General features: G+C 30.7%; 33 protein-coding genes (1 of these 33 running past the window's edge). 16 read left to right on the forward strand and 17 right to left on the reverse strand.

All coding sequences use genetic code 11. The annotated features are described in order from the left end of the window. A protein-coding gene (locus MHN29_RS10520; RefSeq protein ID WP_235274643.1) for a protein-L-isoaspartate(D-aspartate) O-methyltransferase crosses the window boundary here: on the reverse strand, window positions 1-101 show its 5' portion. 541 nt of this gene lie to the left of the window's left edge; the window shows 101 of its 642 coding nt (coding positions 1-101); its start codon is at window positions 99-101; the stop codon falls past the left edge of the window. A 130-nt stretch (window positions 102-231) separates the two neighbouring features. Here MHN29_RS10520 and MHN29_RS10525 point away from each other — a divergent pair, with 130 nt between their 5' ends. Both MHN29_RS10525 and MHN29_RS10530 read left to right on the forward strand, forming a co-directional pair. After that, window positions 232-1,191 carry a Gfo/Idh/MocA family protein gene (locus MHN29_RS10525; RefSeq protein ID WP_235274642.1) on the forward strand — a complete coding sequence of 320 codons (960 nt, stop codon included), beginning with the start codon at window positions 232-234 and terminating at the stop codon, window positions 1,189-1,191. Window positions 1,192-1,228: 37 nt separating this feature from the next. After that, window positions 1,229-2,116 (forward strand): 3-hydroxyacyl-CoA dehydrogenase family protein, encoded by an 888-nt coding sequence (locus tag MHN29_RS10530; protein WP_235274641.1) that lies wholly within the window; start codon window positions 1,229-1,231, stop codon window positions 2,114-2,116. Window positions 2,117-2,179: 63 nt separating this feature from the next. Here MHN29_RS10530 and MHN29_RS10535 read toward each other — a convergent pair whose 3' ends face one another. The 5 genes from MHN29_RS10535 to MHN29_RS10555 all read right to left on the reverse strand — a co-directional run bounded on the left by MHN29_RS10535 (window position 2,180) and on the right by MHN29_RS10555 (window position 7,332). Further along, window positions 2,180-3,133, reverse strand: coding sequence for a MoxR family ATPase (locus tag MHN29_RS10535; protein WP_235274640.1), 954 nt, complete (start codon window positions 3,131-3,133; stop codon window positions 2,180-2,182). Between the two features lie 102 nt (window positions 3,134-3,235). Beyond that, window positions 3,236-4,618, reverse strand: coding sequence for a peptidylprolyl isomerase (locus MHN29_RS10540; protein WP_235274639.1), 1,383 nt, complete (start codon window positions 4,616-4,618; stop codon window positions 3,236-3,238). Beyond that, entirely contained in the window at window positions 4,581-5,438 is an 858-nt protein-coding gene (locus MHN29_RS10545; RefSeq protein ID WP_235274638.1) for a hypothetical protein, read from the reverse strand. The genes MHN29_RS10540 and MHN29_RS10545 overlap by 38 nt, the downstream gene beginning before the upstream one ends. 3 nt (window positions 5,439-5,441) lie before the next feature. Further along, window positions 5,442-7,049, reverse strand: a complete 1,608-nt coding sequence (locus MHN29_RS10550; protein WP_235274637.1) for a peptidylprolyl isomerase — start codon at window positions 7,047-7,049, stop codon at window positions 5,442-5,444. A 1-nt stretch (window position 7,050) separates the two neighbouring features. Next, on the reverse strand, window positions 7,051-7,332 hold the full coding sequence (locus MHN29_RS10555) for a DUF493 family protein (protein ID WP_150901153.1): 282 nt from the start codon (window positions 7,330-7,332) through the stop codon (window positions 7,051-7,053). Between the two features lie 108 nt (window positions 7,333-7,440). Here MHN29_RS10555 and MHN29_RS10560 point away from each other — a divergent pair, with 108 nt between their 5' ends. From MHN29_RS10560 to MHN29_RS10590, 7 genes are all read left to right on the forward strand, one after another. Further along, window positions 7,441-7,983, forward strand: coding sequence for an AAA family ATPase (locus MHN29_RS10560; RefSeq protein WP_235274636.1), 543 nt, complete (start codon window positions 7,441-7,443; stop codon window positions 7,981-7,983). Next, on the forward strand, window positions 7,976-9,862 hold the full coding sequence (locus MHN29_RS10565) for an ATP-dependent DNA helicase RecQ (RefSeq protein ID WP_235274635.1): 1,887 nt from the start codon (window positions 7,976-7,978) through the stop codon (window positions 9,860-9,862). The genes MHN29_RS10560 and MHN29_RS10565 overlap by 8 nt, the downstream gene beginning before the upstream one ends. Window position 9,863: 1 nt before the next feature. Then, window positions 9,864-10,808 (forward strand): methionyl-tRNA formyltransferase, encoded by a 945-nt coding sequence (fmt, locus tag MHN29_RS10570; RefSeq protein ID WP_235274634.1) that lies wholly within the window; start codon window positions 9,864-9,866, stop codon window positions 10,806-10,808. 186 nt (window positions 10,809-10,994) lie between these two features. Continuing rightward, complete coding sequence (locus tag MHN29_RS10575) at window positions 10,995-11,267, forward strand: HU family DNA-binding protein (protein ID WP_150901150.1); 273 nt, start codon at window positions 10,995-10,997, stop codon at window positions 11,265-11,267. Window positions 11,268-11,390: 123 nt separating this feature from the next. Next, window positions 11,391-12,164 carry a pentapeptide repeat-containing protein gene (locus tag MHN29_RS10580; protein ID WP_235274633.1) on the forward strand — a complete coding sequence of 258 codons (774 nt, stop codon included), beginning with the start codon at window positions 11,391-11,393 and terminating at the stop codon, window positions 12,162-12,164. A gap of 106 nt (window positions 12,165-12,270) precedes the next feature. Beyond that, window positions 12,271-15,207, forward strand: coding sequence for an Ig-like domain-containing protein (locus MHN29_RS10585; RefSeq protein WP_235274632.1), 2,937 nt, complete (start codon window positions 12,271-12,273; stop codon window positions 15,205-15,207). 52 nt (window positions 15,208-15,259) lie between these two features. After that, entirely contained in the window at window positions 15,260-15,874 is a 615-nt protein-coding gene (locus MHN29_RS10590; RefSeq protein WP_235274631.1) for an HAD family hydrolase, read from the forward strand. Window positions 15,875-15,913: 39 nt separating this feature from the next. On the opposite strand, the gene MHN29_RS10595 is transcribed toward MHN29_RS10590, so the two are convergent. Further along, on the reverse strand, window positions 15,914-17,086 hold the full coding sequence (locus MHN29_RS10595) for a class I SAM-dependent RNA methyltransferase (protein ID WP_235274630.1): 1,173 nt from the start codon (window positions 17,084-17,086) through the stop codon (window positions 15,914-15,916). 111 nt (window positions 17,087-17,197) lie between these two features. On the opposite strand from MHN29_RS10595, the gene MHN29_RS10600 reads away from it, so the two are divergent. From MHN29_RS10600 to MHN29_RS10620, 5 genes are all read left to right on the forward strand, one after another. Then, window positions 17,198-17,923: a bifunctional 2-polyprenyl-6-hydroxyphenol methylase/3-demethylubiquinol 3-O-methyltransferase UbiG gene (locus MHN29_RS10600; RefSeq protein ID WP_235274629.1), complete on the forward strand. Its 726-nt coding sequence runs from the start codon at window positions 17,198-17,200 to the stop codon at window positions 17,921-17,923. Next, window positions 17,920-18,606 (forward strand): ZIP family metal transporter, encoded by a 687-nt coding sequence (locus MHN29_RS10605; protein ID WP_235274628.1) that lies wholly within the window; start codon window positions 17,920-17,922, stop codon window positions 18,604-18,606. The genes MHN29_RS10600 and MHN29_RS10605 overlap by 4 nt, the downstream gene beginning before the upstream one ends. A gap of 107 nt (window positions 18,607-18,713) precedes the next feature. Further along, window positions 18,714-19,238 (forward strand): hypothetical protein, encoded by a 525-nt coding sequence (locus tag MHN29_RS10610; protein ID WP_235274627.1) that lies wholly within the window; start codon window positions 18,714-18,716, stop codon window positions 19,236-19,238. Window positions 19,239-19,298: 60 nt separating this feature from the next. Beyond that, complete coding sequence (locus MHN29_RS18355) at window positions 19,299-20,942, forward strand: sensor histidine kinase (RefSeq protein WP_239176076.1); 1,644 nt, start codon at window positions 19,299-19,301, stop codon at window positions 20,940-20,942. A gap of 63 nt (window positions 20,943-21,005) precedes the next feature. After that, on the forward strand, window positions 21,006-21,647 hold the full coding sequence (locus tag MHN29_RS10620; protein WP_235274625.1) for a response regulator transcription factor: 642 nt from the start codon (window positions 21,006-21,008) through the stop codon (window positions 21,645-21,647). Here MHN29_RS10620 and MHN29_RS10625 read toward each other — a convergent pair. From MHN29_RS10625 to MHN29_RS10635, 3 genes are read right to left on the reverse strand one after another with little or no spacing between them, the layout of a single operon-like run. Further along, a complete protein-coding gene (locus MHN29_RS10625; protein ID WP_235274624.1) occupies window positions 21,644-22,012 on the reverse strand; it encodes a cupin domain-containing protein in 369 nt (122 codons plus the stop codon). The genes MHN29_RS10620 and MHN29_RS10625 overlap by 4 nt on opposite strands. Before the next feature lie 46 nt (window positions 22,013-22,058). Continuing rightward, window positions 22,059-22,619: a hypothetical protein gene (locus MHN29_RS10630; protein WP_235274623.1), complete on the reverse strand. Its 561-nt coding sequence runs from the start codon at window positions 22,617-22,619 to the stop codon at window positions 22,059-22,061. Window positions 22,620-22,662: 43 nt separating this feature from the next. After that, window positions 22,663-24,186 (reverse strand): helicase HerA-like domain-containing protein, encoded by a 1,524-nt coding sequence (locus tag MHN29_RS10635; protein ID WP_235274622.1) that lies wholly within the window; start codon window positions 24,184-24,186, stop codon window positions 22,663-22,665. Between the two features lie 116 nt (window positions 24,187-24,302). On the opposite strand from MHN29_RS10635, the gene MHN29_RS10640 reads away from it, so the two are divergent. Together MHN29_RS10640 and MHN29_RS10645 are read left to right on the forward strand one after the other, a co-directional pair. Next, window positions 24,303-24,782 (forward strand): RidA family protein, encoded by a 480-nt coding sequence (locus MHN29_RS10640; RefSeq protein WP_235274621.1) that lies wholly within the window; start codon window positions 24,303-24,305, stop codon window positions 24,780-24,782. Further along, window positions 24,754-25,383 carry a 7-carboxy-7-deazaguanine synthase QueE gene (locus tag MHN29_RS10645; protein WP_235274620.1) on the forward strand — a complete coding sequence of 210 codons (630 nt, stop codon included), beginning with the start codon at window positions 24,754-24,756 and terminating at the stop codon, window positions 25,381-25,383. Before MHN29_RS10640 ends, MHN29_RS10645 begins: the two co-directional genes overlap by 29 nt. 132 nt (window positions 25,384-25,515) lie before the next feature. Here MHN29_RS10645 and MHN29_RS10650 read toward each other — a convergent pair whose 3' ends face one another. The 7 genes from MHN29_RS10650 to MHN29_RS10680 all read right to left on the reverse strand — a co-directional run bounded on the left by MHN29_RS10650 (window position 25,516) and on the right by MHN29_RS10680 (window position 44,447). Beyond that, window positions 25,516-26,469: an acetyl-CoA carboxylase carboxyltransferase subunit alpha gene (locus tag MHN29_RS10650; protein WP_150901136.1), complete on the reverse strand. Its 954-nt coding sequence runs from the start codon at window positions 26,467-26,469 to the stop codon at window positions 25,516-25,518. A 99-nt stretch (window positions 26,470-26,568) separates the two neighbouring features. After that, window positions 26,569-27,468 (reverse strand): DMT family transporter, encoded by a 900-nt coding sequence (locus MHN29_RS10655; RefSeq protein WP_235274619.1) that lies wholly within the window; start codon window positions 27,466-27,468, stop codon window positions 26,569-26,571. Further along, window positions 27,455-28,540: an LptF/LptG family permease gene (locus MHN29_RS10660; protein ID WP_235274618.1), complete on the reverse strand. Its 1,086-nt coding sequence runs from the start codon at window positions 28,538-28,540 to the stop codon at window positions 27,455-27,457. Before MHN29_RS10660 ends, MHN29_RS10655 begins: the two co-directional genes overlap by 14 nt. Window positions 28,541-28,555: 15 nt before the next feature. Next, on the reverse strand, window positions 28,556-29,686 hold the full coding sequence (tgt, locus tag MHN29_RS10665; protein WP_235274617.1) for a tRNA guanosine(34) transglycosylase Tgt: 1,131 nt from the start codon (window positions 29,684-29,686) through the stop codon (window positions 28,556-28,558). Between the two features lie 56 nt (window positions 29,687-29,742). Then, window positions 29,743-30,630, reverse strand: coding sequence for a 23S rRNA pseudouridine(2604) synthase RluF (gene rluF / locus MHN29_RS10670; RefSeq protein WP_235274907.1), 888 nt, complete (start codon window positions 30,628-30,630; stop codon window positions 29,743-29,745). Window positions 30,631-30,696: 66 nt separating this feature from the next. After that, the gene (locus tag MHN29_RS10675; protein WP_235274616.1) at window positions 30,697-31,644 is read right to left on the reverse strand and encodes a type IX secretion system membrane protein PorP/SprF; all 948 of its coding nucleotides are present in this window, start codon (window positions 31,642-31,644) and stop codon (window positions 30,697-30,699) included. 2 nt (window positions 31,645-31,646) lie between these two features. After that, complete coding sequence (locus MHN29_RS10680) at window positions 31,647-44,447, reverse strand: T9SS type B sorting domain-containing protein (RefSeq protein WP_235274615.1); 12,801 nt, start codon at window positions 44,445-44,447, stop codon at window positions 31,647-31,649. Between the last annotated feature and the right edge of the window lie 101 nt (window positions 44,448-44,548).

The following is a 44,548-nucleotide window of genomic DNA, read 5'->3' on the forward strand; positions in this document are numbered from 1 at the left end:
TTTCGTACAGCATTTAACACTTTTATATCATATATCCCTTTAGCTTCTAAAACCTTTGCTAATTGATTTCTAAGCCCTTGATGTTTGGTAGTATCTCTCACAAATAGTAAAATTTCGACGGGCTAAAAGTAGTAATAAATCTCTACAAAAGTGTATCTTTGTTAGCGTTGATTTTTTGTATAAATCATTTCTTTTTATATAAACATTCAAATAACTAATAATCTTTCACTTATGCTAAAAGCCGGAGTTTTAGGCGCAGGACATTTAGGTAAAATACACTTGCGTTTGTTACAACAATCAGAAAAATATGAATTAGTAGGATTTTATGATCCTTTTACCGAAAATGCACAAAAAGTAGCTAAAGAGTTTGGTTACAAATTATTTAACTCTGTAGAAGAACTTATAGATGCCGTTGATGTAGTTGATATTGTTACACCAACCTTATCTCATTTTGATTGTGCTAAACAAGCCATAGAAAAAGGAAAACACATCTTTATTGAAAAACCTATTACTAATACTTTGCAAGAAGCTGAAGGTATTAGAACACTTGCTAGTCAAAACCACGTGAGAGGTCAGGTAGGACATGTGGAAAGATTCAACCCAGCTTTTACAGCAGTAAAAGACATTATTGACACTCCAATGTTTATTGAAACTCATAGATTAGCTGAATTTAACCCTAGAGGAACTGATGTTCCTGTTGTATTAGATTTAATGATTCATGATATTGATATTATTTTATCAGTAGTAAAATCGAAAGTAAAAAATGTTCATGCTAGCGGTGTTTCTGTTATTTCTGAAACTCCTGATATTGCCAACGCTCGTATTGAATTTGAGAATGGATGTGTTGCCAACTTAACATCTAGCAGAATTTCAATGAAAAACATGCGTAAAAGTCGTTTTTTCCAGAAAGATGCTTACATCTCTGTAGATTTCTTAGAGAAAAAATCGGAAGTAGTAAAAATGAAAGATGTTCCTGAAAATCCAGATGAATTTGCTATGATTTTACAAAATGCTGAAGGTGTAAAAAAGCAAATTTATTTTGACAATCCAGAAGTAACACCTAACAATGCTATTCTAGATGAGTTAGAATCTTTTGCTAATGCAATTAATACTGACACAACTCCTGTTGTTTCTTTAACTCAAGGGACAGAAGCTTTAAGAGTTGCACAAATGATTATTGATTGTTTCTAATCAAACTTTAAATAAAAAATAAAACTATACATACAACATGGAAAATATCGCAGTAATTGGAGCTGGAACTATGGGAAATGGAATCGCTCATACATTTGCTCAATTTGGATATAACGTTCAACTTATTGATATATCACAAGATGCTTTAGATAGAGGAATTGCAACCATTACTAAGAACTTAGACAGAATGGTAGCTAAAGAAAAAATTAGTTCTGAAGATAAAGACAATACTTTAAATAATATTACCACTTTTACCTCTATAAAAGAAGGTGTACAACAAGCTAGCTTAGTAGTAGAAGCTGCCACAGAAAATGTTGACTTAAAATTAAAGATTTTTAAAGATTTAGATGAAGTTTGTCCAGAAGAAACAATTCTAGCAACAAATACTTCTTCTATTTCAATAACTCAAATTGCTGCAGCAACTAAAAGACCTGAGAAAGTAATTGGAATGCACTTTATGAATCCAGTGCCAATTATGAAGTTAGTTGAAATTATTAGAGGATACAACACTTCTGACAAAGTAATGGACTTTACAGTTGATTTAACGAAGAAAATAAACAAAGTTCCTGTAGAGGTTAACGACTACCCTGGTTTTGTTGCAAATCGTATCTTAATGCCTATGATTAATGAATCTATAGAGACATTATATAATGGAGTTGCTGGTGTTGCTGAAATTGACACTGTAATGAAATTAGGTATGGCACATCCAATGGGACCTTTACAATTAGCTGATTTTATTGGTTTAGATGTTTGTTTATCTATTTTAAATGTAATGTATGATGGATTTAAAAATCCTAAGTATGCTCCATGTCCATTATTAGTTAATATGGTTATGGCTGGTAAATTAGGTGTTAAATCTGGTGAAGGTTTTTACGATTATAGTGAAAGTAGAAAAGCTGAAAAAGTGGCTAAAATGTTCTCTTAATCGCTTTATAAGCTTAACAATAATAAAAAAGGAAGTTTCTGATTTGAAACTTCCTTTTTTACTTTAAAATAACGAGCCTATAATTTCTTTTATAGTAATTCCTTCAGCTTCCGCTTTATAATTTTTAACAACCCTATGCGATAAAATAGGGATAGCTACCGCTTGAACATCTTCAATATCTGGCGAGTATTTTCCTTTAACAGCCGCATGCGCTTTAGCTGCTAATATTAAGTTTTGCGAAGCTCTTGGTCCAGCTCCCCAATCAATGTATTTTTTCACAAAACTAGTAGCTCTATCAGACTTAGGTCTTGTTTTACCTACTAAACCTACTGCATATTCTATAACATTATCTGCTACTGGAATTTTTCTTATTAATTTTTGTACCTCTATAATTTCTTGAGCTGAAAAAATTGATTGTACGTTCTGATTAATAATTGAAGTAGTATTTTTTACCACTTGAACCTCTTCCTCAAATGAAGGATATTCTAAATTAATAGAAAACATAAACCTATCTAATTGCGCTTCTGGCAAAGGATATGTTCCTTCTTGTTCAATTGGATTTTGAGTTGCTAATACAAAAAAAGGTAAATCTAATTTATATTGATGCCCTGCTACTGTTACAGATTTCTCTTGCATTGCCTCTAATAAAGCAGCTTGTGTTTTAGGAGGTGTACGGTTAATCTCATCTGCCAATATGATATTAGAAAATATTGGTCCTTTAATAAACTTAAAATTTCGATTCTCATCTAATATTTCACTTCCTAAAATATCAGAAGGCATTAAATCTGGAGTAAACTGTATACGGCTAAATTGCAAGCCTAAAACATTAGAAATTGTATTAACTAATAATGTTTTTGCTAAACCTGGAACTCCTACTAAAAGAGAATGTCCACCACATAAAATAGATAATAAAGTATAATCAACAGCTTCTTGTTGTCCGATTATTACTTTTCCTATTTCTTGTTGCAATTGAGAATATTTTTGAACTAAATTGTTTACCGCAGTTACATCAGACATAAATTATCTTTTTTTAATACAATATTTTTTACGAATTTTTATAAAATAAGATTCCCGCTTTCGCGGGAATGACAATATAAGTATAATTAAATTATTTTTTTTTTATTTATTTCCTTTTTTCCAATCTTTTTTAAAGGTACATGATTTATAATCGTTACCTAACTTTATATAGGTTTCTTGAATTTTATCTTTAGACCATTTAATGATTTCTTCTTCTTTCTTTTTTGCTAAAGCAAACTGTTGCATTCTTACATAATCTTTTACAAGATCAGCTTGATGTGTTTCAGTTTTATTTTTCAAAAAGATTAGCTTGTACATCTTTTCACCTTCACGTGTTTCGTCATAAAATATATCTGAAAGATCTCCTTTTTTAAGCTCACTAATTCTTCCAAATAAATCTGGTGGCATTCTTGTTAATTCAAATGTACTTTCGTTTGTATATGGATTAATTATTAAACCTCCATTACTCTTTGTATCTTCATCCTCAGAATATTTTTTAACAGCTTCTTCAAAAGTAATTTTTCCTTCTTTTAAATCTGCTTTAATTTTTTCTATTTCTTTCTTCGTTTCATTTAGCTTTTCATCAGCTATTTCTGGCTGTAATAAAATATGAGAAACATCTCTTCCTTTTCCTTTTATTTTATTAAGCAAAATTATATGATATCCAAACGGTGATTTAAATGGCTCAGAAATTTCTCCTTCTTCTAAAGAAAAAGCAACTTCTTTAAATTCTTTAACGAAATTTGTTTCCTTAGTAATAACTCCCATGTTACCACCATTTTGACCTGCTGTAGGGTCGTCAGAATTTATAATTGCTTTCAATTTAAAGCTTGCTCCTCCTTCTACTTGCTTTTTAATTTCATTAAGCTTCTTTATTATACGTTCGTTTTCCTCTTTTGTAGGTTCGGCTTTTAATACTAATTGAGCTATTTCTACTTCAGCTGGTATTTCAGGTAACTCATTTTTATCTTTTAAACCTTTAAAATAAACACGAACTTCTTCAGGAGTTACATCTACTTTTTCAGTTATTTTTTGTTGCTCTTTCTCTATTAATGCATTTTCTTTTTGGACTCTACCTAATTCTTTTTTAAAGTCTTCTAAATCATTAAATCCATAAGCTTTATATGCCTTTTCTTCACTTCCATATTGGTTGGTAAAAAACGCTATACTTCTTTTAACTCTTGAATCAATATCGGCCTGCGAAACTACAACACTATCAATTACTGCATGATGCGCTAATAATTTTTGCTGCATTAACTCTTCTAACATTTCGCAATCGGAAATTTTCACTTTCCCTTCACTTCTTGCTTCAACTTCTTGTTTGAATTTATCTATATCAGAATCTAAAACAATATTTTTACCTATTACTACAGCTACTCCATCGATTTTTTTAGCTTGTTGAGCATTTACAACTCCTAAACTAGCTAAAAAAAAGGTGAATAAAATACTAGTATTCTTTAAAGTTTTTGTTTTGAATTGCATCATTTATCAGCGTTTTTTCTATCTCTCTTATTAATTCTAATTTTCTTTTGTGTAAAATAATTTGCTTAATCCTTGAACTAACAAACGTTAAAGGGGCCGTAGCATTTCTTGGTAACATATTTTTTACAGCGACCAAATATACTCCTAAACTATCTTCTTTTTGTATGAATTTGGATATTTTTAACAAATTTCCCTTAGTTTCTGTCTGAAAAGGAGCAATACTTTTCTTTAGATAATCAATTGTAACCCAAGTTGAGTCTTGCAATCGGTAAGATTTAAAGTTCAATAAATAACTTTCCAAGTCTTCTTTATCTTCTTCTTTATTGGACTTAAACTTTTTTATTGTTTCATCCTTATCTAAAAAATCTTTTCCAAAATGAATATACTCAAACTGCAATAATTCTTCATTTAATTTAAAATTTTCTTTATTTTTCTGATAGTATGAATCTATTTCTTCTTCTGTTACAATGGTATCTAATTGTTGTTTTATCAAACGTTCTTTATAACCGTTGATGTATAGACTTTTTTTGTAATCGTTTACTAAGCTTTCTATTTTCTCACTATTAACTTCAGATATATTTTCTTCTGCTTTAGCTAATAACAATTGCTGCTTTGCCCATGAATTTATTAGCCCTTTTACAATAACCAAACTATCTTTAGCTGTTATTCCTTTTGGTAATAAACCTTCTATATCTTTTTTGTATAAATTTTTATTGTATACGGTCGCAATAGGCTTGTCTTCCCTAAACTTCTCTCTTTTAATACTAATTAAATCACAAGAAACTATAAGTAGTAATGCTATAAAAAAGAATCCCCTCTTCATTTTTTATTGATTAAATATTTTTTTTAACTTCTTTAACTCTCTTTCTTTTACTTTAATTTTATTGTTTTCTCTTAGATTTTTCACCCATTCTTTTTCTAACTTTTTTTGATAGTCATTCATAATATGACCTCTTACTTCTTCAAATTTTTTGTTCTTATATTTTGTCTTATTTAACTCATACATCTTTTTCAACTCTAAAGTATCTTTTGATGCTCTATTCCAAATCTTTTTTTGCATTAAGTCAAACAATAGCAATCCTTCTTTATACTCTAATAATACACTTCTGTATTTTGGTTCTCTATGAACTAAATCATCTTTAAAATAGGTTATAATTTCGGCTTCTTTAAATTTTTCATACAAATCATTTACATTATGACTATGTCTATGACCTATAAAGTTCATAAAATCTTTTTGTAAAATCTTTTTATCCTTATTTATTGTAAATAAAACCTCTTTTAAATCTTGAGTTTCTAACACATGAGTATTAGTATTAACAAAAACTTTTAAAGCATTTTGATTTTCTTTTATTTTATACTCTCTTTTTAGCTTATTTAATACAGCTTGTTTTGATAAACCTGCTCTATTAGATTTTTTCATTTTTCTGGTCAATTCACTTTTAATCTCTTCAAATGAACCAACTGGATACTTTCTCAATAATTTTACAATATGCCATCCATATCTAGTTTTGAATGGTTTACTATAACTTCCTTCTTCATTTAATTTTCTAACTGCTTCTTCAAAATTCTCTACCATCTTTCCTGTGCCGAACTTTGGTAATTTTCCTCCTAAAGTTGCTGTTCCTTTATCTTCTGAATATTCTTGAGCTAACTTCTCAAAAGATGCTCCTGATTTTAACTTTTTATAAATTGAGTTAATTTTCTCCTTGTCTCCTTCAGAAGCTTTTATCAAAATATGAGCAACTTCAAATTCTCCTTTAGACTCTCTCTTTCCTGTAGTTTTTAGAATATGATATCCGAATCTAGTTTTAAATGGTTTAGAAATTTCTCCCACTTTTGTTTTGTATGCAGCTTCTTCAAAAGGATATACCATAGTAAAAGCTTTAAAATACCCTAAATCTCCTCCATTAATTTTGGCAGAAGGATCTTCAGATACTTCCTTAGCTACTTTTTCAAAAGATTCGCCAGACAAAATTCTATCTCTTATCTCTGATATCTTTTTGTAAAGAACCAACGAATCCTTTTCTTCCATCTTTTTAGGATACTTAATTAAAATATGACTAGCTCTTACCTCATTCTGAGTTCTATTGTAAGCTTCTTTTATTAATTTCTTTAAATAATCATTATCCTGTAAATAAGGAGCAATTAATTGGTTTTTATAACCTTCTAGCTCTCTTTTATAAGTCTTTAAAGTATCTAATTTTAATTTATAAGCTTCTTTTACTTTTAATTTATAATTTATATACAGTTCAAGGTAGTTATCAATATCTTTAGATGCATCATCTTCTAAAACAGCTAAATTTTTCTCATACACTTGTTTAAATTCCGAAACCATAACTGGTTCATTATTTATTCTAAATAGCTCTTTATCTTTTTGAGCAAAAGACATTGAACTTACAAAACATACAAAAAAATATAAAAACTGTTTTTTCATCTTATAACGATATTATTCCTTTAATAGCTTCGGCTTTTTTATAGTACGATATTACTTCATCAGCCCCTTTTACTTTAATATGTATAGAAACACTTACATATTTTCCCGTTCTTGATTTTTTGGTATCAATAACAGCTCCTCCTGCATTAAATAACTCTTTTACTTCCTCTACTTGGTTGCCATCTGTTGGCACTATAAATTTATATAAATATTTGGCTGGAAACTTGGTAGTATCCTCTAATTGTGCTTTTAACTTAATATAAAACGCTTCTCTATCTGACATATTTTTATTCTTTTAAAAATTTTCCATCATAAATTGTCCTAAAAAATGATGGAGAACAAAATTACACTATTTATTACATTTATAAATTGAAACTTTTATTTTTGCAAAATGCAACAAAAAATAGTAATTATAGGAGGTCCAGGTACTGGAAAGTCTTCAATTTTAAGAGAGCTTATAAAACGTGGTTATGAATGTATGCCAGAAATATCAAGAGAAGTAACCCTAAAAGCTCAAAAAGAAGGTATAGATCAATTATTCTTAGAACAACCTTTATTATTTAGTCAACTATTATTAGAAGGAAGAGAACAACAATACTTAGACGCTCAAAAAAGTGATAGTTCAATTATCTTTTTTGATAGAGGAATTCCTGATGTTCATGCTTATATGAATTATTTAGGTAACGACTACCCTCCTATTTATAAAGAAAAAAGTAATAAATACTTATACAATAAAGTATATATGTGCGCTCCTTGGGAAGCCATATACAAATCTGACAATGAACGCTACGAAACCTATGAGCAATCTGTAAAAATTGATACCTTTTTAAAGGAAGCTTACGAAGAAATAGGTTACGAAATTATCAACGTTCCTTTTGGAACTGTAAATGAACGATGCGATTTTATTTTACACTCGTTAAAAAACGATGTATGATGAAGCTTTAAAAATATTAAAACATTATTGGGGATATTCTTCTTTTAGAACTCCCCAACAAGAAATAATTTCTTCTGTTTTAGAAGGCAAAGATACTATTGCTTTATTACCTACTGGTGGTGGTAAATCTATTTGTTTTCAAGTACCAGCTTTATTAAAAGAAGGTGTTTGTATAGTTATTTCTCCATTGGTTGCTTTAATGCAGGATCAGGTAAGCAACTTAAATGATAAAGGTATAAAAGCTACCATTATTCCTTCAGGAAGTTCACAAGATGATATTATCACTTTATTTGATAATATTAAATTTGGAAGAACCAAGTTTTTATACCTATCACCTGAAAGACTTCAATCCCGTTTTATCCAAGAAAAAATTAAGCAACTTCATGTTAACTTAATTGCTATAGATGAAGCGCATTGTATTTCTGAATGGGGACATGATTTTCGGCCTTCATATCAAAACATTAAAATACTAAAAGAACTACAGCCTGAAACTAATATCATAGCTTTAACAGCTACTGCTACCAATAAGGTTATTACCGATATTATTGCTTCTCTAGCAATAGAATCTTCACAAGTATTTAAAAAATCTTTTTATAGAGAAAATTTAGCGTATCAAATTTTCAAAACTGATGATAAGCTTGGAAAGCTTCGTAAAATTTTCACTAAAACAAAAGCACCCGCTATTGTTTATGTAAATTCAAGAGCAAAAACTAAAGAAATTAGTGCTTATTTAAATGCAAATAACTTTAAAAGCTCTTTTTATCATGGAGGTTTAACAGCTCTCGAGAAAAAGATAGCTTTTGATAATTGGATGAGTGAAAAAACTCCAATTATTGTAGCTACAAACGCTTTTGGTATGGGAATTGACAAACCAAATGTACGCGTAGTTATACATTTGAATTTACCTTCTTCTATAGAAAATTATATTCAGGAAGCTGGACGTGGTGGAAGAAACGGAAACAAAGCTTTTTCTGTAGTATTAACTAATGAAAGTGATATAAAACTTAGTAAAGAGTTATTAAAAAAATCTTTACCAACTATTGATGATATTAAAATCGTTCATCAAAAACTATATCAACACTTTCAAATAGCTAAAGGAGAACTTATAGAAACTAGTTTCAACTTTAATCTTTTAAAGTTTTCTAATAAATATAAATTAGCCCCTAACAAAACATACAATGCGTTACAAATTCTAAATAGTAATGGGATTATTGAATTAAACAATAATTTTAATCAAAAATCTACTGTTCAATTTATTGTTTCAAGTAACCAAGTATTATTGCATTATAAACAAAACTCTAATTCAAAAAAAATTATACAAAGTTTATTACGGTTGTATGGCGGTATTTTTGAAACTCAAATAAAAATTGATGAGTTTTATATTGCTAAAAAAACAGGCGTCACTTCTTGGTTTGTTATTCAAGAATTAGAACGTATGGCTGAGAATGGTTTTATTGAATACAATAAAGCTACTAACGATTCCGAATTATTTTTTCTCCATCCTAGAGAAGAAGATAGAACAATTAATAATGTATCAAAAAGCATTAAGGTTTATTTAGCTCAGAAAGAACAAAAAATTAAAGACTTAATTTTCTTTATAAAAAACAATACTATTTGTAGAAGTCAACAATTACTATCTTATTTTGATGAAGACTTTAGTACAGAATGCGGTATTTGTGATGTTTGTTTAAACAAAAACAATAAAATCTCTATAACAACAAATGAAATTATTGCTTTACTAAAGGAGAAAAAAGAACTAACCGTTCAGGAAATGTCTTTATTGTTAAATCAAAAAGAAGCAAACATTTTAATACTTTTGCGTGAGTTGTTATCGGAAGAAAAAATTAGTAGTTCAAACAATAAATATTTTTTAATATAAAATGAAAGATTTACGCATCGTTTTTATGGGTACGCCAGAGTTTGCTGTTACCATATTAAAGCACTTAGTTGAAAATGATTATAATGTGGTTGGAGTAATTACTGCGGTTGATAAACCAGCTGGTAGAGGTCGTAAACTAAATCAATCGGCAGTAAAAAAGTATGCTCTTTCACAAAACCTACCTATTCTTCAACCTAAAAACTTGAAAAGTGAAGAATTCCAAGAAGAGTTAAAAAAGTGGAATGCTAATTTACAAGTTGTAGTAGCCTTTAGAATGCTTCCTAAAGCCGTATGGGCTATGCCTGCTTATGGTACATTTAATTTACACGCTTCATTACTTCCTGAATATCGTGGTGCAGCTCCAATTAATTGGGCTATTATGAATGGTGAAACTAAAACAGGAGTTACAACTTTCTTTATAGATGATAAAATAGATACTGGAGAAATCATCTTACAAAAAGAAGTTTCAATTGAAAGTGATGAAATTTTAGGTCATTTACATGACAAACTAATGCATTTAGGAGCTGGTTTAGTAGCAGAAACTGTTGATTTAATTGCTAAAGGTGATGTAAACACCACAAAACAAACAGAATTGGAAGAAAAATCAGCACCAAAACTTTATCCTCATAATTGTAAAATTGACTGGTCTAAATCTTTAGATGAAATATACAATCATATACGTGGATTAAATCCGTATCCTGCTGCTTGGACAACTATATTAAATGGAGAGGATGAAATTTCGGCTAAAATATATGGCGTTTCTAAAGAAGTTATTGCTCATGAATTAGAATATGGTACAATTGTTACTTCAAAAAAAGAACTAAAAGTAGCAACGAAAGATGGTTACCTAATTATAGATCAAATAAAAATTTCAGGTAAAAAATTAATGGATTCTAAGAGTTTATTAAACGGTTTTCAGTTTGAAGAAAATTCAAAAGCGCTGTAGCCCTTTATTTATAGGCTTTTAGCTTTTTCGGTAAAAAACAACTGGGGTTATTAACAATTACCCCCTATTTATTAACAAAACTTTGTTTTTTCGATATGATTTCTTGCACAATCCCGCATTCCGTCTATATTTGTTGAGCTATTAAGCAATAAAACATTAATTAATTTTTTAAAACTTATTAAAATTATGAACAAATCAGATTTAATCGATGCTATGGCTGCTGACGCAGGAATTTCAAAAGCTGCTGCTAAAGCTGCATTAGATTCTTTAACTTCTAACGTAACTAAGTCTTTAAAGGAAGGAAACAAAGTTGCTTTAGTAGGATGGGGAACTTGGTCTGTTTCTGAGAGAGCTGCTAGAACTGGTAGAAACCCTCAAACTGGAAAAGAAATTCAAATCGCTGCTAAAAATGTAGTTAAGTTTAAAGCTGGAGCTGGTTTAGCTGACTCTGTAAACTAAGACTTATTTCTAAACATATTAAAAACAGCATTTAGGCAACTAAATGCTGTTTTTCTATATAAAAGTGTCACAAAATAGTTTTAACTGTTGTCTATTAGGTATAAACATAAAAAAACTCTTAAAATGAAAAATATAATTACGTTAGTCGCTTTTCTATTTTGCTTAACAAGTTTTGCTCAAACAAAAGTAAATGCTTCAGATATTATTAGAGATGTAAAAAATGGTAAAGCAGTTAATATTTCAAACGCAACTATTACAGGTATTTTAGACTTTACTTTTATGAATGAAGCGTTACCTAAATTACCTAAAAGAAAACGTTGGTGGAATAACGGTGGTTCTAACACCATTGAAAAACAAATTACTAATAAGATTTCTTTTGTTAACTGTACTTTTACTGATGATGTATTGGCATATATTCCTCATGAAAAAAGCGGATACACTTTTATTGCAAATTTTGAGGATGTTGTAACATTTAGAGATTGTGTTTTTGAACAAAAAGCAATGTTTAAATACTCTGATTTTGAAAGTAATACTGATTTTTCTAACACAAAATTCAATAATGACTCTACTTTTAAATATGCGAAATTTGATAGAGATATAACTTTTGAAAATACTTTTTTTGACGAACCAGCTACGTTTAAATATGCTGAATTTAAACAATATGTGAGCTTTGCCAACTCTACTTTTAATGAAAGTGCTACTTTTAAATACTCTGAATTTAATGATGGTGTTTCTTTTAGAAATGTAAAGTTTCAAGAAGATTTAAATATTAAATACACCAAAGTTCATGGTCAATTTGATATAACCAATATGGAAGTTGCTTATGAAATTGACTCTAAATACACTAAAATAAATGGAAGAAGCTTTAGTAAGCACTTGTTAAAAAGTAAGAATTAATTAAGAAAACATAAATAAAAAACTCGCAATAATTATTGCGAGTTTTTTTTATGATAAAAATAATATCAATTTTAATTATTAGATTTATTTTTGCGGAAAAAAATCTATGAAAAAATTAATAATTTTATTAAACTTATTCTTAACAATATTTTCTTTTGCTCAAACTAATATTTCAGGTGCTATTTCTTCAGATACAACTTGGAGTTTAGCTAATAGTCCTTATATTATTACAGGTAACACAGTTGTTTTTAGTAATAGTATATTAACTATAGAACCTGGTGTAGTTATTAAGTTTAACAATGATGTTCAATTACGAGTACAAGGCTCTCTTATTGCTAAAGGAAATAAAAATAACAATATAATATTTACATCAAATAATTCAACTCCTCAAAAGGGGGCTTGGCAAGAAATAAATCTAGAGTTTAACGCTTCTTTTATTTTTGAATATGTTACAGTAGAATATGCTAGTAATGCTTTAAGATATAATTATGTTAAATCAAGTAGTATTAAAAATTCTATTTTTCAATTTAATAATAGTGCAATTAAAGTAGATCCTGGAAGATCACAATGGCCTATATATATAGATCACACCAAATTCTTAAATAATGATAAAGGAATTGCCAACTATCATGATGAAGTAAACTTAACTAATTGCGAATTTAAAAATAATAGAATTGGTGCTGAATTAGTAGAAAGTAAAATAAACTTGTGTTTATTTGAAGGAAATACAGAAATTGGTCTTGACGGGCATACATCAACTATATCTAATTCGACTTTTCTTTCTAATAACATTGGATTAAAACAAAGTTTTAGTGGAGGAAATGAATCATCTGTTATGAAAGGAAATACTATTAAAAATAATGAAATAGGCCTTAAAATTACAGGAAATAATCCAACCGCAACATTTTCAAATAACACCTTATGTAATAATTCTAAATACAATGTAGAAAACACTAGTAAATTTAGTGGTCAAAATTTATCAAATAACTGTTGGTGTACAAGTGATATTGATGAAATTGAAAAAACTATCTTTCATGGTATTGATAATATTAACTATGGAATAGTAATCTTTTCTAATATCTCTACCGGTTGTCCAGATACTACAATAGATGTTCCTCCAACTTTAGCTGATAAATTTGTATCAACTGATGAAGACACAATTATAAATATAGCTCTTAATGCTATAGATCCAGATAGTAATCAAATTACATATAAACTAGTATCTCCTCCTTCTAATGGAAATATATCTATTATTAATAATATTGTTACATACATACCATTCCTTAATTTTAATGGTAATGATTCCTTTACAGTAACAGCTAGTGACGATCAATTTACAAGTGCTCCCGCAACTATCTCAGTAAAAGTAGAAGCTATAAATGATTCTCCAATTGCTTATAACGATTCTATACAAATTAACGAAGGAGAAACAATAACAGCTCTGCAAAATGGAGAAATAAGTCTTTTACATAATGACACTGATGTAGATGACAATTCCTTAACTCCTATTTTAGTTACAAATCCATCTCATGGAGAACTTACTTTAAATTCTAATGGAACTTTTTTGTATAAACATGATGGTTCTAATACAGTATCTGATAGTTTTACCTATAAAATAAATGATGGAAATTTAGATAGTAACATTGCAACTGTAAACATTATTATTAAACCTTTAAATAATAATATCCCTTCTGACATCATATTATCTAATAATTCTGTCAAAGAAAATGTATCTTCAATGAAAATTGGAGAGTTTACAACTATAGACCTAGATTTACCTTCTGATAGTCATAAGTTCGAATTAATTAATGGAATAGGTGATGACAACAATAACCTTTTTACAATAAGCAATAATAGCTTGTTCAATATAATTTCCTTTGATTATGAAAATAAAAAATCTGCCTCTATTCGTGTTAAAGTTACAGATGAAAACAATCAATCTTACGAAAAAATTTTCAACATAAATATTGTTAATATAAATGATATTAATATTACTTACGAAAGTTATAATTCTTATTGCTCTTCAGAAAGAGGGTCTGGCTCAATAACTATTACAAGTGTTAATGATACAACAGGTAATTTAACTTATAATTGGTCTGCTACAAATGGAGGTAAAATACCTTCTGGTCAAGAAAAAAATAAAAATTTAACAAACCTTTCTAATGGAACTTATAATTTATCTCTATCAGATGATAATTATACTTATACTCAAAATTTCTACATTAATTTAATACCTCAATATGACAAACTAAGTATTTGTTATGTCTCTAGTGATTTTTCTCAAAAAACCAAGAATAGAATATTTTTAAATAATAAAGATAATTTTAATATAGATGTCTATGAAATTTTGAGAGAAACCAGTACCACTAATGTTTATAACCGTATTGGTTTAATTACCCCTACAGAAAATTCATTTTTAGATGACACATCAGATAACACTTCTCAATCTTATAATTATAAAGTTAGGTTAATAGATAAATGTGGCAACTATTCTCCTAGCACAAATTCACATAAAACTATATTATTACAGAGTAGTATTTCAATTAATAAAACTGTAAATTTAAGCTGGTCTCATTACAAAGGAATTGATTTTTCTACTTATACTATTTATAGAAATAAAAATCAAGAAGGATATGAAGAAATAGCTTCAGTATCTTCGAATAGTAATTCATTTAATGATATAAATGCTAATACATCAGATAATAATTATGAATATTACATTTCTATTAACACTAATAACTGTTCTACAAAAATAAATAATAGAAATAATTTTACTGAAATAAAATCAAATTATCAGAGTTTAGGTAATATTGACTATTCAAAACAAATATTTGTTTATCCTATCCCTACCAATGATATTTTAAATATAAAGTTACCCTCTACAATAAGTTCAATAAGATGTGAAATATACAACACTATAGGACAAATGGTAATGAAAACTGAAAAAACAAGTTTCACAATCAAAAACCTTCCATCCTCTACCTATTTCATTAAAATAATTACTTCTAAAGGAATAATTACAAAAAGTTTTATAAAACAATAAAATGATTCACACCTTAAAAAAAAGAATATAAATTCTTTATCTCATATAAAAAATGAATACTATAAAAACAATAGTTTTCGATTTATATAATACATTAATTGAAATCAAGAAACCAAATCATTTCTTTTTGAGTTTATTTAAAACTTCTAAAAGCGGTTTTGACATAGATTTTTCATCATATCTTAAACTTGTAATGACTAAGGATATTAATCAATTAAAAAGTGTCTTACCAATAGAATTCAATCAATTATATAATAAAAACATAGCTAGTTTAGAAGAGGAATTAAATTCTGTTATTGTATATGAAGAAGTTTTTTATGTACTTAAAAGTTTAAAACAAAATTTTCGAATTTTCTTAATTTCAAACTTAGCTTCACCATATAAACGTCCTTTTTTTGATTATAATTTAGACTCTTATTTTGAAAAAATGCTTTTTTCTTGTGACATAGGCTATTTAAAGCCTGATCATTTTATTTTTAATGAAATAGAAAAATTAACAAATAATACTTCCAATGAGATATTAATGATTGGAGATTCTTTTAAATCAGATATTCTCGGTGCAAAAAAAATGAACTGGAATTATTTAAAGGTTAATCGTCATAGCTCTAATTTAAAGGATTATGAAATAGCTAATTTGAAAGAAATAGAACAACACATAACAATATAAAACATACAAAAAAGCCGTTGAACATATCAACGGCTTTTTTTATTCTTCTATTTGAAATTGCTTTTTCATTTTTTTACTTCCTTCATACAATTCGTATTTTACAAAGCGACAATCTAAATCGGCATTTTTAATAGGAATTCTTTTTGAAGTACGTAAACCTACATGTTTTAATGCCTGAATATCTGAAGTAATTAACCATGCTGTAGAATTAGAATAACTATGCTTCAGGGTATCCCCTATTTTTCTATAAAACTCTTCTACATTAATATTTAAACGTTCTCCGTAAGGTGGATTAAATAAAATAGTTGTTTTACCAAACACTTCTTTTTTAGAGTTAAAGAAATTCACATGGTGAACCCCTATGAATTCTTCTAAATTAGCATTAACAATATTTTGTTTTGCTTTATTTACCGCCGAAGGAGCCTTATCAAATCCCATTATTTTAAAATGAGAACTTGTAATCTTTTTTAATAATGAATCTTGAATTACAAAATATAAATCTTCATCATAATCTTTCCAATTTTCAAAACCGAAATGTTTACGATTTATATTAGCTGGTATCCTATTAGCAATCATAGCAGCTTCTATTAATATAGTTCCAGAACCACACATAGGATCTATAAAGTTTTCTTCTCCTTTATATCCTGATAATAATACCAAACCAGCTGCTAAAACCTCGTTAATTGGCGCAATATTCGTAGCGCTTCTATATCCTCTTTTATGTAAAGAATCTCCCGAAGAATCTAAAGAAATAGTTAACCACTCTTTGTGAATGTGAATATGAACCTTAACATCAGGGTATTTTAAATCTACATTTGGACGCTTTTTATACTTATGCATAAAATAATCTGCAATAGCATCTTTAGATTTTAAACTGATATAGTGTGAATTTGTTGTGAAGTTTCTAGAATTTACAACAGCTCCAATAGCGAAAGTTCCTTCTACATCTAAAAAACGTTCCCACTTTACACGTTGAATTGCTTCATATAGATCTTCTTCATCAAAAATTTTACTTCTCTTTATTGGTTTTAAAATACGAATTGCAGTACGTAAAGCAATATTTGCTTTGTACATAAATCCTTTATCTCCTCTAAAGGAAACACTACGTATTCCTTCTTTAACGTCTTGAGCTCCAAGTTGCCTTAACTCATCTGCTAATACTCCTTCTAAACCAGCCATTGTTATGGCTGTCATTTTAAAATCGTTCTCCATCTAAATGTAAAATTTCATTGCAAAAATACAGTTAATTTTCTCTTAGCGAGAATCTTTTTTTTTTCATCATAAAAAACGTAAGATTTATGTATTTTTGCAGACCTTATAGTTATGAATACAACAGACTGGTTTACTTCTTGGTTCGATACACCATACTACCATATATTATACAAGCATAGAAATGATGCCGATGCTCAATTCTTTATGCGAAATATTACCTCTTTTTTAAACTTGCCTAAATCAAGCCATATAGCTGATTTACCTTGTGGAAAAGGACGTCATTCGGTTTATTTAAATTCTTTAGGATATAAAGTTACTGGTGGTGATTTAAGTAGCAATAGTATAAAACACGCCAAACAATTTGAAAACGATACTCTTCATTTTGAAGTTTGGGATATGCGTACTCCTTTAGAAAACAAGTACGATGCAGTTTTTAATTTATTTACAAGCTTTGGTTATTTTGATGATGATAAAGAAGACATCACTATTTTAAAAAGCTTGAAAAATGGTTTAAAAGAAAATGGTGTACTAGTTCTTGACTTTTTAAATGTTGAAAAAGTAAAAAATTCTTTAGTTAAAGAAGAAACTAAAACCATAGATGACATTGAATTCAATATAAAAAAGGAAATTAAAGATGGTTTTATATTAAAACATATATCTTTTTCTGACAATGATAAACAACACTCTTATACTGAACAGGTAAAATTTTTAACTTTAGACAAAATGCAATCGTATTTTGAAAAAGCTGGGTTGAAAATAAAACATGTATTTGGTGATTATAGTTTAAATAAGTTTAATCCTACCACTTCTGATAGATTAATTTTAGTTGCTGAATGAGTTCATTGATTCTTATAATATCTGTATTAATAGGAGCTTTAATTGTATTGTATTTAAAGCCAAATACGAAATTTGTTCGTTTATTACTAGCCTTTAGTGGTGCTTACCTATTATCAGTTACCATACTTCATTTGATGCCAGAAGTGTATATAGAAACTTCGGATTCCAAAAAAATTGGTATTCTTATAATTTTGGGAATCCTTATACAATCTATTTTAGAATCTTTTTCAAAAGGAGCAGAACATGGACATGTACATATTCACTCTGAAAAGAACCAATTTCCTTGGTTACTTTTTGTTAGTTTAAGTATTCATGCTTTTACGGAAGGTTTACCTATTCATGATCATGGTGATCACCAACACAATCTTTTATGGGCTATTTTCATACATAAAATACCTATTGCTATTGTACTTACTACCTTTTTAATTAAGGCCAAATATGACAAAAAAACGGTAGCGTTGTTTTTAGTTTTTTTCGCTTTAATGAGTCCTTTAGGAATGTATGTTTCAGAAAAGTTTACTTTTTTACATAGATATCACGCTGAAATTATTGCCGTAACTATTGGTATTTTTCTTCATATCTCAACTATTATTTTATTTGAAAGTTCAGAAAATCACAAATTCAACTTTCAAAAGTTTGCTGCTATTTTGTTAGGTATCTTACTGACTGTTTTCACTTTATAATAGTTTTACCTATATTTAGATAGTTTAAAATACCTATTTATAGGTAGTTAGTATTCTTCATTTATTTTGATATTTGGAGAAATATTAACCTTTTAAATATAACTATAATGAAAAGAAACCCTAATTGGCCAGCAAATAGAGGTGAAAGACCTGAAGATTTATCTCATTTATATAAAAATTGTTTTGATATTTTTCCAAAAAAATGCTTTTTTGATTATATCAGTAACTCCATAAATGTTAAAATCCCTTGTTCTAACAATAATTTTGAATTAAAAGGTGTTTATGATTTCACTAAAGAATTTCATAGCACAGTTCTTAGTTCTGAAACCTTAAAGGTTTTAATTCTTCACATTAGCGATGGTACAAACATATCTTCTAAATACAAGCCGGTAAAATATTTTATTGACGGAAAAATCATGTATGATGAAATTATTGATCCAGAAACATGTGAACAAAAAAATATTGATTTTAAAAACACAGAAGGAGTTTTAATTATTATTTACAATAATAATATTGACAATTTATGTTCTACTTCTTTATTTTCAGAAGAATACGCAGAAGAAAAAGGTCTAAATTTTATATTAAGGAGACCAAATGAAGCTGGTGGTGGTGTAATTGTTGGAAACCCATAATATATAATGAAGCTTTTAAATAAACTACTCATAACTATTTATTTTATAAATACAAATGTTGTGAGTAGTAATAATCAAATATCAAAAAGTAAAAACATAAGAGTTGATTCTAGTTTATATTATTTTAATAGAGGGCTCAAGTTTGATAAAAATAATAAGCATCATCTAGCATATAAAAATTACTTAAAAGCTAAACATTTTTATTTAAGCAAAAATAATCTAGACAGTGTAGCAGAATGTAACCTACTTATATACACACTACTATCTTCTCAAAACAATTTAAAATTCAATTCTGAAATTTACTTTTCTGACTTTATTAGATACGTTGAAAATAATAATGATACTTTAAAACAAATAAAATCCTATAAAGAATACGCTGTTAAACTATTAAAAAAAGGCAACTACTCAAATTCTTTAGACTTCTATAAAAGAATAATTTTTCTTTCAAAAAAAATAAAAAACAGAGAAATTGAAGCCAATACTTATTCTAATATAGGTTTATTACACACTAATTATAAACAGGATTCCGCTATATATTTTTTTGAAAAAGCTCTTAAAATTTATGATAAAAATTTAACCACGGAGATCTTTTCAACTTATCTAAATTATGGTAATTGGTATCAAAAAAATAATGATTTTTATAATGCTATAAAAAAATTTAAAAAAGCAGAAAAAATCTCTCCTAAAAAGTATGCTTTAAACTTAAAAAGAATACTTTTTTTTAAACTAGCTCAATCTTATCAAAAAATTAAAGACTATAAAACTGCTTATTTTTATTTTGATAAATATGATTTAATAAAGGATAGTATAAATAATACAAAACAAAACATTGCTATTTCTGAAATCAAAGAAAAATATGATAATGAAAAGTTAAGAGCTGATAATTTAGAAATTGAATCAAAAAGAAAGCAAAGTCAAAATCTACTTTACGGTTCATTAGCTTTCTTAGTTCTAAGTGGTACTATTGGTTTTTTAACTTTAAAAAATTCTCGAAAAAAAAGACTATTAGCTGAACAACTAAAGGAACTGGAAAAACAAAAAAGTTTAACTCTTATAAAAGAACACGAAATTAATACTATCAATGCTATGATAGATGGTCAAGAAAAAGAACGCATTCGGATTGCAGAAGATCTTCACGACAATATTGGTAGTGTTTTAGCTACTTTAAAACTACACTTTGAAAACTTAAAATTAAATAGAGAAAAAGAACACTTCAATCAAGAAGAGCTCTATGTAAAAACCGAAAAACTAATAGATGAAACCTATTTAAAAGTTCGTAGCATTGCACATGCAAAAAATGCTGGAGTTATTGCTAACAAAGGTTTACTAGTTGCAGTAAAACTAATGGCTGAAAAAATATCTGATGCCAATAAAATTACCATTCATGTCTTAGATTTTGGTTTAGACAAAAGACTTGATAATCAGCTAGAGATTACTATTTTTAGAATCATTCAAGAGCTCATTACCAATATAATTAAGCATGCCAATGCTAATGAGGCAACTATAAACATTTCTCTTTTTGATCAAGTTTTAAATATTATTATTGAAGATAATGGTAAAGGCTTTAATTACAAGAAAACTAATTTAAAAAATGGAATGGGAATTAGTTCTATTCAAACTAGAATAAAACATTTAAGTGGTAGTTTTGAAATAGATTCAACTATAAATAAAGGTACTTCTATTATAATAAACATTCCTGTATAATACTTATACATAGGGATAAATTTCAATATCGCATTTATTATCTTTGGTAAAAACACATAGATTATGATAACTATTGCTATGGCTGAAGACCATCAAATGCTAATAGATGGAGTTAAATCTTTTTTTGAATATGATGAAAACATCCATATTATTGGCACTGTTAATAATGGAGAAGATTTAGTAAAACTCGTTAGTTTAAAACAGCCCAAATTAGTAATTACCGATATTCGAATGCCTAGAATGGACGGTATAAAAGCAACTAAATTAATAAAGGAAAAATTTCCTCACATCAATGTACTTGCTTTAACTATGTTTGATCAACCAGAAGCTATCAAACAAATGTTAGACTCAGGCGCTTCTGGATATTTACTAAAAAATTCTGGTATTAAAATGCTTTCCAAAGCTATTGTTACTGTAGCTAATGGTGAAACTTTTTTTGATCCTAACGTGGCTTTTAATTTTATGAATGATTACATAAATGAGAATGTTACCATAGGTAAATCTGAAAAAATTATTTTATCAAATAGAGAAAAAGAAATATTACACCTAATTGCCAATGGAAATACCTCTAAGGAGATCGCTGAAGCATTATTTATAGCTAAAACTACAGTTGATACTCATAGGAAGAATATGATCCGTAAACTTAATTTAAAAGGCGGCAATGAATTAGTTAAATATGCTATTGATAAAAAATATCAGTTTTAATCACTTTCTCTATTTACTAAATCTATAGAAAATGCTGGCAAACATACAGCCAAATATTCGCATGCTTCTTCAAAAGGATTAGAATATTGAATACGAACGTTTTTTTCTATTTTTATAGACTCTCCTGCGCTTAACACAATAATGTCTCCGTCTATATTAAATTGTTTCTTTCCTTTTATTATATAGGTATACTCTTCAAATTCTGGTGTTTGAAAAGGCTCACTCCATCCAGGAGGTGCAATCATATGTGCTATACTAACTTTTGAATTTTGATCAGAAGCATTACCAAAATGCTCTTCTATTAATTTACCATCTGTTGTTGGAACTACAAATGGACTTTTTTGAATCGTGTATTTTTTACTCATTTTATAAAAATAAAAAATCGAAACTAATTGTTCCGATTTCTGTTTTTTAGTTAAACCAAATTGTAAATGATTTTATTTTTGCTAAATCTGGTATTTGTTCTTTTGTTACTCTTTGTGTACTAAATTCTTTTAAACCTAAATCTTCTTTATCTATAGCGATTGTCGCGTTTAAATCGTCTATAAATAACGTTGCTGAAGAAAGTGATGATTCTACTTTATTTACAGTATTATTAGCATTTATTTCTTGAAAAGTTGAACTAATATTTAAACCTGATTTTGTTTTAAATCTACTATCAAAAAACTCAATACTTTTTATTGTTGAAGTTGAATCTAATTGTTCTTGAGGGATAATAGTTAATAAATGTTTTCCTCCTTTTTCATAAACCATATACTTATCATCTTCATTAAATATATTATTTCCTTTTGCTCCTTCACTCAATACTTTTACTACAGAATCATTTTCAAAAATTTTCTCAACTTCCTGCATTGTAGTTTTAGTTGTTAACTTACCTACTTTACCTTTTGAAATATCATATTTACTATTTCCACATTGAATAAATAGCATAGACATTAAAGCGATAATAAGTGGTTTAATTTGGTTCTTCATTTGTTTCTTTTTTATTAAAACGTCTAATTTTATTATTTGTTTTCTACTTCAATACTTTTTTTAGGATACCAAATACGCTTCTTATAAACGTAGCACTGGTTAATACTTTTACTATTGGGTTTTGTCTCGTACTTCTAGCTCCAGTTGATCTGGATCTACTTCTTGTTTTTTCCTCTTCTTTTCTTCTAGCTTCCTCAGTTTTCTCCTTATTTATTTCTTCAATCTTCTCATTCAACATTTCATAAGCACTTTCTCTATCAAGTGTCTCATTGTACTTTGGAACTAATTTAGAGTTATCTATAACTTGTTTAATTTCTTTCTCCGTAAGCACATCCATTCTACTCATAGGTGCGCGTAACATTGTTCTTGCTAAAGGAGTTGGTATTCCTTTTTCATTTAATACAGAAACTAAAGCCTCACCAATTCCTAATTGAGTTAATACCTCTTTGGTATCGTAATATTCTGAATCTGGATAGTTTTCTGCCGCTAATTTAATCGCTTTTCTATCTTTAGCAGTAAAAGCTCTTAAAGCATGTTGTACTTTCATTCCCAACTGTGCCAAAACATCTTCTGGGACATCTTTAGGGTTTTGAGTAACGAAATATAATCCTACTCCTTTCGATCTAATTAATTTAACGATACTTTCTATTTGGCTTAATAATGCTTTCGATGCCTCATCAAATACTAAATGTGCTTCATCTATAAAAATTACTAATTCAGGTCTACCGCTATCACCTTGTTCTGGAAATGTTTCATATACTTCGGCAAGTAATTGTAACATGAAAGTTGAAAACAACTTAGGCCTATCTTGAATATCTGTTAATCGTAAAACAGAAATTACTCCTCTACCATTTTCATCAATTCTAGTTAAATCGTCAATATCAAAAGACTTCTCTCCAAAGAAAAGGTTTCCTCCTTGCTGTTCAATCTCTACTATTTTTCTTAAAATAGCACCAGTACTAGCCGTAGAAATTCGTCCATATTCTTCTTGAATTTCCTTCTTCCCTTCATTAGTTATGAATTGAAGTATTTTTTTAAAGTCTTTTAAATCTAATAAAGGTAATTTGTTATCGTCACAATACTTAAAAATAATTGCTACAATACCTGATTGTGTCTCTGTTAAATCTAATATTCTAGATAATAAAACTGGACCAAACTCAGAAACTGTTGCTCTTAATCGTACTCCTTCTTGCTCTGAAATTGATAAAATTTCTATTGGGAATTTAGTTGCATTAAAAGGAATTCCAATTTTTTCGTGACGTTCATCTATTTTTACATGTCCTGGGCTAGGCTGTGCTAATCCACTTAAATCACCTTTAACATCCATTAATAAAACAGGAATACCTTTTTCCGACATGTTTTCTGCCAATACTTGTAAAGTTTTCGTCTTACCTGTACCAGTTGCTCCTGCAATTAATCCGTGACGGTTTAAAGTTTTTAAAGGAATATTAACCAAAGCATTGGTTACTGTTTCTTCTCCCAGCATACCAGCTCCTAATGTAATAAAGTCGCCTTTACATTTATAACCTTCGTTTATGTAATCAAAAAAAGTTTCTTTATTGCCCATTATTCTGTAAAATTTCGATAAAAATACTATTAAAATTAGCATTTCAAAAACTCGTTAACTCTTATTTGTTAAGTATTTTGTTAACTTTACCATAAACCCTAGTTAAACAACTAATTATGAAGTCTTATTATTTTATTTATTGTATACTATTTTCATTATTTATTTCTTGCAATAACTCTGAAAAAAAAGCTGATTTAGTCTTTTATAAATCGAAATTAGAACGTAAGAAAAATGCTCCTTTCTCTGATGCTGTTCAAGCTGGTAATACTTTATATTTAGCAGGACAAGTTGGTATTAATCCTGAATCTAATAAATTAGCTGAAGGTGGTATCACTGGACAAACGATTCAAACCTTAGAAAATATTAAAAATGTATTGGAACTTCATGGTTCTGACCTTGAACATGTAGTAAAATGCACTGTAATTTTAGTAGATATTAATGATTTTAACGACTTTAATGCAATTTTTCGTAAATATTTTCCTAAAAATAAGCCTGCAAGAACTACCTTTGCAGCCGATTTATTAGTAGGTGCAAAGATTGAAATTGACGTAATAGCTGTAAAAGTAGATGGATTTAAAGACGCAAGAGTTAATTGACAAAGGTGAAATGCTTCCTTTAATGGAAGAATTTTATACAATACAAGGAGAAGGTTCTCATACAGGAACTGCTGCTTATTTTATTAGAATTGGTGGTTGTGATGTAGGTTGTCATTGGTGTGATGTTAAAGAAAGTTGGAATGCTAAACTTCATCCTCCGACAAAAACCGATATTATTGTAGAGAATGCTAAGAAATATGCTAAAACTGTTGTTATCACAGGAGGTGAACCTTTAATGTGGAGTTTAGATTATATTACTAAAGAACTTCAGGATAAAGGAATGAAAACTCATATAGAAACTTCTGGGGCTTATGATTTTTCTGGGCAATGGGATTGGTTTTGCTTATCTCCTAAAAAAACAAAGCTACCTACAAAGAGATGTTATAAAGAAGCAGATGAATTAAAAATGATTATTCATAATAAAAGTGATTTTAAATTTGCTGAAGAACAAGCTGAAAAAGTAGGTAAGAAATGTCAGCTTTTTTTACAACCTGAATGGAGTAAAAAAGAAAAGATGACTCCTCTTATAGTAGATTATGTAATGAATAACCCTAAGTGGCGCGTTTCTTTACAAACTCATAAGTATTTAAATATACCTTAATAAAAAAAGCAACCAATTTGGTTGCTTTTTTTATTATCTGAAGATTTTATAATGGATCTAATTGATTAAAAAATAAAAAACTCGCTACAATAGTATTGAAGCGAGTTTTTTATTCTATATTTTATAGAAGTTCTATTCTTTATAAACTCCCATATTTGCGTATTTGTCCATACGTTGAGCTACTAAATCTACATCATTTAAATCTTTTAACTCAGCAAAAGCTTTTAAAATTTGCTCTTGTACTGCTTTAAACGCTCCTTCTCTATCTGTATGAGCTCCTCCAATTGGTTCTTCAATGATTCCGTCAATTAACTTTAACTTCTTCATATCTTCTCCTGTTAATTTTAAAGCTTCAGCTGCTTGCTCTTTATACTCCCAGCTACGCCATAAAATAGATGAACATGATTCTGGTGAAATCACTGTATACCATGTATTTTCCATCATGTATACTTTATCTCCTACTCCAATTCCTAATGCTCCTCCAGAAGCTCCTTCACCAATAACTATAGTTATTATAGGTGTTTTTAAACGAGTCATTTCTAAAATATTACGAGCAATAGCTTCACCTTGTCCACGTTCCTCAGCTTCTAATCCTGGATAAGCTCCTGGTGTATCTAATAAGGTTACTACAGGAATACCAAATTTTTCTGCCATACGCATTAAACGTAAAGCTTTACGGTATCCTTCTGGATTTGCCATACCAAAATTACGATATTGACGCGTTTTAGTATTATATCCTTTTTGCTGACCTATGAACATAAACGATTGATCGCCTATTTTTCCTAAACCACCAATCATAGCCTTATCATCTTTTACGCTACGATCTCCGTGTAATTCCATGAAAGAATCTCCACAAATAGCCTTAATATAATCTAATGTATAAGGTCTGTTTGGGTGACGTGATAATTGTACACGTTGCCATGGAGTTAAGTTTTTATATATATCTTTTCTTGCTTTTTCTAATTTTTGCTCAATCTTCTTGCAAGTTTCTGTTACGTCTACGTCGCTTTCTTTTCCTATATCAAAACATTTTGCCAATTGATCCTCTAGTTCTTTTATTGGCATTTCAAAATCTAAATATTCCATTGTGTATATAGTTTGATTTTCTATTTTTATAGTTAGTCGTTTGTAAAGGCAAACATACTAAAAAAATGTACAGTTTACCTTGGTACTTTTTTTAAAGTTCTATTTTTTTCTAATTTTCTTTTTTATTGAAGCTGAATTCTTAAGAACACCATTGAGTAATACTACTAATAACACAATAAATGCCCCGTAATAAAACTCTGTATTCATTTGTTCTTTTTCTCCAAAAACAATTAACGCTAATATAATTGCATAAATTGGTTCTAAATTAATAGTTAGCATTACTGTATATGGCGTTAAATACTTCATTACTTGTACAGAAGCTATAAATGCATATGCTGTACAAATACTACTTAAAATCATTAAATAAAGCCAATCGTTTGTAGATAATGAGAAAAAGTTTATCGAAAACTTTTGTGTTACTAATAAATATAATGTTACTCCTAAGACTCCAAATAATAACTGATAAAAGGATATAACATTTGCATTGTATTTCTTTATAAACAAGCCATTTAAAACAGCAAACAAGGCTGATAAAAAAGCAGAAATCAATGCATATATTATTCCTAATGTATATTGACTTTCAAAGTTGAAAATTATGTATAATCCTACTATTACTAATAATCCTAGTAAAATTTCAATTGATTTTATTTTTCTTTTGAAAAAAAATGGTTCTATCAATGAAGCGAAAAAAGCTCCCGTACTCATAGTTACCAATGCTACTGAAACATTCGATACTTTTATTGCCTTAAAAAAAGTTATCCAGTGTACTGCAATAATGATTCCTGAGATTGCAAATTTTAGTAAAGCCTTTTTATCTATTTTAAACGATATCTTTCGTATCAAAAAATATACAACTATAAAGCCCACTGCTAACAACATTCGATACCAAACCAATGGAACTGCATCAATAGATATTAAAGCTCCTAAAATTGCTGTAAACCCCCATATAAAAACAATAAAATGTAGGTGGAGATAATTTTTAAGTTTATTTCCTTGCATTTAAATATAAATAAATAGCATACAACCCAAAAACAATATTAGGAATCCAAACATTCAACAAGGCATTGGCTCCTGCTACTGCTCCTAAAACTTCTGCTACTTTTAAAAAGAATACATAAGCAAACATTATTGATATACCTAATGCTAAATTTAGACCTATACCTCCTCTTCGCTTTTTATGAGCTAGAGCTACTGCTATTAAGGATAAAATATAACTTGCTATAGGTAAACTAGTACGTTTGTATAATTCAACCAAGTAAGCATTTAAATTCTTAATCCCTCTTTTCTTAGAAATTTCTATAAATTTTATAAGCTCTGGTGACCCCATTTCTTGAGCCATTACATTCTTATAATTAAAATCCTTTGGAGTAAAAGCAAATGCTGTATCTAAGCTATTTCCTAAAAATATACTGTCTCTATCTTTATAGATTTTCCTTCTTTTCCACCTATATAACTTAAATACGCTATCCTTCTCTACCCAATTAATATTCTCAGCCGTCAGCTTTTCTTTTAACTGAATTCCATCATAAATCTCTGTAGAAAAATAATACCCTGAATTTCTTTTTAAATCGAAACTTTGAGCAAAAATATAGGTACTATCATTCAATTGTAAACTAAATTCTCGAATTGTAGTATCTGTATATCTTTTTTTCTTTAAATACTCTTTTTCAAACGCTTTTCTTGTTTTACTACTTGAGGGTACAAAAAAGTGATTCATTAATAGTGCTACAATACATACAATAGTAGCTCCTATAAAATATGGATATAGAAAACGTGTAAATGATATTTGCGCTCCATTAATAGCTACAATTTCGGTATTATTTGCTAACCTTGAAGTAAATAAAATTACTGCTATAAATAATGCCAAAGGCATGAATGTATTGGCATAATAAATAATAAAGTTTATATAATATTCATCAACAACTTGAAAAAAGGTTAAATTTTCATGTTGCAAAAACTTATCAATTTTCTCAGCAATATCTATAGCTACTGCAATAGGAATTAATATTAGTAACGTAAAAAGAAAAGTTACTAAGTATCGTTTTAATATGTACCAATCAAGTTTTTTCAAAAGCTTTATCTAGTTTTATAAACGCTTATCCATTTGTTTTACCATTTTATCTTTCCACTCTGCAAAATCTCCTGCTAAAATATGCTTTCTAGCTTCTCTAGTTAACCATAAATAGAATCCTAAATTATGAATAGAAGCTATTTGTTTTCCTAACATCTCTTTTGCTGCAAATAAGTGACGTAAATAAGCTTTTGAATACATTGTGTCTACATACGTAATCCCCATTTCATCTATAGGAGAAAAATCGTTTTCCCACTTCTTATTCTTTATGTTTATGGTTCCATGAGCCGTAAATAACATTCCGTTACGTGCATTACGAGTTGGCATTACACAATCGAACATATCTACTCCTAAAGCAATATTTTCTAGAATATTAATTGGAGTTCCAACTCCCATTAAGTAACGTGGTTTATCTTCTGGTAAGATTTCTGTTACAATCTCTGTCATTGCATATAGTTCTTCTGCTGGTTCTCCTACAGAAAGTCCTCCAATTGCATTTCCATCTGCTTCCACAGAGGCTATAAACTCTGCCGATTGTTTTCTTAAATCTTTATAAGTACTTCCTTGAACAATTGGAAAAAGTGTTTGTTCATAACCATACTTATAAGGTAATTTCTCTAAATGATTTACACAACGTTTTAACCATCTATGTGTCATATGCATTGAACGTTTTGCATAGTTATAATCACATGGATAAGGTGTACACTCATCAAATGCCATAATAATATCAGCTCCAATGGTACGTTGGGTTTCCATTACATTTTCTGGAGTAAAAAAGTGCATTGAACCATCAATGTGGCTTTTAAATTTAACTCCTTCTTCATTAATTTTTCTTCTTCCAGAAAGTGAATATACTTGATATCCTCCACTATCAGTTAGAATATTACGATCCCAATTCATAAACTTATGCAAACCTCCTGCGGCTTCAAGTGTTTCTAATTTAGGGCGTAAGTATAAGTGATATGTATTCCCTAAAATAATATCAGGGTTAATTTCATTTTTTAATTCTGATTGATGAACTCCTTTTACTGTTCCTACCGTACCTACTGGCATGAATATAGGAGTTTCTATTGTTCCGTGATCTGTTGTAATAACACCTGCGCGGGCTTTACTCTTTGGATCTTTTGTTTTTAAATCAAATTGCATAAGTGGCAAAGATACGCTTATTTAATAATTGAAAAATTAAAAGAATTATAAAGTTTTTACCTTCTCTTTCTTCTATTTGATTGTTTTGAATTTCTTCTTGATGTAGATGATTTTTTTCTAAATGTAGCACTTTTTTTATTGAAGTTTGTCACTTTTACTTCTTCCTTTTTCTTGGCTTGTTTTGGCTTCTTTTTTTCAACATCTATAGAAGCTTCTTCTGTTTTAGATGAAGTTGCAATCATTTTATTGATTTCTTTCATCTCTTCTGATGTCAATTCTCTCCAATCTCCTACTTTCAAATTTCCTAAGGAAACATTCATAATACGTTCTCTTTTCAATTTAGTTACTTCGTAATCTAAATACTCACACATTCGACGTATTTGTCTATTCAATCCTTGTGTTAAAATAATTTGAAAAGTAAAATCGCCTAACTTTTTTACTTTACATTTTTGAGTTACGGTTCCTAAAATTGGAATTCCATTACTCATTTTTGTTATAAAATTGTCAGTTATTTTTTTATTTACTGAAACAATATATTCTTTTTCGTGATTGTTTCCCGCTCGTAATATTTTATTTACAATATCTCCATCGTTTGTTAAAAAGATTAATCCTTCCGATGGTTTATCTAAACGTCCAATTGGAAATAATCTTTCCGGGTGTCCTACAAACTTTACAATATTTTTTTTCTCTTTACTATCGGTAGTACAAACTATCCCTACAGGCTTATTTAAAGCTATATACAGCGTTTTTGGTTTTGCTTGTAGTAATCGTCCATCTACTCTAACTTCATCCCCCTCAAATACTCTATTTCCTAATTGAGCTACCTTTTTATTGATGGTTACTCTACCAGCCACAATAAATTTTTCTGCATCTCTACGAGAACAAATACCTGTGCTACTTATGAATTTATTGAGATTTGTTGAATTTTGATTCCTATTTTCCATTAATGCAAAGAAAAAGAAAATCCTCAAGTTTTAGCTTGAGGATTTCTATTATATTATTAGATTTCTTTAAAATATAATCATTTTTTGAGTACATCTTGCCAAACTTGGTCTTCTGTCATAATCAAAACCTAATGTTATCATATGCGTACCGTAGTTAAAATCTTGTGTTTTATTAACGTTTATACTAAATCCATATGACATATATAAGTTGTTCTTTTTAAGACCAAATAAAGGCGCTATTGCATTTGGTTGAAAGAATTGATCGTTTAAGAAAGTATAACTTAGCCCTGCCCAAACATATCCATCTCTAATTCCTTTTCTTGCCTTAACATTTAAATCTGTTCTAGACCTCTTATCTGCTTCGTAATATTCTACAAGGACAGATGGTTCCAGCTCAAATCGATTACTAATTCTGGCCATTACAAAAGATGAATAGATTGTATATCGTCTTAAAGTTTTAGGCTCGTCTAATGTAAAGTTATCTATTTTCTTATCTAATAAATTATTAATATTAGCACTAATACTGAAACGTTCGTAACGATATAGTAAACCTACATCAAAGTTTGAATTTGTTATTGATCTATTTGGTAATGTTTGATTCGTATTATTTTGAGATGTATCAATACCAAACTGAACAAAATTATAACTCAATGCAAATGATAAAAAACTATCATGGAAATTACTTAACGTTAAGTGACTTGCAAAAGATAATTTAGCTCCTTGTTGTGTTGTAAAACCATTTTTATCATTAAAAATGGTTAAACCTCCACCAAATCTATCTGCTAATCTTGCCTCAACGGTTATAGACTGCGTATCTGGTGCTCCTTTTACACCAATCCATTGACTAACTCCATTCAATCTCACCTGCAACCCCGCACCAATACCTGCAAAGGTTGGTGATATTAAAAAGGGGTTATCTGCCATGTGGTTTATGTACTGAGGTAAATTTACCTCCTGAGCAACTAATTTTACACTAGAAATTACGATGCTTGCTATTATTAATATTTTTCTCATTCTTATCTATATAGTGTAAAGTGACCCATTATTTTCTTCTCTTCACCTGATAATTCATTATAGTAAATAGTATACCAGTAATCTCCAGATGGTAAAGGTTTTCCTTCATATAATCCATCCCATCCTTGTTGAACTCCTTGGAAGTTTTGAATCTTTCTTGCATACCTATCGTAAATAAATACTCTTAGGTTATGGTAATCTTCAACTTCTAAAGGATACCAGTAATCATTTATTCCATCTCCATCTGGTGTAAATATGTTTGGAACTGTTATTGTAACATATACTCCTCTAACTGTTAATGTTAATTCACATCCTCTAGCATCTCTTACAGTAATAGTATAATCTTTAGTTTGTAAGATTGTAAATTCATTATCACTTCCCATATCAACTCCATCAACTGTAAAGTTATATGGAGGTAAACCGAAGTCTACATTAGCAATTAACTTATTCTTTTGAGAATCATCAATAGTCATTGTCAAGGCTTGTATATCTTGAATATCTATTGGGTTACTAGTTGAACTCTCTGAACAAGCTGTTACTGTATGAGTTGCTGTTACTGTATATCCATTACCAGCTGCAACATCAATAAATTCTCCTGTTGTATTTGTTGTTACTGCTGTACCACTTCCATCAAATAACGTATAAGACATCGAATTCTTATATTGATCATCAACAATTGCTTTAATTATATTTCCTGATGGACATGTATATTCAAAATCAACAGTTAATCTCAAGTCTACAGGATCTATTGTAGTTAAAGGTGATAATGCTTTTGGTGCACATCCTCCTCCACTATCTCTTACACTTATTACATAAACTGTATTTGCTGCAATACCTTCTGCACTACCTAATGTAATTTGGTTTTGAGAATATGGTGTTGCTAACTCAACATTATTTATACTAATAAAGTAAGGTTGTGTTCCTCCTTGAACATCTACTGTAATTGTAGGTGTTGGATCATTTAAACATGTTTGCTCTGTTACATTAACTAATCCAATGTTTAATTCTGATGGCTCTGTAATGATAACTTGTATTGGAGCTAATGGACATCCTATTACATCTTTAATAGTTATCATATATTCTCCAGCAGATAAGTTTTCAAATACATTATTCTTCACGTACTTATCAGCAGGGAATTCTGGTCTATCTGGTACAGCTGTAATGTTGTACTCGTAATCTCCATTTCCATCAAAAGCGTTAACAGTAATAGACCCAGTGTTTCCACCAAAACATGTTACATGTGTTGGAACTGCGTTACCACTTAATGGTAGTGGTTCAGTTATTTGATGCTCTGCAGTTTCTGTTGTACAAACATCTCCTGCTGCATTGGTACTTCTTACAGCTATCTTGTATATACCAACATTTAATCCTCCAAATGAGTTTGATTGTTGCCATCCACTTATTACTGCATTTGTATTATCTAATAACTGATATTCGTAGTTACCTAAACCTCCTGTAACATTTGCAGATAATACAGCATTACTGTCACCGTTACATGTTATGATTGCTGCACTTGTATCTAAATTAGCTACTAATGCTTCATAAGGATCAATAGTTATAGTAGTTGGATCAGAGATACATAATTGGTTATCTCTTACATAGAACTGATGTTCTCCTGCTCCTACATTAAATATTGGATTGTTAACGAAGTTAATTCCATCGTTACTATACATGTATGGTCCATTACCTCCAGATCCTGTTACTTCTACAGAAGCTTGTGGTCTGTTACAAGTAATATCTGCTGTAATATTAGCTGTTGCTGTTGCTTCAGTTGGATCAACAATATTAATTGGTCCTACTCTTCCATCACAAGAATATCCATCAGATACAATCACTGAATATCCATTACCTGCTGGTAAATTAGTGAATATAGGTGATGCTTGACTGGTTGTTCTTGTTCCATCTGGTAACTCTAATACATAAGTATATGTTAATGGTGCTGCTTGTAATTGACCTCCAGTTACTCCTGTAACTTCAATTGTTGCTGTACTTTCTCCAATACAATCGTTTGGCGTTACTGTAAATGCACCAGTAATTGTTGTTCCTGCATCTAACTGGAACGTTATTACTTCTGTACAATTGTTAGCGTCTCTAACTGTTGCTTGATAATTACCTGCTATTAAACCTGTAATAGCATCATTATTATTATAAGCTTGAACTGTTGTTCCTGTTGTTAAATTTACTAACTCATATTCGTAAACTCCCCAACCTCCTTGTGCAGTTAATTTAACTTCACCTGAGTCTGCTTGGTTACACTTTAAATATGTCAATGCATGTGCTAATGTTAAATCATTTGCTGGCTGATCTATTGTAAAGTTAGCAGATCTAGCAGAACAGAATGGTGAATTTGGCATAGTTATAACCGCATAGTAATTACCTGCTGGTAAATTATTAATTGTTGTTGTAACATTTCCTGTTCCATTTCCTGTTATTCCTGTTGTTGCTCCACCTACATTAAATATCTCATAAGTATAAATATCTGCATATGGTGTTACTGGGTTGAAACTTAAGTCAACACTTCCATTTCCACCGAAACATGCTCTTTGGATATTATCTACAATTAATTCAAACTCTGGCGCATCTCCAACTATATGAGCTGTTGATAAAATACATCCTGTTACTGGGTGAGTAATAGTTATTGTATAATTATCTGTTGCTAATCCTGTAAATGTCGCTGCGTCTGTTGCTACTGGTACTACTTGTGTTGCTGTAAATCCTGTAGCTGCTCCCGTTATCGTATAACTTGCATTTGCTATATCTGGATTTATCTTAACTGTAATATCTTCTCCTGTAGCACAATCAATTGCTTTAGTTACTGTAATTGTTGCATCTATTAATCTTTCAAATGGTTGGATTGCTACTGTTTCTGTATCAATACATCCTTTATCATCAAATACAGTTACAGATACATTTCCTCCTGCTTCATTGGTAACTCCAAAACTAAATGATGTACTATCTTGAGTAATATCATCAGTTGTATCTCCTGGTGTTCCGTTATCATATACAAATATTGCTCTAACATAAGTTCCTGTTCCTCCAGTAATGTTAGCTGGATTTACTGTTACTGTTGCATTATTTGTTGTATTTCCTGTTGTACATCCGAACTCCGCTACTGTTATAGCTGCTGAAGCATCTACTATTGCATTTTCTGAAATAGTTACTACCACATCTGTTGTACAACTATTTGTTCCTGTTGCTGTAATTGTATAAACTGCTGCTGCTAAATTCGTATACGTCTGTGATGCTGCATCAAATGTAGCTCCTGCCGCTGCCGCTACTGGTACTGAACTTATTGTATATGTTAATGGTAAGATTCCATTATCAGTTGCTGTTAACTGAATTACTCCTGTTGCATCTCCATTACAAATATCATTCGTCGTTGCTACTGCTGTAAACGTTGGCTGTAACGCTGGTTGAATCTCTATTGTCTTGTTAATTGAACAGTTTGGTGTTGCTCCTACATCTGTAATTGTTACTGTATATGTATCTGCTACTGTTGGATTAAACACTAATGGATTCGTTGCCATCGCTGTTTGTGCAACTAAAGTTCCACTTACTGCTCCAACTACTTCATACTCATAGTTTCCTGAACCTGATAATACATTTAAGCTTACTGCTGCTGCAGGTGTTCCTGAACAATCTAACTTCTTTGTCTCTGTTAATGAGAAATCTAAGTTTGGTGAAATTGTAACATTGGTTGGTGTTCCTGCATCACAACTATTTGAATCTCTTACATTAACTACATATAAAGCTCCACCTAAGTTTGTAAACGTATGTGTAGTTGCTGTTAATGTTTGACTCGCTACTACTGTTCCACCTACTGTTAAACTGTAAACATAAGTTCCTGTTCCTCCTGCTGCTGTTACTGTAATGCTTCCTCCTGTACTTGAATCACAAACATTATCATTCTCAGCTACTGTGAATGTTACTGGTGTTGGCGTTGGTACATTTACTGTAGCTTCACTTGTACATCCATTTGCATCTCTTACTCTAATTCTATAGTCTCCTGATGCTAATCCTGTAAATACATTGTTATTACTATAGGTATAAGTTCCTACAACTCCTCCTGCTAAGAATTCTAATTGGTAATCATAACTTCCCCAACCATCTGTTCCGGTTGCTGTGATTGTTCCATCTGATCCTCCATTACAACTTACTGGTGGATTTACTACTCCACTTACTCCTAATGCTGCTGCTGGTCCTTGAATTTCAAAGTTTGGAGATTGCACTGGACAGAATGGACTATCGGTCATAGTTACTGAAACATAATAGTTTCCTGCTCCTAAGCCTGTTAATGATTCTGCTACATTTCCTACTCCGTTTCCTGTTATTCCTGTTGTTACTCCTCCTACATTGAAAATTTCATATGTGTAATTTCCTGTATATGGGGTACTTGTACTAAAGATTAAATCTGAGCTTCCTGTAGTTGTTCCAAAACATGTTACATTTTGAATATTATCTATATCTAATGTAAATGTTGGTGCTGATTCTACTATATGAGCTGTTGATAAGATACATCCTGTTACTGGGTGAGTAATAGTTATTGTATAATTATCTGTTGCTAATCCTGTAAATATTGCTGGATCTGTTGCTACTGCTACTACTTGTGTTGCTGTAAATCCTGTTCCTGCTCCTGTTATTGTATAACTTGCATTTGCTATATCTGGATTTATCTTAACTGTAATATTTTCTCCTGTAGCACAATCAATTGCTTTAGTTACTGTGATTGTTGCATCTATCAATCTTTCAAATGGTTGGATAGTAGCTCCTACTGTTCCTAAACATCCTTTATCATCATATACATTTATTGTATAGTTTCCTCCTGCTTCATTTGTTGATGTATAAACAAAACTTCCACTATCTTGAAGAACTGTTCCTGTTCCTGCATCAATAAATTCTACTCGTACAAATGTTCCTGTTCCTCCTGTTATACTTGCTGGGTCTACAGTTATTGTTGCATTATTTGTTGTATTTCCTGTTGTACATCCAAATTCTGCTATTGTTACTGCTCCTGAAACATCAATTATTGCATTATCTGATATTGTTACCACTCTATCTGTTGTACAACTATTTGTTCCTGTTGCTGTAATTGTATAAACAGCTTCTGCTAAGTTAGTATACGTCTGTGTTCCTGCATTAAATACTGCTGCTGTTGCTGCCGCTGCTGGTACTGAACTTATTGTATACGTTAATGGTAAGATTCCATTATCAGCTGCTGTTAACTGAATTACTCCTGTTGCATCTCCATTACAAATATCATTCGTCGTTGCTACTGCTGTGAAATCTGGCTGTAACGCTGGTTGAATCTCTATTGTCTTGTTAATTGAACAGTTTGGTGTTGCTCCTACATCTATAATTGTTACTGTATATGTATCGGCTACTGTTGGATTAAACACTAATGGATTCGTTGCCATCGCTGTTTGTGCAACTAAAGTTCCACTTACTGCTCCTACTACTTCATACTCATAGTTTCCTGAGCCTGATAATACATTTAAGCTTACTGCTGCTGCAGGTGTTCCTGAACAATCTAACTTCTTTGTCTCTGTTAATGAGAAATCTAAGTTTGGTGAAATTGTAACATTGGTTGGTGTCCCTGCATCACAACTATTAGAATCTCTTACATTAACTACATATAAGGCTCCACCTAAGTTTGTAAACGTATGCGTAGTTCCTGTTAATGTTTGACTCGCTACTACTGTTCCACCTACTGTTAAACTATAAACATAAGTTCCTGTTCCTCCTGCTGCTGTTACTGTAATACTTCCTCCTGTACTTGAATCACAAACATTGTCATTCTCAGCTACTGTGAATGTTACTGGTGTTGGCGTTGGTACATTTACTGTAGCTTCACTTGTACATCCATTTGCATCTCTTACTCTAATTCTATAATCTCCTGATGCTAATCCTGTAAATACATTATTATTACTATAGGTATAAGTTCCTACAACTCCTCCTGCTAAGAATTCTAATTGGTAATCATAACTTCCCCAACCATCTGTTCCGGTTGCTGTGATTGTTCCATCTGATCCTCCATTACAACTTACTGATGGATTTACTACTCCACTTACTCCTAATGCTGCTGCTGGTCCTTGAATTTCAAAGTTTGGAGATTGCACTGGACAGAATGGACTATCGGTCATAGTTACTGAAACATAATAGTTTCCTGCTCCTAAGCCTGTTAATGATTCTGCTACATTTCCTACTCCGTTTCCTGTTATTCCTGTTGTTACTCCTCCTACATTGAAAATTTCATATGTGTAATTTCCTGTATACGGTGTACTTGTACTAAAGATTAAATCTGAGCTTCCTGTAGTTGTTCCAAAACATGTTACATTTTGAATATTATCTATATCTAATGTAAATGTTGGTGCTGATTCTACTATATGAGCTGTTGATAAGATACATCCTGTTACTGGGTGAGTAATAGTTATTGTATAATTATCTGTTGCTAATCCTGTAAATATTGCTGGATCTGTTGCTACTGCTACTACTTGTGTTGCTGTAAATCCTGTTCCTGCTCCTGTTATTGTATAACTTGCATTTGCTATATCTGGATTTATCTTAACTGTAATATTTTCTCCTGTAGCACAATCAATTGCTTTAGTTACTGTGATTGTTGCATCTATCAATCTTTCAAATGGTTGGATAGCAGCTCCTACTGTTCCTAAACATCCTTTATCATCATATACATTTATTGTATAGTTTCCTCCTGCTTCATTTGTTGATGTATAAACAAAACTTCCACTATCTTGAAGAACTGTTCCTGTTCCTGCATCAATAAATTCTACTCGTACAAATGTTCCTGTTCCTCCTGTTATACTTGCTGGGTCTACAGTTATTGTTGCATTATTCGTTGTGTTTCCTGTTGTACATCCAAACTCTGCTACTGTTACTGCTCCTGAAACATCAATTATTGCATTATCTGATATTGTTACCACTCTATCTGTTGTACAACTATTTGTTCCTGTTGCTGTAATTGTATAAACAGCTTCTGCTAAATTAGTATACGTCTGTGTTCCTGCATTAAATACTGCTGCTGTTGCTGCCGCTGCTGGTACTGAACTTATTGTATACGTTAATGGTAAGATTCCATTATCAGCTGCTGTTAACTGAATTACTCCTGTTGCATCTCCATTACAAATATCATTCGTCGTTGCTACTGCTGTGAAATCTGGCTGTAACGCTGGTTGAATCTCTATTGTTTTGTTAATTGAACAGTTTGGTGTTGCTCCTACATCTGTAATCGTTACTGTATATGTATCTGCTACTGTTGGATTAAACACTAATGGATTCGTTGCCATAGCTGTTTGTGCAACTAAAGTTCCACTTACTGCTCCAACTACTTCATACTCATAGTTTCCTGAACCTGATAATACATTTAAGCTTACTGCTGCTGCAGGTGTTCCTGAACAATCTAACCTCTTTGTCTCTGTTAATGAGAAATCTAAGTTTGGTGAAATTGTAACATTGGTTGGTGTTCCTGCATCACAACTATTTGAATCTCTTACATTAACTACATATAAAGCTCCACCTAAATTTGTAAACGTATGTGTAGTTGCTGTTAATGTTTGACTCGCTACTACTGTTCCACCTACTGTTAAACTGTAAACATAAGTTCCTGTTCCTCCTGCTGCTGTTACTGTAATACTTCCTCCTGTACTTGAATCACAAACATTATCATTCTCAGTTACTGTGAATGTTACTGGTGTTGGATCTGGTATATTAATGTCTTGAGATCTAGGACATCCATTACCGTCTCTTACTCTAATTCTATAGTCTCCTGGAGCTAATCCAGTAAATACATTGTTATTACTATAGGTATAACCTCCAATTACATTATTAGCTAAATCTTCTAACTGATATTGGTAACTTCCCCAACCTCCAGTTGCACTGGCAGTTATTGTTCCGTCTGATCCTCCATTACAACTTACTGGTGGATTTACTACCCCACTAACTAATAATGGATTTGCTGGTTCTTCAATTGTAAAGTTAGCTGACCTCGCTGTACAGAAAGGTGCTCCTGTTGAAGTTAATGTAGCAATTACATAATATTCTCCTGCTGGTAAATTTGCAATTGGTGAATTTCCTGTTTGTCCATTAACGGTTCTGAAAGGTGCGTTTGTCGCTGCTATATATACAATGTAATCATAGTTTCCTGCATATGGTGTAGCTGGACTAAAATCTAATAATGCACTACCGTCATCATTTGTTCTACATGTTTCATTAGTAACATCTGATATTAATATGTCAAATTGTGGTGCTACTCCAACAGTATGGAAAGTTTCTAACTCACATCCAGTCGTTGGATTTTCAATCGTTATTTTATATTCTCCAGTAGGTAAATTATCAAAATCTCCCGTTGTATTTGTTACTGCTGCATACACCGTTCCATTTGTTCCTTCAATTGTAATGTTTGCAGTTACTGCTGCTACCGAAGTATAAGTAACTGTAATATCTTCACCTGTATTACAAGTAATATCATTATCTACTGCTACTACTGGTGCACTAATTGCATTAAACTGTGCTATAGCTGTATTTACTGTTCCCGAAGAACATCCTTGATCATCATATACAACAATAGTTACAGGTCCTCCAGAAGTGTTTGTTGTTGTAAAACTTAAACTAGCACTATCTTGAGTTTCTACCGCTCCTGTTGCTGGAGTATATGTAAATACTACTCTAGTATATGTACCAGTTCCGCCTGTTGTTCCCGCTGGTAATGTTACAGTAGCGCTATTTACAACATTTCCTGTTGTACATGCAAACTCTGTTACATCTGGCGTTGATGGTATAATTGGATTTAAATCTCTAATTTCTACTACTTGTTCTGTAAAACAACTATTTACAGTAGACGTTCCTCTAATTGTGTAATTACCTGCTGGTAAATTACTAAATACAACTCCTGCTGCTGAAGAAATAGTTCCTGCTGCTGCTGGATCTGGAGTAATAGTATAGTTTAATGGTAAAATTCCATTATCTGTAGTTGTAACTGTAATTTCTCCTGTACTTGCTCCATCACAAATATCATTTACTGTAGCCGTTGCTGTAAAGTTAGGCTCTACCCTTGCAGCGATATCTATTGTTTTTGTTACTGAACAATTTGGTGTTTCAGCTGTATCATGAATAGTTACAGTATACGTTCCAGCTGCTGATGGATTGAAAGTTAAAGGATTTGTTCCTAAAGCTGTTCTTGCAACTACTGCACTTGGCCCTGCTATTTCATATTCATAATTAGCTAATGCTGAACCTGAAGTAACATTAATTTCTACTGCAGCTTCTGGAGTACCAGAACAATCAATATTTTTAGTCTGAACTAATGTAAAGTCTAATGGTGCTTGTATAATTGTTGCTACCGTAGGACTAGTACAACCATTCGCATCTCTTACTATTACATTATAACTTGCAGGAGTTAATCCTTCTGCTAAATATGTTGTACTAGTTGTAGGAGTACTATATGTTGTACCTCCATCTGTAGAGTATTGGTATGGTGGTGTTCCACTTCCTGCAGTAATTGTAATTGTTTTATTGGTATCACAACTATTAGGCACGGCTACTACTGTAGGAGAAGGACTTAAGGTTATTGTTACAGGTCCTAAATTAGTTGTACATCCACTACTGTCGGTAACTAGTACTTCTACATCTACTGAAGTTGCTCCTGCTGCATTAGCAGCTGTATCACTAACTGTAATTGTATTACCTGTTAATGTATGTGCAACTGTATTACCTGCATTTCCTGTTTCATAAACAGTTGCCGCATAAGTATAACCTCCAAAACCTCCTAAAATATTTTCAATTCTAACAAGACCATCAACATCACAAGTAATATTGTTAACAGCATTCAAAGTACCAGATATTGGTAAACCTTCATCAATTGTTACATCTAAACTTCCAAACTGACATACTGGTGGTCCTCCTGTTGTATTAGTTAATTGAATATAATAATCTCCTGCATCTAGTCCTCCTGTAGTAATAGTTAAACTTGTTTCTCCTACATTATTAGTTACTGCTGCACCAATATTCGTAACTGGATCTCTTTTGTATAAAGTCCAATTAAAAGGAAGAATTAAATCTCCAGAAGTATTATCTATTGTAAAAGTTATTTCTCCGTTACTTGCTCCATTACACTGATTATTATTTACTGTGCTTGAAATAGGTACAGATGGTGCAAATACATCATAAATATTTTCTATGTTTTGCTTAATACAATCATCTGAAGGATCTCCAACAACTGCTCCTGCTGCATTTTCATTTAAATCAACAACATAGAAATCATAATTTAAACCAGGTATTAATCCTGTAAAAGTTCTTGTTCTATCTTGAGCTGGTGGTGTTGGACTTGTTGTATCTGGTGGCAACCATGCTCCAACTGGTACTGTTGGGTCATTTAGAATAAACCTAAAAGGACCAACTCCTCCTATTGCTTCAACGGTTACACTGAAACCTCCTACACAAGTTCCTGGATTAGTAACTGGGTTAACTATCAATCCTTCAACAGTGTATGGCACTTCATAAGCTCCAAGGCTTTCTATACAACGAACTGTAGTTCCATCAGTATCTAATACTCTAATAACAGGGTTTACTGTTGTACCTGAATTAATTCCCGTAAAACTATCTGAAGTTTGCCAAGTTGCTCCTCCGTCATCACTAAATTCTAACGTATATGGTGCTACAGTTGGATACCCTGTAAATTGGAATCCAAACAACGCTTCATTTCCTGCAAATGGTGTTCCACAAGTAGGCAATATTGGTGTAAGAGTTGCTGTTAATGCTGGTGGATTAGTTAATGTTACAGTTTCTGTATCTGTACATCCTAATGCATCAGTTATAGTGATTGTATAAGTTTCTGCAACTAAATTATTGAAACTCGTACTTGTTCCTGTAAAATTATTAACTGTAGTTACTGGTCCTAATCCATTTGTTACAACTATTGTATGTGGCCCTTGCCCAGTACCTGCATTTATTTGTAAATCAATACTTCCAGTATCTCCATTACATGTAGGTTGATTTCCTGTAACTGTTAAAGCAACATTTGGTATTTGGTTAACTACAACATCTTCTATAATAAATTGACAATATGGAGCTGTTCCATTATTATCTCTTACATATACATCATATGTACCATTTCCTGTTGCTATTGGATTTGTGTTATTAAATGTACCATCAGCTGGTTGCGCAGCATTTGCAGCTACTAAAGAGAACACATAACTCCCTGCTCCCCCTGTAGGGTTCACTAATATTTGACCTGTATTACAACTTGCATCTGTAACAGTAGCTGTTGCTAATAATCGATCATTTATTGTATGATTATTTGTTGTTGTTGAACAACCTAAACCATCTTGTACAGTTACACTATAAGTTCCGTTTGTTAAACCTGTAAATGTATAAGTATTAGTTGCTGATCCTTGTAATGGTCCACCATTTAAACTGAACTGGTAATTACCACCACCTGAAGTAACTGTAACTACTAACTCTCCATTTGTTCCATCATAACATACTTGTGGCACAACGTCAAAAGCTACGGTTGATGGTGAGTTTACAGTTACTGTTGTAGAAGACGTACAATTGTTAGCGTCTTCTATATTAATAGTATAAGCTGTTCCGCTTGCTGCAACTCCTGTAAATACAGGTGATGTTTGCCAAGCTCCTCCATTTATGTTATACCTATATGGTGCTGTTCCTCCCGCAGGTGTAGCTTCAATTGTAGCTCCTGTTGGTGCTGCACAACTCGCTTCTTTTGTAATTGCTGCTGTAACTGATAAAACTGTAGGATCTGCTAAAATTACAGTACCTATTGTTCTAGTACATGCTGCTGGTGAACTATTATCTGGTCTTACCATAACAGTTTGACTTCCTGCCGATAAACCTGTTATTGTAAATGGATTTGAAGTTGTAGTGTTCCAGTTAGTTCCTCCATCTGTTGAATAATCAAAATTACCTGTAATATTGATTGCTTCAATTGTAATTGTTCCATCATTTGAAGCATTACAATTATTTCCTGTACTAGCTGTAATTGTAGCATCAAATGCATTATTAGGTTCAACATTTACTGAAATATCTGTTGTACAACCACTTCCATAACCTACAGTTATTGTATGTGGACCTACTGCAACATTATTGAAAGTAGCTGTTGCTTGTGTAGCTCCTCCATCTAAACTATAAGTATAAACTCCTGCTGGTGTAGTAGTCACAGTAATATTTCCAGTTCCATCACAATTATATGTAATTGTATTTCCTAATGTTGGTGCCGTTGGTAATGCAGCAATAGTAACATCGTTTAAATTTAAAATACAACCATTTGCATCTACTACTCTAGTATTATAAGTACCTGCAGCTAAGTTTGATACTGAAGTTCCAACTACCTGAGTGTAAACTGCATCAGTTGATAATTTATAAAAATACGTATATGCTGTAGTTCCTCCAGTTGGTGCTGCAAATGTTATTCCTCCTAATATTGTACCTCCTGCAGCGTTACATGCTAAATCTGTAGGAGTTGCTGATCCTCCTGTTAACGCTGTTGGTGCTGCAACTGTTTCTGTTGAAGCAGCTGTTGCACATCCGTTGGCATCAGTTATAATTACTTCATATGTATCTGAAGCTAATCCTGTAAACGATACATTATTTGTATTTAATCCTGCTTGAGTTGCTGTATATGGTCCTGTAGTACTATTAATCGTAGCACTAAATGGTGCAGTACCATCTGAGATTACAACATTTACAGTTCCATTATCTCCATTACAATTTGGTTGAACTACAGAAGTAGTAATTGTTGGATCTGTTATTCTCTGGATTGTTACAGTTTCCATTACTTGACAGAAATTTGCACCTCCATTTTTATCTCGTACGTAAACATCCCAAGTTCCTGCAGCTACATTTACTGGGTTCGTTGTATTGAAATCTCCTGTTG

The sequence above is a fragment of the Tenacibaculum sp. Cn5-46 genome, assembly GCF_022347705.1.
GTDB lineage: Bacteria > Bacteroidota > Bacteroidia > Flavobacteriales > Flavobacteriaceae > Polaribacter > Polaribacter aiptasiae.

What these genes read in the sequence shown, in the direction of transcription:
- MHN29_RS10525 (WP_235274642.1), top strand. Translation starts at nt 232, where the DNA reads ATGCTAAAAGCCGGAGTTTTAGGCGCAGGACATTTAGGTAAAATACAC.
- MHN29_RS10530 (WP_235274641.1), top strand. Translation starts at nt 1,229, where the DNA reads ATGGAAAATATCGCAGTAATTGGAGCTGGAACTATGGGAAATGGAATC.
- MHN29_RS10535 (WP_235274640.1), bottom strand. Translation starts at nt 3,133, where the DNA reads ATGTCTGATGTAACTGCGGTAAACAATTTAGTTCAAAAATATTCTCAA.
- MHN29_RS10540 (WP_235274639.1), bottom strand. Translation starts at nt 4,618, where the DNA reads ATGATGCAATTCAAAACAAAAACTTTAAAGAATACTAGTATTTTATTC.
- MHN29_RS10545 (WP_235274638.1), bottom strand. Translation starts at nt 5,438, where the DNA reads ATGAAGAGGGGATTCTTTTTTATAGCATTACTACTTATAGTTTCTTGT.
- MHN29_RS10550 (WP_235274637.1), bottom strand. Translation starts at nt 7,049, where the DNA reads ATGAAAAAACAGTTTTTATATTTTTTTGTATGTTTTGTAAGTTCAATG.
- MHN29_RS10555 (WP_150901153.1), bottom strand. Translation starts at nt 7,332, where the DNA reads ATGTCAGATAGAGAAGCGTTTTATATTAAGTTAAAAGCACAATTAGAG.
- MHN29_RS10560 (WP_235274636.1), top strand. Translation starts at nt 7,441, where the DNA reads ATGCAACAAAAAATAGTAATTATAGGAGGTCCAGGTACTGGAAAGTCT.
- MHN29_RS10565 (WP_235274635.1), top strand. Translation starts at nt 7,976, where the DNA reads ATGTATGATGAAGCTTTAAAAATATTAAAACATTATTGGGGATATTCT.
- fmt (WP_235274634.1), top strand. Translation starts at nt 9,864, where the DNA reads ATGAAAGATTTACGCATCGTTTTTATGGGTACGCCAGAGTTTGCTGTT.
- MHN29_RS10575 (WP_150901150.1), top strand. Translation starts at nt 10,995, where the DNA reads ATGAACAAATCAGATTTAATCGATGCTATGGCTGCTGACGCAGGAATT.
- MHN29_RS10580 (WP_235274633.1), top strand. Translation starts at nt 11,391, where the DNA reads ATGAAAAATATAATTACGTTAGTCGCTTTTCTATTTTGCTTAACAAGT.
- MHN29_RS10585 (WP_235274632.1), top strand. Translation starts at nt 12,271, where the DNA reads ATGAAAAAATTAATAATTTTATTAAACTTATTCTTAACAATATTTTCT.
- MHN29_RS10590 (WP_235274631.1), top strand. Translation starts at nt 15,260, where the DNA reads ATGAATACTATAAAAACAATAGTTTTCGATTTATATAATACATTAATT.
- MHN29_RS10595 (WP_235274630.1), bottom strand. Translation starts at nt 17,086, where the DNA reads ATGGAGAACGATTTTAAAATGACAGCCATAACAATGGCTGGTTTAGAA.
- MHN29_RS10600 (WP_235274629.1), top strand. Translation starts at nt 17,198, where the DNA reads ATGAATACAACAGACTGGTTTACTTCTTGGTTCGATACACCATACTAC.
- MHN29_RS10605 (WP_235274628.1), top strand. Translation starts at nt 17,920, where the DNA reads ATGAGTTCATTGATTCTTATAATATCTGTATTAATAGGAGCTTTAATT.
- MHN29_RS10610 (WP_235274627.1), top strand. Translation starts at nt 18,714, where the DNA reads ATGAAAAGAAACCCTAATTGGCCAGCAAATAGAGGTGAAAGACCTGAA.
- MHN29_RS10620 (WP_235274625.1), top strand. Translation starts at nt 21,006, where the DNA reads ATGATAACTATTGCTATGGCTGAAGACCATCAAATGCTAATAGATGGA.
- MHN29_RS10625 (WP_235274624.1), bottom strand. Translation starts at nt 22,012, where the DNA reads ATGAGTAAAAAATACACGATTCAAAAAAGTCCATTTGTAGTTCCAACA.
- MHN29_RS10630 (WP_235274623.1), bottom strand. Translation starts at nt 22,619, where the DNA reads ATGAAGAACCAAATTAAACCACTTATTATCGCTTTAATGTCTATGCTA.
- MHN29_RS10635 (WP_235274622.1), bottom strand. Translation starts at nt 24,186, where the DNA reads ATGGGCAATAAAGAAACTTTTTTTGATTACATAAACGAAGGTTATAAA.
- MHN29_RS10640 (WP_235274621.1), top strand. Translation starts at nt 24,303, where the DNA reads ATGAAGTCTTATTATTTTATTTATTGTATACTATTTTCATTATTTATT.
- MHN29_RS10645 (WP_235274620.1), top strand. Translation starts at nt 24,754, where the DNA reads ATGGATTTAAAGACGCAAGAGTTAATTGACAAAGGTGAAATGCTTCCT.
- MHN29_RS10650 (WP_150901136.1), bottom strand. Translation starts at nt 26,469, where the DNA reads ATGGAATATTTAGATTTTGAAATGCCAATAAAAGAACTAGAGGATCAA.
- MHN29_RS10655 (WP_235274619.1), bottom strand. Translation starts at nt 27,468, where the DNA reads ATGCAAGGAAATAAACTTAAAAATTATCTCCACCTACATTTTATTGTT.
- tgt (WP_235274617.1), bottom strand. Translation starts at nt 29,686, where the DNA reads ATGCAATTTGATTTAAAAACAAAAGATCCAAAGAGTAAAGCCCGCGCA.
- rluF (WP_235274907.1), bottom strand. Translation starts at nt 30,630, where the DNA reads ATGGAAAATAGGAATCAAAATTCAACAAATCTCAATAAATTCATAAGT.
- MHN29_RS10675 (WP_235274616.1), bottom strand. Translation starts at nt 31,644, where the DNA reads ATGAGAAAAATATTAATAATAGCAAGCATCGTAATTTCTAGTGTAAAA.
- MHN29_RS10680 (WP_235274615.1), bottom strand. Translation starts at nt 44,447, where the DNA reads ATGGAAACTGTAACAATCCAGAGAATAACAGATCCAACAATTACTACT.